This is a genomic window from Providencia sp. PROV130, from assembly GCF_028482225.1.
Lineage (GTDB): Bacteria > Pseudomonadota > Gammaproteobacteria > Enterobacterales > Enterobacteriaceae > Providencia > Providencia rettgeri.
Genome location: NZ_JAMPQC010000017.1, coordinates 57,672 through 114,505, shown reverse-complemented (window position 1 = coordinate 114,505; position 56,834 = coordinate 57,672). Strand labels below are relative to the sequence as shown.

General features: G+C 42.9%; 51 protein-coding genes and 1 pseudogene (1 of these 52 only partly in view). 28 read left to right on the top strand and 24 right to left on the bottom strand.

Going from position 1 to position 56,834, the window contains the following annotated elements:
- Nucleotides 1–173: 173 nt before the first annotated feature.
- The 14 genes from hemN to greB form a co-directional block, all read right to left on the bottom strand.
- Nucleotides 174–1,547 carry an oxygen-independent coproporphyrinogen III oxidase gene (hemN, locus tag PSF28_RS12585; protein ID WP_272685145.1) on the bottom strand — a complete coding sequence of 458 codons (1,374 nt, stop codon included), beginning with the start codon at nt 1,545–1,547 and terminating at the stop codon, nt 174–176.
- Between the two features lie 333 nt (nt 1,548–1,880).
- Nucleotides 1,881–2,396 (bottom strand): Der GTPase-activating protein YihI, encoded by a 516-nt coding sequence (gene yihI, locus PSF28_RS12580; protein WP_210837207.1) that lies wholly within the window; start codon nt 2,394–2,396, stop codon nt 1,881–1,883.
- A gap of 452 nt (nt 2,397–2,848) precedes the next feature.
- A complete protein-coding gene (locus tag PSF28_RS12575) occupies nt 2,849–4,183 on the bottom strand; it encodes an NCS2 family permease (RefSeq protein WP_004266114.1) in 1,335 nt (444 codons plus the stop codon).
- 185 nt (nt 4,184–4,368) lie between these two features.
- Nucleotides 4,369–5,121, bottom strand: a complete 753-nt coding sequence (locus PSF28_RS12570; RefSeq protein ID WP_004266115.1) for an amino acid ABC transporter permease — start codon at nt 5,119–5,121, stop codon at nt 4,369–4,371.
- A gap of 1 nt (nt 5,122) precedes the next feature.
- Nucleotides 5,123–5,875, bottom strand: coding sequence for an amino acid ABC transporter permease (locus tag PSF28_RS12565; RefSeq protein ID WP_210837206.1), 753 nt, complete (start codon nt 5,873–5,875; stop codon nt 5,123–5,125).
- 110 nt (nt 5,876–5,985) lie between these two features.
- Entirely contained in the window at nt 5,986–6,825 is an 840-nt protein-coding gene (locus tag PSF28_RS12560) for an ABC transporter substrate-binding protein (protein ID WP_272685144.1), read from the bottom strand.
- 399 nt (nt 6,826–7,224) lie between these two features.
- On the bottom strand, nt 7,225–7,938 hold the full coding sequence (phoU, locus tag PSF28_RS12555; RefSeq protein ID WP_036958602.1) for a phosphate signaling complex protein PhoU: 714 nt from the start codon (nt 7,936–7,938) through the stop codon (nt 7,225–7,227).
- Nucleotides 7,939–7,951: 13 nt separating this feature from the next.
- Entirely contained in the window at nt 7,952–8,728 is a 777-nt protein-coding gene (gene pstB, locus PSF28_RS12550) for a phosphate ABC transporter ATP-binding protein PstB (RefSeq protein ID WP_004262838.1), read from the bottom strand.
- 38 nt (nt 8,729–8,766) lie between these two features.
- Nucleotides 8,767–9,648: a phosphate ABC transporter permease PstA gene (gene pstA, locus PSF28_RS12545; RefSeq protein ID WP_272685143.1), complete on the bottom strand. Its 882-nt coding sequence runs from the start codon at nt 9,646–9,648 to the stop codon at nt 8,767–8,769.
- Nucleotide 9,649: 1 nt separating this feature from the next.
- Nucleotides 9,650–10,606, bottom strand: coding sequence for a phosphate ABC transporter permease PstC (gene pstC, locus PSF28_RS12540; RefSeq protein WP_004262847.1), 957 nt, complete (start codon nt 10,604–10,606; stop codon nt 9,650–9,652).
- 130 nt (nt 10,607–10,736) lie between these two features.
- Nucleotides 10,737–11,786, bottom strand: a complete 1,050-nt coding sequence (pstS, locus tag PSF28_RS12535; protein WP_210837204.1) for a phosphate ABC transporter substrate-binding protein PstS — start codon at nt 11,784–11,786, stop codon at nt 10,737–10,739.
- Nucleotides 11,787–12,328: 542 nt separating this feature from the next.
- Nucleotides 12,329–13,660: a two-component system sensor histidine kinase EnvZ gene (gene envZ, locus PSF28_RS12530; RefSeq protein WP_210837202.1), complete on the bottom strand. Its 1,332-nt coding sequence runs from the start codon at nt 13,658–13,660 to the stop codon at nt 12,329–12,331.
- Nucleotides 13,657–14,376: an osmolarity response regulator transcription factor OmpR gene (ompR, locus tag PSF28_RS12525; RefSeq protein WP_004266122.1), complete on the bottom strand. Its 720-nt coding sequence runs from the start codon at nt 14,374–14,376 to the stop codon at nt 13,657–13,659. The genes envZ and ompR overlap by 4 nt, the downstream gene beginning before the upstream one ends.
- A 116-nt stretch (nt 14,377–14,492) precedes the next feature.
- Nucleotides 14,493–14,978 (bottom strand): transcription elongation factor GreB, encoded by a 486-nt coding sequence (gene greB / locus PSF28_RS12520; RefSeq protein ID WP_109912392.1) that lies wholly within the window; start codon nt 14,976–14,978, stop codon nt 14,493–14,495.
- A 168-nt stretch (nt 14,979–15,146) separates the two neighbouring features.
- Between greB and PSF28_RS12515 the strand changes: the two genes are divergently transcribed.
- From PSF28_RS12515 to PSF28_RS12500, 4 genes are all read left to right on the top strand, one after another.
- A complete protein-coding gene (locus tag PSF28_RS12515; RefSeq protein ID WP_272685142.1) occupies nt 15,147–17,477 on the top strand; it encodes a Tex family protein in 2,331 nt (776 codons plus the stop codon).
- A 345-nt stretch (nt 17,478–17,822) separates the two neighbouring features.
- Nucleotides 17,823–18,053, top strand: a complete 231-nt coding sequence (feoA, locus tag PSF28_RS12510) for a ferrous iron transporter A (RefSeq protein ID WP_004266125.1) — start codon at nt 17,823–17,825, stop codon at nt 18,051–18,053.
- Between the two features lie 29 nt (nt 18,054–18,082).
- The gene (feoB, locus tag PSF28_RS12505) at nt 18,083–20,401 is read left to right on the top strand and encodes a Fe(2+) transporter permease subunit FeoB (protein WP_117162933.1); all 2,319 of its coding nucleotides are present in this window, start codon (nt 18,083–18,085) and stop codon (nt 20,399–20,401) included.
- Between the two features lie 11 nt (nt 20,402–20,412).
- On the top strand, nt 20,413–20,646 hold the full coding sequence (locus PSF28_RS12500) for a FeoC-like transcriptional regulator (RefSeq protein WP_196719982.1): 234 nt from the start codon (nt 20,413–20,415) through the stop codon (nt 20,644–20,646).
- Between the two features lie 48 nt (nt 20,647–20,694).
- Here PSF28_RS12500 and bioH read toward each other — a convergent pair whose 3' ends face one another.
- Nucleotides 20,695–21,474, bottom strand: a complete 780-nt coding sequence (gene bioH / locus PSF28_RS12495) for a pimeloyl-ACP methyl ester esterase BioH (protein WP_272685141.1) — start codon at nt 21,472–21,474, stop codon at nt 20,695–20,697.
- 54 nt (nt 21,475–21,528) lie between these two features.
- On the opposite strand from bioH, the gene PSF28_RS12490 reads away from it, so the two are divergent.
- From PSF28_RS12490 to PSF28_RS12460, 7 genes are all read left to right on the top strand, one after another.
- The gene (locus PSF28_RS12490; protein WP_210837198.1) at nt 21,529–22,212 is read left to right on the top strand and encodes a DNA utilization protein GntX; all 684 of its coding nucleotides are present in this window, start codon (nt 21,529–21,531) and stop codon (nt 22,210–22,212) included.
- A gap of 63 nt (nt 22,213–22,275) precedes the next feature.
- Nucleotides 22,276–22,854, top strand: coding sequence for a Fe-S biogenesis protein NfuA (gene nfuA / locus PSF28_RS12485; protein ID WP_004266130.1), 579 nt, complete (start codon nt 22,276–22,278; stop codon nt 22,852–22,854).
- An 89-nt stretch (nt 22,855–22,943) separates the two neighbouring features.
- A complete protein-coding gene (gene glpE, locus PSF28_RS12480; RefSeq protein WP_004266131.1) occupies nt 22,944–23,267 on the top strand; it encodes a thiosulfate sulfurtransferase GlpE in 324 nt (107 codons plus the stop codon).
- 16 nt (nt 23,268–23,283) lie between these two features.
- On the top strand, nt 23,284–24,129 hold the full coding sequence (gene glpG / locus PSF28_RS12475; RefSeq protein ID WP_004266132.1) for a rhomboid family intramembrane serine protease GlpG: 846 nt from the start codon (nt 23,284–23,286) through the stop codon (nt 24,127–24,129).
- A gap of 28 nt (nt 24,130–24,157) precedes the next feature.
- A complete protein-coding gene (locus PSF28_RS12470; protein ID WP_004262881.1) occupies nt 24,158–24,916 on the top strand; it encodes a DeoR/GlpR family transcriptional regulator in 759 nt (252 codons plus the stop codon).
- A gap of 295 nt (nt 24,917–25,211) precedes the next feature.
- Nucleotides 25,212–26,702, top strand: coding sequence for a glycerol-3-phosphate dehydrogenase (gene glpD, locus PSF28_RS12465; protein ID WP_272685140.1), 1,491 nt, complete (start codon nt 25,212–25,214; stop codon nt 26,700–26,702).
- Nucleotides 26,703–27,039: 337 nt separating this feature from the next.
- Entirely contained in the window at nt 27,040–28,611 is a 1,572-nt protein-coding gene (locus tag PSF28_RS12460) for an ATP-binding cassette domain-containing protein (RefSeq protein ID WP_004266134.1), read from the top strand.
- 41 nt (nt 28,612–28,652) lie between these two features.
- On the opposite strand, the gene PSF28_RS12455 is transcribed toward PSF28_RS12460, so the two are convergent.
- From PSF28_RS12455 to PSF28_RS12445, 3 genes are read right to left on the bottom strand one after another with little or no spacing between them, the layout of a single operon-like run.
- Nucleotides 28,653–29,177: a DUF2569 family protein gene (locus PSF28_RS12455; protein ID WP_210837196.1), complete on the bottom strand. Its 525-nt coding sequence runs from the start codon at nt 29,175–29,177 to the stop codon at nt 28,653–28,655.
- A gap of 11 nt (nt 29,178–29,188) precedes the next feature.
- On the bottom strand, nt 29,189–29,548 hold the full coding sequence (locus PSF28_RS12450) for a DUF488 domain-containing protein (RefSeq protein ID WP_042851696.1): 360 nt from the start codon (nt 29,546–29,548) through the stop codon (nt 29,189–29,191).
- A gap of 39 nt (nt 29,549–29,587) precedes the next feature.
- Nucleotides 29,588–30,100, bottom strand: a complete 513-nt coding sequence (locus tag PSF28_RS12445) for a DUF2569 domain-containing protein (protein WP_004266137.1) — start codon at nt 30,098–30,100, stop codon at nt 29,588–29,590.
- A 151-nt stretch (nt 30,101–30,251) separates the two neighbouring features.
- Here PSF28_RS12445 and PSF28_RS12440 point away from each other — a divergent pair, with 151 nt between their 5' ends.
- On the top strand, nt 30,252–31,151 hold the full coding sequence (locus PSF28_RS12440) for a DNA-3-methyladenine glycosylase family protein (protein ID WP_109912384.1): 900 nt from the start codon (nt 30,252–30,254) through the stop codon (nt 31,149–31,151).
- A gap of 57 nt (nt 31,152–31,208) precedes the next feature.
- Here the strand turns inward: PSF28_RS12440 and poxB are convergent, their stop codons facing one another.
- Nucleotides 31,209–32,933 (bottom strand): ubiquinone-dependent pyruvate dehydrogenase, encoded by a 1,725-nt coding sequence (gene poxB, locus PSF28_RS12435; RefSeq protein WP_109912383.1) that lies wholly within the window; start codon nt 32,931–32,933, stop codon nt 31,209–31,211.
- 821 nt (nt 32,934–33,754) lie between these two features.
- On the opposite strand from poxB, the gene proP reads away from it, so the two are divergent.
- From proP to PSF28_RS12420, 3 genes are all read left to right on the top strand, one after another.
- The gene (proP, locus tag PSF28_RS12430) at nt 33,755–35,257 is read left to right on the top strand and encodes a glycine betaine/L-proline transporter ProP (RefSeq protein WP_004262894.1); all 1,503 of its coding nucleotides are present in this window, start codon (nt 33,755–33,757) and stop codon (nt 35,255–35,257) included.
- Between the two features lie 169 nt (nt 35,258–35,426).
- Complete coding sequence (gene phrB / locus PSF28_RS12425; RefSeq protein ID WP_272685139.1) at nt 35,427–36,869, top strand: deoxyribodipyrimidine photo-lyase; 1,443 nt, start codon at nt 35,427–35,429, stop codon at nt 36,867–36,869.
- A gap of 79 nt (nt 36,870–36,948) precedes the next feature.
- On the top strand, nt 36,949–37,260 hold the full coding sequence (locus PSF28_RS12420) for a monooxygenase (protein ID WP_272685138.1): 312 nt from the start codon (nt 36,949–36,951) through the stop codon (nt 37,258–37,260).
- Between the two features lie 34 nt (nt 37,261–37,294).
- On the opposite strand, the pseudogene PSF28_RS12415 reads toward PSF28_RS12420, so the two are convergent.
- Together PSF28_RS12415 and paaZ are read right to left on the bottom strand one after the other, a co-directional pair.
- Nucleotides 37,295–38,065: pseudogene (locus tag PSF28_RS12415) on the bottom strand (class I SAM-dependent methyltransferase); the annotation flags it as partial.
- An 89-nt stretch (nt 38,066–38,154) separates the two neighbouring features.
- A complete protein-coding gene (gene paaZ / locus PSF28_RS12410) occupies nt 38,155–40,218 on the bottom strand; it encodes a phenylacetic acid degradation bifunctional protein PaaZ (protein WP_272685137.1) in 2,064 nt (687 codons plus the stop codon).
- 322 nt (nt 40,219–40,540) lie between these two features.
- On the opposite strand from paaZ, the gene paaA reads away from it, so the two are divergent.
- The 13 genes from paaA (at nt 40,541) to paaY (ending at nt 52,051) form a co-directional block, all read left to right on the top strand.
- Complete coding sequence (gene paaA, locus PSF28_RS12405; protein ID WP_247605394.1) at nt 40,541–41,479, top strand: 1,2-phenylacetyl-CoA epoxidase subunit PaaA; 939 nt, start codon at nt 40,541–40,543, stop codon at nt 41,477–41,479.
- Between the two features lie 31 nt (nt 41,480–41,510).
- Complete coding sequence (gene paaB, locus PSF28_RS12400) at nt 41,511–41,798, top strand: 1,2-phenylacetyl-CoA epoxidase subunit PaaB (protein ID WP_004262911.1); 288 nt, start codon at nt 41,511–41,513, stop codon at nt 41,796–41,798.
- A gap of 10 nt (nt 41,799–41,808) precedes the next feature.
- A complete protein-coding gene (gene paaC / locus PSF28_RS12395) occupies nt 41,809–42,567 on the top strand; it encodes a 1,2-phenylacetyl-CoA epoxidase subunit PaaC (RefSeq protein ID WP_210838542.1) in 759 nt (252 codons plus the stop codon).
- A gap of 4 nt (nt 42,568–42,571) precedes the next feature.
- Entirely contained in the window at nt 42,572–43,081 is a 510-nt protein-coding gene (gene paaD / locus PSF28_RS12390; protein WP_210838540.1) for a 1,2-phenylacetyl-CoA epoxidase subunit PaaD, read from the top strand.
- Between the two features lie 10 nt (nt 43,082–43,091).
- Nucleotides 43,092–44,150 carry a 1,2-phenylacetyl-CoA epoxidase subunit PaaE gene (gene paaE, locus PSF28_RS12385; RefSeq protein ID WP_210838538.1) on the top strand — a complete coding sequence of 353 codons (1,059 nt, stop codon included), beginning with the start codon at nt 43,092–43,094 and terminating at the stop codon, nt 44,148–44,150.
- Nucleotides 44,151–44,158: 8 nt separating this feature from the next.
- On the top strand, nt 44,159–44,932 hold the full coding sequence (gene paaF, locus PSF28_RS12380; RefSeq protein WP_272685136.1) for a 2,3-dehydroadipyl-CoA hydratase PaaF: 774 nt from the start codon (nt 44,159–44,161) through the stop codon (nt 44,930–44,932).
- Between the two features lie 2 nt (nt 44,933–44,934).
- The gene (gene paaG, locus PSF28_RS12375; RefSeq protein ID WP_272685135.1) at nt 44,935–45,729 is read left to right on the top strand and encodes a 2-(1,2-epoxy-1,2-dihydrophenyl)acetyl-CoA isomerase PaaG; all 795 of its coding nucleotides are present in this window, start codon (nt 44,935–44,937) and stop codon (nt 45,727–45,729) included.
- Nucleotides 45,730–45,731: 2 nt separating this feature from the next.
- Entirely contained in the window at nt 45,732–47,282 is a 1,551-nt protein-coding gene (locus PSF28_RS12370) for a 3-hydroxyacyl-CoA dehydrogenase (RefSeq protein ID WP_272685134.1), read from the top strand.
- Entirely contained in the window at nt 47,279–47,719 is a 441-nt protein-coding gene (gene paaI / locus PSF28_RS12365) for a hydroxyphenylacetyl-CoA thioesterase PaaI (RefSeq protein WP_004266152.1), read from the top strand. Before PSF28_RS12370 ends, paaI begins: the two co-directional genes overlap by 4 nt.
- Nucleotides 47,716–48,918, top strand: a complete 1,203-nt coding sequence (pcaF, locus tag PSF28_RS12360; protein ID WP_272685133.1) for a 3-oxoadipyl-CoA thiolase — start codon at nt 47,716–47,718, stop codon at nt 48,916–48,918. The genes paaI and pcaF overlap by 4 nt, the downstream gene beginning before the upstream one ends.
- 118 nt (nt 48,919–49,036) lie before the next feature.
- Nucleotides 49,037–50,347: a phenylacetate--CoA ligase PaaK gene (paaK, locus tag PSF28_RS12355; protein WP_094960845.1), complete on the top strand. Its 1,311-nt coding sequence runs from the start codon at nt 49,037–49,039 to the stop codon at nt 50,345–50,347.
- Nucleotides 50,348–50,497: 150 nt separating this feature from the next.
- A complete protein-coding gene (gene paaX / locus PSF28_RS12350) occupies nt 50,498–51,436 on the top strand; it encodes a phenylacetic acid degradation operon negative regulatory protein PaaX (protein ID WP_210838528.1) in 939 nt (312 codons plus the stop codon).
- Nucleotides 51,437–51,457: 21 nt separating this feature from the next.
- Nucleotides 51,458–52,051 carry a phenylacetic acid degradation protein PaaY gene (gene paaY, locus PSF28_RS12345; protein ID WP_210838526.1) on the top strand — a complete coding sequence of 198 codons (594 nt, stop codon included), beginning with the start codon at nt 51,458–51,460 and terminating at the stop codon, nt 52,049–52,051.
- A 37-nt stretch (nt 52,052–52,088) separates the two neighbouring features.
- On the opposite strand, the gene PSF28_RS12340 is transcribed toward paaY, so the two are convergent.
- The 3 genes from PSF28_RS12340 to PSF28_RS12330 form a co-directional block, all read right to left on the bottom strand.
- A complete protein-coding gene (locus PSF28_RS12340; protein WP_210838524.1) occupies nt 52,089–53,612 on the bottom strand; it encodes a DHA2 family efflux MFS transporter permease subunit in 1,524 nt (507 codons plus the stop codon).
- 16 nt (nt 53,613–53,628) lie between these two features.
- On the bottom strand, nt 53,629–54,801 hold the full coding sequence (gene emrA, locus PSF28_RS12335; protein WP_210838522.1) for a multidrug efflux MFS transporter periplasmic adaptor subunit EmrA: 1,173 nt from the start codon (nt 54,799–54,801) through the stop codon (nt 53,629–53,631).
- Nucleotides 54,802–55,288: 487 nt separating this feature from the next.
- Nucleotides 55,289–56,834, bottom strand: the 3' portion of a protein-coding gene (locus tag PSF28_RS12330) for an efflux RND transporter permease subunit (RefSeq protein WP_272685132.1). The gene runs 1,541 nt beyond the window's last position; the window shows 1,546 of its 3,087 coding nt (coding positions 1,542–3,087); the start codon falls outside the window, past its right edge; it ends in the stop codon at nt 55,289–55,291.

Here is a 56,834-nt window from a genome sequence, read left to right as displayed (position 1 = left end):
TGATTGAAGACAACAACGTGGCAGCACGAGATATGACAAAGATTAGATGCTCTAAATAGTTCGTTCTGTCGCTAGGCGTCGAAATGAAGACAGCGCGGGGAGCATACACTAAGTATGTGACCCGTGTGGCTGAATGAAGACAACAACGCGACAGGACGAAATATGAAGAGCATTTAGATGACGCGGGAAAACTGCTGCTGCCTCATCTGACTACGTAAATACACATCAAAACACATACAAATATTACGAATAAGTAAACGTCCTTGCGGTGTCACTTTAATACCTGTTTCTGTTATTTCGACCAGCCCATCTTCTGCCATTGGTTTCAACAGTTCTAAATCTTCTTTAAAATAAGATTTAAAATCAATCGGGTAGATTGCTTCAATTTGGGCAAAATCCAATTGGAAGTTACAGATTAAAGTTTTGATGACATCACGGCGTAGGCAATCATCATCGGTTAAGGTGAGTCCACGCCACAGCGCATGACCTTGCTCTTCAACTTGCGCATAATAGGTTTTCAAATCTTTCTGATTTTGTGCGTAGTTATCACCTAACATGCTGATCGCAGAAACCCCTAACCCCAGTAAATCACAATCACCTTGGGTGGTATAACCTTGAAAATTACGGTGCAGAATGCCTTCCCGTTGTGCCACGGCAAGTTCATCCTCAGGGCGAGCAAAGTGATCCATACCAATAAATTGATAACCATCTCTGGTGAGAGTCGCAATTGTGTCTTGCAGAATATCGAGTTTTTGCTCCGCACTTGGTAAATCAGCGTCTTTAATTTTACGCTGCGCCGCAAACAAACTAGGTAAGTGTGCATAATTGAACACGCTTAAGCGATCTGGTGATAATTCAGCCACTTTCTTTAGGGTAAATGCAAAGCTTTCAGGTGTTTGTTTAGGTAAACCATAAATCAAGTCAATACTTGTCGAGGTAAAACCCATCTCTTTGGCCCGTTTAATTAGGGCAAAAATAAAATCTTCGTCCTGTTCTCGGTTAACCAGTACCTGAACTTCTTTATTAAAATCCTGCACTCCCATACTTAGGCGATTAAACCCTTCATGGCGTAAGTGGTCTATCATATCCAGTTCAATTTCACGCGGGTCGACTTCAATCGACATTTCCACATCATCCGCAAAATTAAAGTGTTTTTTCAATAAACCAACCAAATGGCTGACTTGAACTTTATCCAGATAAGTTGGAGTTCCACCGCCCCAATGCATTTGCGTCACGATGCGGTTTTTTAATAACGCTGCTCGCTGAATAATTTCTTTTTCAATTACTTGAAGATATTCATCCGCTTTATGTTTTTGGCGTGTCACTAATTTATTACAGCCACAGAAATAACAAAGTTTATGGCAAAAAGGAATATGAACATAGAGCGATAAAGGGCGATCAGGATAACGCTGTGTTGCTTGAACAAACGCATTCTCATCATACTCTTGATTAAATTCCAAGGCGGTGGGGTACGAAGTATAACGTGGCCCTGAATAATTGTATTTTTGAATGAGAGAAAGATCCCAAACAATATTTTGCTCTGACATAACATTCCTCAATTGACCAAAAGCTCAAACTATAACGATGACTTCACTCTATTTAATTTGTTATTCGGTGAAAGTGAAAATTTTATAACCTACATAAGCATTATAGACTCTAAATATTTCGAGTTGCAGCTAGGCGACAAGTGAATGAGTCGCTAGGAGTATACATAAGTATATGACTAGTGCGAATGAACATAGTCAACAACGCTGCAGCTTTAAAATATGACGATTATAAATATGTTAGAGAAAAGAGACTTGATGCAACATCAAAGAAAAGTGAGTTAGCAGAAAAAATAACCAGATCCCCCGCTAGCGCGAGGGATCTTTTAAACGAAATTATTTACTTTTTAAGATGCGCATAATGTCATCAAGTTTTTCTTCGTCTTCTTCCTCTTCTTCTTCGCTATATTCAATACCGAGAATATTCATCAGCTCATCGATACGGTCTAAACAAGTATCAACGTACTCTTGTTCTTGCGCCGTGATGGTTTCGCCATCTTCTAGGCGTGCCAAAATGCTATCTAAACGGTCATCGCTTTCCAGCATTTCCAGCTCTTTTTCTGGCGCCAGTTTTTCTTTAACCGCCGGCTGTTTTTTCTCAACCACAGGTTTCGTGACCTGTTTTTCATCCACAATTAAAGGCACTGGCTTTTTGCTGCCTAAACGTGGGTCAGTTGAAGCGTTTTGCCCACCATTTTGCTTATTAGAAGCCTGTTCTACATAACGGCTGCCAGACTTATGACCGCGATGTTTTTTCTCACGCTTACGCTCACGGCCTTCCGCATTTATCTCTTCTTTTGTTTTACGGTATTTTTTCTTTGGCTTCGCAGCCGTTTTTTTTGGTGCATTCATGGTCTGATACCTTGATAAAGTCAGTTTCTGCTGCGAAATCTAGCAGGATCCCATAAAGGGGGAAAGCACTAGTTTGCAATTTCAGCGGATTTTTTACTCCACCCTGCCTTCGCAATAGTACTTTAATGATTATACCTTAAATAATTTGTGTTGCATGCAAGCAACAAAAAGGAAGAGCCATATGAGGGGGTATTAATCTTCTAAATAGCTTTGCCTACAGAAAATGATCACTTAGCCAATACTCTAATTAATTCAAGTTTCCTAAACGTTCCAATGCTCTAAATAGCTATATCGTCAGAGGGCAGAAAATAGAGAGTCATCTTGAGCAATATTCTAAATAATTCAAGTTGTGGCTAGGCGCCAAACGAGGTTATCTCGGGGAGCATACACAAGTATGTGACCCGAGTAACCAAGTGTAGGCAACAACGCCACAGCTTGAAATATGACGAATATTAGGCGTCGACTAGAATCATTTTGAGTAGGAACATCGCCGCGACTAAAATCACACACAGACCCAGATCACGCCAGCGTCCGGTACCAATTTTCATTGCACAGTAAGCAATAAAGCCCAACGCAATACCTTCAGTAATCGAGAAACTAAATGGCATCATCACTGCGGTAATAAATGCGGGTACAGACTCAGTTAAGTCATCCCATTTCACGCGCGTTAGACTTGAAGTCATCAGCACGCCCACGTAAATCAAGGCCCCTGCAGTTGCATAAGCTGGCACCATGCCTGCAAGAGGTGAGATAAACATAGTCAATAGGAATAAAACACCAACGACAATCGCGGTTAAACCTGTACGCCCACCAACAGAAACACCTGAAGAACTTTCAATATATGCAGTAACTGAAGACGTTCCCATCGCTGAACCTGCGACAGAACTCAAGCTGTCTACATATAAAGCTTGTTTCATTCGAGGGAAAGTCCCGCGTTCATTGGTGATACCCGCTTTGTCAGTCACCCCAATCATGGTACCTGATGAGTCAAACAAATTGACTAACATGAAGGCAAAAATCACACCGGACAACGCTAAATCTAAAGAGCCAGAGAAATCAACCTGCCCCACGACACTCGTGATACTTGGCGGCATTGAGAATATCCCAGAATATTTTACATCCCCCAGAGCTAGGCCAATCAAGGTGGTCACCGCAATAGAAACTAATACCGCGGCATGAATATTACGTGCCGCTAAGATTGCAATAATAAAGAACCCGAGAGCTCCCAGCCAAACATTATGGTGAGTCAAGTTACCGATAGAGACTAGCGTGTCTGGGTTAGCCACAATAATGCCAGAGTTTTTCAGCCCCATCATCGCAATAAATAGGCCGATACCACTGGTGATCCCGACGCGAAGACTCAAAGGAATATTGGCAATAATCCAATAACGTATGCGGAATAGTGTCAGAATAAATAAGCCGACAGCCCCCCAAAATACGGCGCCCATAGCGACTTCCCATGAATACCCCATCGCCCCTACAACAACAAAAGCAAAAAAGGCGTTCAAGCCCATCGCAGGTGCAACAGCAATCGGTAAATTTGCCAGTAGCCCCATTAAAATGCTACCAATTGCCGCAATCAAACAGGTGGTAACAAACACGGCTTTGATGTCCATGCCTGCAACTGAGAGTATTTGAGGGTTAACAAAGACGATATATACCATCGTCAGGAAGGTCGTGAAGCCTGCAACAACTTCTGTCCGTGCTGTCGTGCCGTGCTCTTGCAATTTAAAAACACGCTGAAACAAGCCCTGCGGTTGTGCCGAGCTAGAAGATTGATTACTCATTAGATATTGCGCCCAAAAAAAGTTTTTTTCGCCCTATACTACAATTAAAAATCACAAAAGAAAACGATTGCGTAAACTATAAGGGGCAAAAATGTCCTAACTAACTGATACGCCAAGATGAAATAATAATAAAAACCAAAATAGTGGAGTGAAAAAATGGTGGGTATTTCACCACCACTTTTGATTTAGGAAAGTGCTAACAATTTTTGTCGACGCCAAAACAACAAACGATGTTTCGCAGCCAGTTTCTGGGGTTGATGCTGTGCACTGAGCTTTTTCGCCACTCTATTCGCAATAATTTCTACTGCAAAACACATCACAAAATAAATAAATGCAACGAATAAGAAAACTTCGAGAGGATAGACCATTTCACGGTTGTTCACTTGGGTTGCTAAGAAAGAAAGCTCCGCAACACCAACAACATAGGCTAATGAGGTATCTTTAATTAATGCTACCCACTGGTTAATAAATGACGGCACCATCATACGTAAGGCTTGTGGTAGCACGATATTCCATAATACCTGCCAGCGGCTAAACCCCAAGGATAAACCTGCCTGCCACTGCCCTGCTCCTATTGCTAAAATGCCCGCTTTCACAGCATGAGCCAAATATGCGGAGGTAATCAATGCCAATGCACATACTACCGTTGCAATACCCGGAATTTCCATACCCAATAAGATTGGCAACAGAAAATAGGTCCAAAAAATCAACATAATGACAGGAATTGCACGAAAAAAACCTAAAACTGCGGCGAATAGGTTAACCCAGAAGCCTCGCAGCATGGCTAAGGCTATTCCGCCCAATGTCCCTAGTACAATGGAAGCCGCACCAGCAAGTAAGCTAATGACTAGCGTCAGCGCTGCGCCTTCAAGTGGTCCATCCGGGAAAGTACCGAATAATAAATATTGCCAGTTCTGCTCAATAACTGAAAAATCCATCTTATACCCCCTGAGCCAAATTACGCTGCTGGCGCCACTGGCCCCAGCCCTCCATTACCGCAATAATGGCAATATACAATACCGTCGCCACCCCAAAGGCAGTGAAGGTTTGCAGTGTCTGGCTATCAACCTGACGGGAGACATAAGACAGTTCTGCGACACCGATTGCCATCGTTAACGATGAGTTTTTCACCACATTCATATATTGGCCCAGTAACGGAGGCATGGCGATTTTAACGGCTTGCGGTAATACCACCAATTTCATGGCCTGCCATGACGTTAATCCTAAAGCAAACGCGGCATATTTTTGCCCTTGACGAACACCACGGATCCCAGCGCGAATTTCTTCGGCAATAAAAGGAACAGTATACAGGGTCAAACCAATAAAACCTGCTAAGAATTCAAATGACGGCCAACCCACGGTTATTCCAAATAAATGGATTTCATGGGGAGTATTTAGCCATTCCATTGCTGCAGAGGGTAAAATTTCACCGGAAGCAAAATACCAAAAGAATAACTGCACCAACAAAGGCGTATTTCTAAAAATAGAGATGTAGATACTCACGGCCCAACGCACAGGAGCAATTTGACTATCCTTTGCTGATGCAACTATAAAACCCAATGCAGTGGCTGCAATAATGGTACAAATCGAGATCCAAACGGTGATCAAAAAACCGTAGCCAAACCATTCTAGATACTCGGGTGCCAATAAATGGGCAGACCAAAAATCACCACTCAAAAATTTTTCAAACATTGTTCACGACCTATTGCCTTCACAGCCTGTGATTAAAAACACATCCCTTATAACCAAGAACCCCGCACAGAGTGCAGGGCTTCATATCACTGAGTATTTACCGCTACCCGTTAAGACTGAGGCTGTTGCTCACTCAGTGGCGCAAATTTAAAGTCCCCACGTGGCTGTGCAGCTTTAGTATCTGGCCCAAACCAACGGTTATAAATTACCTCAGCTTTACCGTCTTTCTCCAGTTTCAACAATGTTTCGTTGACATTTTCAACCAAACGGGTTTCACCTTTGCTTGCTGCCAATGCTTGGTATTCTTTCGTCAAGCTAAATGGGGAAATCTCAAAATCTGCTTTCACTTTTTCAGGTAAATTACCTAATAAACCAACCAGTTTTGCATCATCTTGAGTGATAGCTTGGACGTTGCCATTACGCAGTGCAGCGAATGCTTGCGGGGTATCGTCATAAGAAATCACTTTCGTGTCAGGGAAACGTTCACGTAAAGTCACTTCCTGCACAGTGCCTTTATCTGCACCAATACGTAATGGTTTGATATCGTCAGGCGTTTTTAATACGCCTTTACGGGCAATAAATTTTTGGCCTGTCGCAAAATCAGGGATAGAAAAATCAACTTGTTTTGCGCGTTCATCTGTAATGGTGAAATTAGCGCCAATCAGGTCAACTTTGCCCGAAGTCAGAAGTGGGATACGGTTTGCTGGGTTAGTGGAACGAAGCTCAAGTTTCACCCCTAAGCCATCTGCAATTTCTTGTGCGATATCCACATCATAACCCGCTAATTTTTTAGTTTGTGGGTCAATAAAACCAAATGGTGGATTACTATCAAACACAGAAATACGGATCACACCCGCTTGTTTGATATCATCTAATTTATCTGCGCTAGCGACATTCGCTGTCAGCGCTAAACCTGTAAGTAAAACAGTCGTTAGAATACGAGCTTTCATTGAACACCCCTGACGGTAAATTTTTGTAAATCGACCATCACACGCTATCAACTATTGCTTAGCACTTGAAATAATATTAAATAATATATTTATAACCAAATGGAATATTAATGAAAACAAAAAAGGGCCACCTTAATAACAAAGTGCCCCAAACATGGTTAAACCATCAATAGACTCTTATCGAGCAAGAAGAAAGTCGGTAGAAGAACGTGTTAGTGTATTCATCATAATAAACAGATCATCGAATGCATTAACCTCATACATTAATACTCTAAATAGTTCGTGTTGTGGCTAGGCGGCAAGCAAGGATATCTCGGGGAGCATACATCAGTATGTGACCCAAGTAGCCGAGCGAAGCCAACACCGCCACAGCACGAAATATGACGAGTATTCGAGTAATTATTTATTCGTCAACATCTTCTCAAGACTATCTCCCCCCACATGACGGAAATCCTGCCCCTTCACATAGTAGAAAATAAACTCACAGATATTTTGGCAACGGTCACCAATGCGCTCAATTGAACGAGCACAGAACAGTGCTGTTAATACACTTGGGATCGTCCGCGGGTCTTCCATCATATAAGTCATCAATTGGCGTACGATGCCCTCATACTCTTGGTCAACTTTCTCATCTTCACGGTAGATACGAATCGCTTCTTCAAGATCCATTCGAGCAAACGCATCTAATACATCATGTAGCATTTGTACTGTATGACGGCCTAATGATTCCAAACTCACTAGCAAGGGCTGGTGTTGATGAGAAAATTTTTCCAATGCAGTTTGACAGATTTTGTCCGCAACATCACCGATTCTTTCCAGCTCAGCAATCGTTTTTGAAATCGCCATAATGAGGCGCAAATCACTCGCTGTTGGTTGACGCTTCGCAATGATTTTAACGCATTCTTCATCAATGGCCACTTCCATCATATTGACTTTATGGTCATTTTCGATAACTTCACGTGCTAGGGCTTCATCCTGATTATGCATGGCCGTAATGGCTTTGGTAAGCTGCTCTTCGACCAGTCCTCCCATCGTCATCAATTCAGTATGGATATGTTCCAGTTCAGCATTGAACTGCCCCGATATATGTTTGTTGTGATTCAGCGTATCCATCGTCGGCTCCATATCAACCGTAGCGGCCAGTAATATAATCTTCAGTTTGCTTCATTTCTGGGGTAGTAAACATTTTGTCGGTATGGTTAAACTCGACTAACTCCCCTAAATACATGAAAGCCGTATAGTCAGAACAGCGTGCTGCTTGTTGCATATTGTGGGTAACAATGACCACGGTGTATTCTGATTTTAATTCACTAATCAGTTCTTCAATTCGACCAGTTGAAATAGGGTCTAGAGCGGAACAGGGTTCATCTAGCAATAAAACCTCAGGCCGAATAGCAATACCACGAGCAATACAGAGACGCTGTTGCTGGCCACCCGACAAGCTATAACCACTTTGGTGTAACTTATCTTTGGTTTCATTCCATAATGCCGCCTTTGTTAGCGCCCACTGCACGCGCTCATCCATTTCCACACGGGATAACTTCTCAAATAAACGCACACCAAATGCAATGTTGTCATAAATAGACATCGGGAATGGTGTTGGTTTTTGGAAAACCATTCCGACTTTCGCACGCAATAACGCAATATCTTGCTTATCAGTCAGGATGTTTTGGCCATCCAGTAAAATTTCACCTTCTGCGCGCTGCTCGCCATACAATTCATACATTTTATTGAAGGTGCGTAATAACGTCGATTTACCACAGCCTGATGGGCCGATAAATGCAGTCACTTTATTTTTTTCAATGTCTAAAGAGATATTTTTCAGTGCGTGAAACTTGCCATAATAGAAATTGAGGTCACGTACTTTAATTTTACTATTTGCAATATCGTTTGCATTAATCATGGTTTGCTTTTCTCTCTAAATCTTTATTTATCTGGCGCTTAGTGTTTTTTCTGTGCGAACACAACACGTGCAATGATGTTAATCAGCAGGACACATAGGGTAATTAACAGAACCCCAGCCCATGCAAGCTCTTGCCATTCAGAGAATGGGCTCATTGCAAATTTGAAGATTGTCACTGGTAAGTTGGCAATTGGCTCGCTCATATCTGTGCTCCAGAACTGATTTGACAGTGAAGTAAACAGAAGTGGTGCGGTTTCCCCAGCAATACGCGCAATTGCAAGCAAGATCCCAGTGATAATCCCTGACACAGACGCTTTTAGCGTAATAGATAAAATCATTTTCCATTTTGGTGTGCCAAGTGCATAAGCGGCCTCACGCAAGCTATCCGGAACTAATTTCAACATATTTTCAGTAGTTCGGATAACAATTGGAATTTGCAGCAATGCCAGTGCAATCACCCCAGCCCAACCCGAGAAGTGCTGCATTTGAGCAACCACAATGGTGTACACAAACAACCCTACAACGATAGACGGAGCTGATAATAAAATGTCATTAATAAAGCGGGTGACTGAAGCTAACCATGACTTACGGCCATATTCTGCTAAATAAATTCCCGCTAAAATCCCTAAAGGCGTACCGATAACTGTCGCCCATAAGATTAATAAACCGCTGCCTACGATGGCATTTGCCAACCCGCCACCTTCCGTATTAGGTGGTGGAGTCATTTCAGTAAACAGATTGAGGGACATGCCATCAATCCCTTTAGTGACTGTAGAAAACAAAATCCACACTAACCAGAACAAACCGAAAGCCATCGTTAACATTGAGATAAATAGAGCCATTCTGTTAACTTGGCGACGCCACGCTTGACGACGAGCTCGCTCTTTTTCATTCACTGCGATAGGTTGAGATATCGACATTTTAACGGCCCTCATTTTTCGCAAGACGCATGACCATTAACTTGGAAATTGCTAACACAATAAAAGTGATAACAAACAGGATTAGTCCAAGTTCCATCAAGGCCGAGGTATGTAAGCCGCTCTCCGCTTCCGCAAATTCATTTGCCAGTGCCGAGGTGATACTGTTTCCAGGCATAAACAGTGATGCGCTATCAAGTTGGTAAGTATTACCAATCACGAAAGTAACCGCCATGGTTTCACCCAATGCACGGCCAAGACCTAACATCACTCCACCGATTACCCCATTGCGGGTATACGGCAGCACGATATTCCAAATCACTTCCCATGTCGTACAGCCAATCCCATAGGCTGACTCTTTCATCATCACAGGAGTTTGTTCAAATACATCGCGCATCACTGATGCAATATAAGGAATAATCATAATCGCGAGGATAATCCCTGCGGCTAAAATACCGATTCCGAATGCGGGCCCTGAAAATAGTTCACCGACAATCGGTACACTCGACATCACATTACCAACTGGTTCTTGGAAATACTCTGCAAACAGAGGTGCAAAGACAAATAACCCCCACATCCCATAAACGATACTTGGGATAGCAGCAAGGAGTTCAATCGCGATACCAAGAGGACGTTTTAGCCAATTAGGAGCCAGCTCGGTTAGGAATAGTGCTATACCAAAACTAACGGGTACTGCGATAATCAGAGCAATTAACGATGTAACGATAGTGCCATAAATAGGCACAAGAGCACCGAATTCTTCCGCCGGAGCATCCCACTCTTTAGTCCACAAAAACGAAAACCCAAACTTCTGCATACTTGGCCAAGATGCAAAAATAAGGGAAATAATAATGCCTCCGAGCATTAACAAAGTGATGAGCGCGGCAATCTTTACCAGTGCACTAAAAATCACATCACCTGATTTGCTGGGAGCTCTAAATGCCGTTGTTTTCTCGGCCATGCGCTTTGTTCTCATTTCATTCCTGCTCTTTTCTACAGGATTGCGTTACAACGATGAGCGGGTAAGCTCTGTTCCTCAGCACTTACCCGCCATTTCCAACCCTAAGTGCACTTAGAAAACCTAAGTTCACCTAGAATAATGCTTTACCTTGGCTATCTTTAACTTCTGTTTTCCATGCCGCACGTACTGCCGTCACTACTTCTTGAGGTAAAATTGCGTAATCTAATGCTTCCGCTTGTTTACCACCTTTATCATAAGCCCAGTTGAAGAAGTCTAGAACCGCTTTGCCTTTTTCCGCATTCGCTTGCTGCTTGTGAACTAAGATGAATGTGGTTGAAGTAATCGGCCATGCATTCGCACCATCACGGTTTGTTAAATCTTGAGCAAAAGATTTAGACCAGTCCACTTTCTTCGCTGCTGCGCTGAAACTTTCACCCGTTGGTGAAACCGCTTCGCCGTCCGCGGAGATTAATTTAGTATACGCAAGGTTGTTCTGTTTTGCGTATGCATATTCAACATAACCGATAGAACCAGGCAAGCGTTGTACGAAAGCGGCTACGCCGTCATTACCTTTACCGCCAACACTGTTACTATCACCTGGCCAGTTAACTGTTGAACCGACCCCAACACCTGATTTCCAGCTTGCGCTCACTTTAGCGAGGTAGCTAGTAAATACGAATGTTGTACCGGAACCGTCAGAACGTCTTACAACTGCGATACCTTGGTCAGGTAAGTTAATGTTAGGGTTTAATTTAGCAATCGCTGGGTCATTCCATTTTTTAATTTTACCTAAGTAGATATCACCTAGTGTGTTACCGTCTAAGGTTAATTGCCCTGATTCGATGCCTTTTATATTCACTGCCAGTACCACACCACCGATAACAGTAGGGAACTGGAACAAGCCATCTTCCTTGAGTTTTTCATCAGTTAATGGAGCGTCAGATGCTCCGAAATCAACTGTTTTTGCATTAATTTGTTTGACACCACCAGAAGAACCGATCCCCTGATAGTTTACTTTATTACCTGTTTCTTTCTGATAAGAGTCTGCCCACTTCGCATAAACAGGAGCAGGAAAGGTCGCGCCAGCTCCGGTCAGGCTGGTAGCAGCAAAAGAAGACATTGCAGTCAGAGATAAAGTTGCTGCCATTACGCTTGCTAAGGTGGTACGCGTCATTTTCATAATCCCTCCGGGGATGTATAGAAACAATCAAGTATAAAATTGTTGGGTGTATGTCACGGTAGGAAAAATAGGACAATTTAGTTACGACAACATGTCGTTTTTATGACAGTTTTATGACAATTGATTATTTTTTCATTGAAGGGGAAACAAAAATGAAGAAAAATATAATTTTAAATCTTAAAATTCAAACAATTAAAAATTTATAGTTCCAAAGCTGACGTCAAAAAGAAAAATGACAGACTGTCATAAAAGCGAAAAATATTTTTATCCTGCAACTATAAAGTAATACTCAAAACAATTTGGTTGCAGCCAACAACGCTGCGGCGCAAAGTGTGAAGAGTAAAAGGATAGCTCTAAATAGTTCAAGTTGTAGGTAGGTGCAAAAAAGAGAGCATCTTTTCCTACTTGATATAAATAATACTCAAAACAATTTGTGTTGCAGCTAGGCGGCCAGAGAGGATATCTCGGGGAGCATACACAAGTATGTGACCCGAGTAGCCGAGCGCAGCCAACAACGCTGCGGCGCAAAGTGTGAAGAGTATTTAGTCTTCTTTCTCTTTAAGAGGGAGAAGAGCCCTAATCGCAAACCCACCGCGCTCACTTTTATGAATCTCAATGCTCCCTTCGTGAGCATCGACAATTCGGCGAATAATCGCTAGACCTAGGCCTGTTCCTGTATTACTACGCGCTTTCTCACCTTGTACAAATGGCTGGAACAAACGGTGAATGTCTTCTTCTTTGATACCTGCGCCATCGTCTTCAACTTGAAACCAAACAAAATCTTCCGTTTTACCACTACTGACCTTAATCCAGCCATTTCCATAGCGGTATGCATTAACTATCATGTTTGTAATAGCGCGTTTGATCGCTAATGGATTACCATTAACAATCATTGAACCGGGCTCGAGTGCAGTTTCAATTTCACCGATGACATTACTTTCTGAGTTCACTGCTTCCATTAAGATAGCGTTAAGGTCACAGAATTCCATATCCATTTCTTGGCCCGTTTTCAGGTAGGACATGAATTGACCGATAATCGCATCACACTCTTCAATATCTTTATTAATAGATTCTGCCAGATAGCTATCTTCTGGGCTCATCATTTCTGTCGCTAAACGAATACGGGTTAAGGGAGTTCTGAGGTCGTGACTTACCCCTGCCATTAAGACAGTTCGATCGTTTTCTAAAGTTTTAATTCCTGCAGCCATGTGATTAAAAGAACGGATGGCGGCTCTAACCTCTGTGGCGCCTTTTTCTTGCATTGGGGGTAAAATTACCCCTTTACCAACTTCACCTGCATGATACTCCAATTCAAGCAACGGCTTGTTTTGGTAGCGTATATACAGCCATACCCCGGCAAAAATGGTGAGAAAAATCGTTAAGGTATAGCGAAAAACCAGGGAGAACTGATTTTGACCAATTTCAGTCAGAGGAACTCGCACCCAGATATCAGGTGCGAGATAAGACGTTAGCCATAGAATAGGATACTCTCGGCCTAGTTCGAGATGAACACTCGCCTTGCCACCAATATATTCGGACATATGTTCGCTTAGAAAATCATACTCTTTTGCCCAGTTCAGCCCTTCTTCCATTGCCGCTGAATGGGCATAAAAGGTAATCCCTAATTCATTGTAGATTTTCTTACGCAACGCGGGAGATACCCGCACTGAGGTTCCATCTTGTAGAACCATTTTCTCTGTCATTAATGTTCTTACTTCGTATGCCAATACCTTATTGAATTGTTGTAAGCTAGGCATCACAACAAAATTCAACACGACCATATAACTGGTTACGAGGCTCGCAAACAGTAAGGCTACAAATAAAAATAACGAGCGAGAAAATGTACTACGCCTTGAGAACCTCAGTCGCTTCATGCTTTACTTCCATCCGGAACAAACACATAGCCCAAACCCCAAACCGTCTGAATATAACGAGGATGTGCTGGGTCTTCTTCAACCATGCGACGCAAACGTGAGATTTGAACATCAATAGAACGTTCCATCGCACTGTATTCACGGCCTCGCGCTAAGCTCATTAACTTATCACGAGACAACGGTTCCCTTGGATAAGAAACCAACACTTTTAACACCGCGAATTCGCCGCTGGTTAATGGCATATTTTCATCACCTTGGAACATTTCTCGTGTTCCAAGATTTAATTTAAATTTACCGAAAGTAATTATTGCATCATCTTGAGATGGCGCACCCGGTAATTCATTAGCTTGACGACGTAATACCGCACGAATACGAGCTAGCAATTCCCGTGGATTAAAAGGTTTTGGAATATAGTCATCTGCACCGATTTCTAAGCCAACGATACGATCAACTTCTTCACCTTTCGCTGTCACCATAATAATAGGAATTGGGTTATTTTGACTACGTAAGCGACGGCAAATCGATAGACCATCTTCACCCGGTAGCATTAAATCTAAGACGATCAAATGAATAGATTCCCTTGTCAGGATTCTGTCCATCTGTTCAGCATTTGCAGCACTCCTTACCTGAAAACCCTGCTCAGTGAGGTAACGTTCCAGCAGTGCACGTAAACGCATATCATCATCGACGACAAGAACCTTATAACTTTCCTGCATTTTGTAGCCCTCAAGATGTGCATCTTTCAAATTATTTTTTTAATGAATGTAAGTAAAACAATATTAATGCTCACTAATTTACCACTAACATAGAATTTAATGAATCATTTTACACTTCAGGTGGTTAGTGGGTGGTAGCTTATCTCTAACACAAAATAAGTCACCTGCCCTCCTGGCGTATTTACTGTTATTTCATCATCAACCTGTTTGCCTATCAAGGCTCGTGCTACCGGAGAGTCTATTGAAATCCATTGTTTTGTAGGGTTGAATTCATCCGCACCAACGATACGGAATATTCTGATATTTTCATTTTCATCTTCTAGTTTAACCCATGCGCCAAAAAAGACACGGCCTTCTTGGCGAGGATCAGGCTCGATAATCCTTAACTGATCCAATCTTTTGGATAAAAAACGGATGCGCCTATCAATTTCACGCAACCTTTTTTTACCATAAATATATTCTGCATTTTCTGAGCGATCCCCTTGAGCAGCGGCCTCTGAAACAGATTGAGTAACCCGAGGGCGTTCTTCCTTCCACAGGTACTTCAGCTCTTTATCTAATGCATCCCAACCTTCACGTGTAATTAAAAGACTTTTAGTCATAACCTTCAAATATTAGCTAGTGGAGCCATAATTATAATATTTTATAGAACATAATCTGAGACTTTCCTACCAATAGGCTCAAATTCAGTCTGGAAATTCTCGTTCTCACCAAGTATAACAGTGCAGTAAATTTTTTAACTGTTCTTTCAGTAGGTATTTAAATTCGACATGAATGAAACTCTAAGCCAAATTATTGCAGCGGAACTGCAAGCCCAGCCGAAACAGGTTTTTTCTGCCATCACATTGTTAGATGAAGGAAATACTGTCCCGTTTATTGCGCGTTACCGTAAAGAGGTTACCGGAGGGTTGGACGATACTCAGCTTCGCCAGCTAGAAAGCCGTTTAGGGTACTTGCGCGAATTAAATGACCGTAAACAGACCATTCTTAAGTCGATAGAAGAGCAAGGTAAATTGACACCAGAGCTTGCCTCCGCTATTGACACTACGCTTAATAAAACCGAGCTTGAAGACCTGTATCTTCCGTATAAACCGAAACGTCGCACTCGTGGGCAAATTGCCATCGAAGCAGGACTTGAGCCTTTAGCAGACACCCTGTGGAATGACCCTAACCAGTCACCTGATGAACTCGCAAAAACCTATATCGATGCAGACAAAGGTGTTGCTGATGTCAAAGCCGCTTTAGATGGCGCTCGCTATATCCTTATGGAACGCTTCGCCGAAGATGCGGCTCTTTTAGCGAAAGTTCGCGACTATATTTGGAAAAATGCCCACCTTGTTTCTGTTGTTGCAGAAGGTAAGCAAGAAGAAGGGGTGAAATTTAGCGACTACTTTGAACATCACGAACCTGTTGCTCAGGTTCCTTCTCACCGAGCTCTTGCGATGTTCCGTGGCCGTAACGAAGGAATTTTACAGCTTTCATTAAACTGTGATCCTCAGTTTGATGAACCACCCAAAGAAAGTTACTGCGAAGAAATTATCACCCGCCACTTAGATATTCGTTTAAACAATGCTCCGGCTGACCAATGGCGTAAGGCAGTGATCAGTTGGACATGGCGTGTCAAAGTATTACTGCACTTGGAAACAGAAGTGATGAGCTCACTGCGTGAAAAGGCCGAAGAAGAAGCCATTAACGTATTTGCTCGTAACCTCAGTGATTTACTGATGGCAGCACCTGCAGGAATGCGTGCCACCATGGGCTTAGACCCAGGCCTGCGGACTGGCGTGAAAGTCGCTGTCGTGGATGCGACAGGAAAATTAATTGCGACCGATACGATTTATCCGCATACCGGGCAAGCTGCCAAAGCGGCAACCATCGTCGCAGCACTTTGCCAAAAACACAATGTCGAGTTAGTGGCGATAGGTAACGGGACTGCTTCTCGCGAAACGGAACGTTTCTTTGCTGAAGTACAAAAACAGTATCCAGAAGTCACGGCACAGAAAGTGATTGTCAGCGAAGCTGGTGCTTCTGTGTATTCCGCCTCTGAACTTGCAGCGCTCGAGTTTCCAAGCTTAGATGTGTCTTTACGTGGTGCCGTATCAATTGCCCGCCGCCTACAAGACCCGCTAGCTGAATTGGTGAAAATTGACCCTAAATCCATAGGGGTTGGCCAATATCAGCATGATGTCAGCCAAACGCAATTAGCACGTAAATTAGATGCCGTAGTCGAAGACTGCGTAAACTCGGTTGGAGTTGACTTGAACACCGCTTCTGTTGCCTTACTGACTCGGGTTGCTGGTTTAAGCAAAATGATTGCGCAAAACGTGGTGGACTGGCGCGATCAAAATGGCCAATTTAGTGATAGAAAGCAATTGCTCAAAGTTGCACGTCTTGGGCCAAAAGCTTTTGAGCAATGTGCTGGCTTCTTACGTATCACCAATGGTAAAAACCCGTTAGATGCTTCTACTGTTCACCCTGAAGCTTATCCAATTGTCGAAAAAATTCTTGAGTCTGTCCGCCAGCCACTCAAAGAAATTATGGGTAATTCACAGGTACTTAATGCCTTGAGCCCACGCGACTTCACCACGGAACAATTTGGGGTTCCAACCGTCACTGACATCATTAAAGAGCTGGAAAAACCGGGCCGTGACCCACGTCCTGAGTTTAAAACAGCGACCTTCGCGGAAGGCGTAGAAACCATGAAGGACCTGACTCCTGGCATGATTTTAGAAGGTGCGGTTACCAATGTGACCAACTTCGGCGCTTTTGTGGATATTGGTGTTCACCAAGACGGTTTAGTTCACATTTCTTCACTTTCAAATAGTTATGTCGAAGACCCACACAAAGTGGTAAAAGCCGGTGACATTGTAAAAGTCAAAGTGTTAGATGTGGATATTGCGCGCAAACGTATTGCGTTAACGATGCGTTTAGATGAGCAAGCCGGTGATTCTAACAGTGCTCCTCGCCGTGCAGCCCCAGAACAGGACAAAAATACACGTAAGGCTCCTCAATCAAGAGGTAATTCACGTCAAAACAATGCATCTTCTGGTAATAGTGCCATGAGTGATGCCCTTGCTGCTGCATTTGGCAAGAAGCGCTAATTTTTTAATAGGATAGGTATCACAATGTACTTATTGTGATACCTATATCCATAATGAATCGCTGTAATTAGTTATCCCAACCAATATATTGAACATTATTCCACCCTCTCCCCCGCGTTTACTCCGCCATTACTTTTGCTAACGAAACACCGCAAACTCAATGCTTCGTTGATCCATATCAAGTCAAATTGACGAAAAAAGAGGCTAAATATAACAAAAGGTGGATGATTATGATTCTCATTGTTAATTAGATTTATTTTTGTTTGGCGGTCTTATTACCTGAGCAATTATAATCTTTAACATTGTCATCGATATCATTATGAATTAAATGATTAGGAAGACACTATGGCAATACTTCCTCAATGCAGTTACAAAATACTCGGTTTCTCTCCAGAAATCAGTCCTGCATACCGACAAAAACTACTCTCACTCGGTTTACTTCCGGGTTCTGTCTTTAAAGTGGTGCGCTTGGCGCCTTTTGGCGATCCTGTACAAATAGAAACTCACCGCGTCAGCTTAGTGCTGCGTAAAAAGGATCTTGCCCTACTCAATCTAGATGAAGCAACCACCGTTTAAGTATTTCTTTTTTATTATTGGCAAACACTATGAAACGATTAACTATCGGCTTAATTGGTAACCCCAATGCAGGCAAAACGACCCTATTTAACCAACTTACAGGGTCAAGGCAGCGGGTCGGTAACTGGGCAGGGGTCACTGTTGAACGAAAAGTGGGTCGCTTCCATACCGATGACCATAAAATCGAGCTTGTTGACCTACCCGGCACTTACTCTTTGACCACCATTTCTGAACAAACCTCTCTCGACGAACAAATCGCCTGCTACTTTATTTTAAGTGGTGAGGCCGACATGCTCATTAATGTTGTCGATGCATCCAATTTAGAGCGTAACCTCTATCTGACATTACAATTAGTTGAGTTAGGCGTTCCATGTATTGTTGCCTTGAATATGTTGGATATCGCTCAAAGCCAACATATTGATATTAATATTGCTGAATTAGAAAAACAGCTCGGTTGCCCTGTGATCCCAATGGTTTCAACTCGAGCAACCGGTATCGATAAACTAAAAAAAGCCATTGATACACATCCACAAAATAGCCAACAAGCCCTTGTGGAATATCCACCCCAGTTATTACAAGCAGTGGATTCTTTATCTGAACAAATTTCAACACAACAATTTAGCCACCAGCAACGCCGCTGGTTAGCATTACAAATTCTCGAAGGGGATATTTATAGCCGTCAACGCGCAGAAATATCTGAAGGGCAATTACTGGCGATACGCCAAACACTGAAAGAAGGCTTAAACGAAGAGCCTGAACTACTCATCGCTGACGCACGTTATCAATCTATTGCCACAATTTGTCATGCCGCGATTAACAATAGCGCCGCTGAACCAAATCGACTAACACAATCACTGGATAGATTTATTCTGAGCCGTTGGCTCGGTGTACCTATTTTCTTATTTGTGATGTACCTGATGTTTGTCTTAGCCATTAACATTGGTGGGGCATTGCAGCCTTTCTTTGAAGGTGCTTCTGAGGCGATATTTATTCATGGTATTCAGTGGGTTGGCGCCTATTTTAGCTTCCCTGATTGGCTCACTATTTTCCTTGCCCAAGGTGTCGGTGGTGGTATTAATACAGTATTACCGTTAGTACCACAAATCGGGATGATGTACCTGTTTCTTTCAATACTGGAAGACTCGGGTTATATGGCACGAGCCGCTTTCGTGATGGACCGCCTCATGCAGGCGCTAGGTTTACCAGGTAAATCCTTCGTACCGTTGATTGTCGGCTTTGGCTGTAACGTACCATCAATTATGGGTGCACGCACGCTAGATGCACCGCGTGAAAGGCTCATTACGGTACTAATGGCACCGTTTATGTCTTGTGGTGCAAGGCTGGCCATTTTCGCTGTTTTTGCTGCCGCTTTCTTTGGCAAAAATGGGGCTAGTGTGGTCTTTTCTCTCTATATTTTAGGGATTGTTGTCGCTATTTTGACAGGGTTATTACTAAAACATACCCTTATGCGTGGCGAGGCCTCTCCGTTTATTATGGAGCTTCCGGTTTACCATGTACCGCACATCAAAACATTGCTGATTCAAACATGGCAACGCCTAAAAGGCTTTGTGGTACGAGCGGGTAAAGTTATCGTCGTTGCCAGTATCTTTATTGGTGCATTAAATAGTTTCTCTTTCTCTGGTAAGCCTGTTGATAATATTAATGACTCTGCACTCGCTTCTGTCAGTAAAGTTATTACCCCTGCGTTACAGCCGATTGGTGTGCATGCAGATAATTGGCAAGCGACCGTGGGGTTAATTACCGGGGCGATGGCTAAAGAAGTCGTCGTGGGGACTTTAAATACTCTGTATACCGCTGAAGCCATTACTTCTGAGCCATTCGATGCAGAATCATTCAATTTATGGGAAGAACTGGGAGATGCGGTTTCTGAAACTTGGGACAGCTTAAAAGAAACCTTTACCTTAAGTGCGCTATCAAACCCTATCGAAGCCAGTAAAGGTGATGGAGAGATGGAGTCCGGTTCAATGGGCACTATGGCAGCGAAATTTGGTTCAGGCATTGCTGCCTATAGCTACCTAATCTTCGTCTTACTGTATGTGCCTTGCGTCTCGGTGATGGGTGCTATCGCACGTGAAACCAATAAAAGTTGGATGAGTTTCTCCATTCTGTGGGGCTTGAATGTGGCTTATAGCCTCGCGGCTCTGTTTTACCAAGTTGCCACATTCAGCGAGCACCCACAAAGCAGTTTGATTACCATTGCTGCGGTTGTCCTGTTCAACCTTGCCTTGTTCATATTCTTACGCCGCATGCGTAGCCGTGTAACCCTGAACATCAAGAGCAAAACTGCAGAGCAATGTTCTGGCTGTTCAAGTGATGCTTGCCACTAAGGAATAAAACGATGACTAGCTTGCTGCAAATAAGAGATTTAATCGCCTTATATGGGCAAGCTGACATCGCGCTACTCAGTGAGCAGCTAAATACACCGGTTCCATTAATTCAAGCGATGGTTGAGAAACTCGTCAGCTTAGAAAAAATTGAACAAGTCGATATCAATGCTTGTTTAACGGGCAGTAGTTGTAAAGGCTGCCCAGAAAGCACTGATTGCGCTCATTTTGTGTATAAAATCAAATAATAGGTACACCACAAAAAAATCAGCCATGAGTTAGGCTGATTTTTTTATTTATTCCTCGATACGACTTTGAAAATCCAACAGGTATTCGCAAAACTCATCAGGATGGGAAATAAAGGGTGCATGGGCACTATTGCGCATAATGACAGATGGGGAATTAGGGTAAAGCTCATCTAAAATGGGCACTATTTTGCGCGGTACCAAGCCATCGAGATAACCATAAATGCGCAAGAAAGGAATGGGTAACTGTTTTAATTCATCGCGCAAATCTTCGGTACGCAATGATTCAAGCCCGGCATTTAACGTTTCAACCGTTGGGATAGGTTGTTCAAGTACCACGGACTTCAAGGTTCTAGCATCATTTCTTGCGCTTTCTGTCCCTAATGTCTGCAATGCTAAAAAACGCTCAACGGTACGATGAAAATCAGCCGAAAGTTGCTGTTCGAAACCTAATAAAACTTCCGGTCGGATCCCCGCCCAACCGTTTTCTTCTGCTTTAAAGCATGGAGAAGAAGCAACGGTAATTAACCCTTTGACTTCATAAGGATGGTCAAGCGCAACACGACTTGCAACTAGCCCACCAAGTGACCAACCGAGCCAAATCGCGTTTTTAGGCGCTTGTTCCCACAAAATATTTGCCATTGATTGAATATTCATAGGAAGGAAACCTTGGCTACGCCCATAACCTGGCAGGTCAACTAAATGAACCCGAAAGTGCGAAGCGATTCGCGGAATAATTGTTTGCCAGACTTGTGCGTTCAGTCCCCATCCGTGCAGCAACACAAGATCTTGTTTACCTTCACTAACGGTCTGCCAATATAACTTTGCCATCGTTACACTCTCTTCATTCATTTATTTGTCAATTCGTTTTAACGGGACGCTACTATGCTAACAATGGAGGGGGGCTGCTGGCTATGTCACCAATCACTAAAATTAACTCATCAGGGTGTTTGTCATTTTTGCCTCAAAGGACTACCTAAAATGCCAACCTGCTGTTTACGCTGCGCTTTACCCTGTGAGCAGCCTACCATGGAGTGCGGACGTTGCCTAAAAAACCCTCCCGCATGGCAGAGAATTATCACAGTAACCCCGTACCAAGGCGCTTTACGCTTGTTAATCCATCGTTTTAAATTTCAAAATCAATCTCAACTTGCTTTTACTCTAGCACGAATTTTTGCGTTATTTTGGCTCACGGGTTACCGCCAACAAAAATGGCAAAAACCGGACTTAATCATCACCATTCCACTGCATCGCCGCCGTCTGTGGTGGAGAGGATTTGACCATATGGCATTAATAGGCGAAAATTTATCCAGATGGTTAAATATCCCCTATTCGCAAAATTCATTATCACGTAGTCGTGCTACACTGGCACAGATTACACTAAAACGTGAGTATCGCCGAAATAACCTAAAGGGAGCATTTACCTTAAACAACTCGGTTTCAAACCTACATGTTGCTGTTCTTGATGATGTTATTACAACAGGTTCCACCATGAATACCGCAGCACAATTGTTGATTTGTGCGGGTGTACATACTGTTGATGCATGGTCACTGTGTCGCACCTTGTAGGAAAGGGGTAAATGGGCGTATTATAACCAACTAAAGCAGTCAACTATTATTGAGCAAATGATTATGATTAATATTACTGAAGCAGCACAGGCTCATTTTGCCAAATTGTTGGAAAATCAAGAGCCAGGAACTCAAATCCGTGTTTTTGTTATCAACCCAGGCACACCAACCGCAGAGTGCGGTGTGTCATACTGCCCTCCGGGTGCCGTTGAAGCAACAGATAAAGAACTAAAGTTCGAGAAATTATCTGCTTATGTTGATGAAATTAGCGCGCCATTCTTAGATGATGCCGAGATTGACTTCGTTACCGACCAACTGGGCTCACAACTGACGTTAAAAGCACCAAACGCCAAAATGCGTAAGGTCTCTGATGACGCACCATTAATTGAACGTGTTGAGTATGTTTTACAGTCACAAATTAACCCACAACTTGCCAGCCACGGTGGCCGTGTTTCCCTGATGGAAATCACCGATGAAGGCTTTGCAATTCTGCAATTTGGTGGCGGCTGTAACGGTTGTTCAATGGTTGATGTCACTCTTAAAGAAGGTATCGAAAAAGAACTTCTCAAAATGTTTGAAGGTGAGCTAAAAGGCGTTAAAGACCTGACTGAACACCAACGTGGCGAGCACTCTTTCTACTAATCAATACCACGAGTATTTGGCACTTGGTTTTTTACGGGTGCCTCTCATTTAACCTTTTATCGGTTGTTACCTACTGTATTTGGTATTTTATGGACCATTTTGAAACACTAACACCAGAGCAAGCTTACCAACATTGGGTGGACGGTACTGCCATACTGGTAGATGTACGAGACCCACAAAGTTTCCGCGCAGGCCATGCTAGTGGGGCCTATCACCTCACCAATGAGTCACTAAGCCAATTTCTAGAACAAACGGATTACGAACAACCAGTTATGGTGATGTGTTACCATGGGCACAGTAGCCAAGGCGCTGCACAATATCTGATCAACATTGGCTTTGAATCTGTATACAGCATCAATGGTGGATTTGAAGCATGGTTAAGGGAATATCCACAAGCCGTTACGGCTCTCTAGATGAGAAAACGCATTCATGATCCACATCACCTCTTTTGCTAATCCTAGAATGGCACAAGCCTTTGTTGACTATATGGCTAGCAAAAATATCCACTTAATAATAAAGCCATCACAGGAACAAGCCGTCTTTGAGCTTTGGCTAGAAGATGAGCAATTTCAATCTCAAACCCAGAAAGAATTAGATATTTTTTTACAAGATCCAAATCACCCCCGCTACCTAGAAGCCAGTTGGCACACGGGAAGCGCAGATACCCAGTTTCAATATCGTAACTACCTGACCTGGGGCTACCTTAAAGAACAATCTGGCCCTTTAACTATCGCTGTTATTTTATTGTCGATTGTTGTATATCTTTGGGTAGAAATGACCGATGCCCGAGAAGTTCTACGCTATTTAGCATGGCCTATTGGCGACCAACAAACGGAACTTTGGCGTTGGTTTAGCCCTGCATTGGTGCACTTTTCGCTATCACATATTGGTTTCAACCTTGCGCTATGGTGGTTTCTGGCTGGGCAAGTTGAGCGAAAGCTCGGAACGGGTAAATTATTCACTATCTTACTAGTCTCTGCACTGTTTAGTAACTGGGGTCAGTCGCTGTTTAGTGAAAACAACTTTGGCGGCTTATCTGGTGTCGTCTATGCCCTTGTCAGCTATGTGTGGTTAACGGGTGAACGTCGGCCTGAAAGTGGCATCAGCGTCCCTCGAGGGTTAATGATATTCTCTATTATCTGGCTTTTTTTCGGTTACTTCGATGTTTTAGGTATGCATATTGCGAATGCCGCACATACTTCAGGGTTAATTATCGGCTTATTGATGGGAGTATGGGATAATAGGCACAGTTTTAAACACCAGAGCTCCAGATAAAACATTTTAATAATTAGAGGCTAACGCTGTGAAACAAACCCAGAGACATGATGCAATAGTTGAGCTTGTGCGTCTTCAGGGATATGTCAGTACTGAAGAACTCGTCGAACACTTTGAGGTAAGCCCTCAAACAATCCGTCGGGACCTCAATGACCTCGCTGAACAAAATAAAATTCAGCGGCACCACGGTGGCGCAGCACTGCCTTCAAGTTCCGTGAATGCAGCTTATAATGACCGTAAAATCATGTGGTCAGATGAAAAAGCGCGTATCGCACAACATGTTGCAAGCCAAATTCCTGACGGTGCAACATTATTTATAGATATTGGTACCACTCCCGAAGCCGTTGCTCATGCATTGGTTAATCACAAAAACCTACGCGTGGTGACCAATAACCTTAATGTCGCCACATTACTGATGCCAAAAGAAGACTTCCGCCTAATTTTAGCGGGGGGTGAAGTTCGCTCAAGAGATGGCGGTATTGTCGGTGAAGCGACCCTCGATTTTATTTCTCAATTTAGGCTAGATTACGGTATTTTGGGTATCAGTGGTATTGATATGGATGGCTCATTACTTGAGTTCGATTACCATGAAGTTCGTACCAAACGCGCGATTATTGAGAACTCACGCTGTGTCATGCTCGTCACCGACCATTCTAAATTTGGTCGTAACGCGATGGTTAATTTGGGCAATATGAACCTGATTGACTACTTATTTACGGATAAACAGCCACCTGACAGCATTCTCAAAGTCATTGAGCAACATAATGTTCAATTAGAGCTTTGTTAATCAAATAATTATCTTAATGATGGTAGCGCCCGCTGCCATCATACTTCTTAGTCTCCTTTCCTATTTTAGTCTCCCCCGCCTTGCCATTGTTTTTTTCTTTTTCGCGCGAAACTCTCTTTTTTTCATTGTAAATAACAATATTTTATGTGTGGGTATTGAAAAAAAATTGTTACCAATATCACGCAGTTGTTATTTTTTTCATTAATAATAGTTGGCATCACTATCTATTTTGACTACAATCAAATGAGCGAAAACGAACATTATTGAAAGTGTTTCGAACATCTCAGGGGGATGCATGGAAACTAAAGACTTGATTGTCATCGGCGGCGGGATCAACGGCGCTGGTATTGCAGCAGATGCTGCAGGTCGTGGATTATCGGTATTACTGCTCGAAGCTCAAGACTTGGCAAGTGCGACTTCATCTGCGAGTTCTAAACTCATTCACGGTGGCTTACGTTATTTAGAGCATTATGAATTTAGATTAGTGAGCGAAGCATTGGCTGAACGTGAAGTGCTATTACGATTAGCACCACATATAGCCTTCCCAATGCGCTTCCGCTTACCTCATCAGCCTCATTTACGTCCAGCTTGGATGATCCGCATTGGCCTATTCTTATATGACCATTTAGGCAAACGTGTCAGCTTACCAAGCAGTAAAGGTCTGAAATTCAACCAAAACTCTGTACTCAAACCTGAATTAACGAAAGGTTTTGAATATTCCGATTGTTGGGTTGATGATGCGCGTTTAGTTGTGTTAAACGCTCAAGAAGTGGTACGTAAGAATGGTGAGGTTCGTACTCGCACAAAAGTGACTCGCGCCTACCGTGAAAACGGCTTATGGGTTGTTGAAGCTCAAGACTTACGTACGGGGGAAACTCATACATGGAAAGCGAAAGGGCTGGTTAATGCTACAGGGCCTTGGGTAAAAGAGTTCTTTGATGATGGCCTGAAATTAAAATCACCTTATGGTATTCGCCTAATCAAAGGTAGCCACATTGTCGTTCCACGCGCACATGATGAACCACAAGCGTACATCTTACAAAATGAAGATAACCGTATTGTATTTGTTATCCCGTGGATGGATGAGTTTTCTATCATCGGTACGACTGACGTAGAATATAAAGGCGACCCGAAAGACGTCAAAATTGATGAAAACGAAGTTAACTATTTACTGAAAGTGTATAACGACCACTTCAAAAAGCAGTTAACCGTGAGTGATATTGTTTGGGATTATTCAGGTGTTCGCCCACTGTGCGACGATGAATCAGACTCACCACAAGCCATTACTCGTGATTACACATTGGATATTCACGATGAACAAGGCCAAGCGCCATTGTTGTCTGTATTTGGTGGTAAATTAACGACTTATCGTAAGTTAGCGGAAGCCGCTGTGAATAAATTAGCGACTTACTATCCAAATGCAGGTAGCCCATGGACCAAAAATGGCCAATTACCGGGTGGTGATATCGAAGGTTGTGACCGTGATGGTTATGCACGCGTGTTACGTCAACATTATCAATGGCTTCCTGAAGGCTTAGCGCTACGTTTTGCCAGAACCTACGGTAGCAACAGTAAATTAATCCTTGAAGGCGCGAATTCACTCAGCGACCTTGGTGAAGCATTCTCTGCGAATCTCTACGAAGCGGAATTACGTTACTTAGTCAAACATGAGTGGGTAACAGAGTTGGATGATGCTATTTGGCGTCGCACTAAATTGGGTATGTGGCTGAATGAAGAAGAAAAGCAACGCATTGCTCAATGGTTGTCAGAGAATACCTCTGCATAATCGTAAAAATCTCGTTGTTATAAAATCTCGTTGTTAATGGAAAAAGCCAGTCGCTATTATTGACTGGCTTTTTCTATTATTAAATCGTTAGCACGACTTTCAGAAAAAACCCAATCACGATAAGTTGCGTAAATCAATTTAACCTGTTTATAATGTGTGCGAATTTATCGCTCACCCAACTTCGCAGGTACGCCTCACGATGAACTAAGCACTGCCAGAAAATATTTTCCAATACCCTTTTGGTATTCATTTTTCTGTTCCTGGCAGGCAACCGCTTTCATCGACGCTTCTTGATAAGTCAACGACGTTGTCTGTCCTCATTATTTTGGAGGTGCATATGACGATTGCTTGTCACTTTTCACAGCTCAATATTGAATTTAACCAAACCGCCCTTTTTCCTCCGTTAAGCGGGACGCTGTCATGCCAAAAAAATGCCCTAATTGGTCATAATGGCAAAGGGAAATCTGTCTTGATGCGTATTCTTGCTGACCAATTATCCCCTACGCAAGGGAATGTACATTGGAACCTTCCCTTTATCTATGTCGAGCAATTAACGCGACTAACTGGCGAAACACTCGTCGATGCCTTAGGCATGAATGAACTTTATCACGCATTTTCACGCATTGAGGCAGGGAATGGTTCTTTGGCAGATTTTGAACTAACGGAAGATAAATGGCATTTACCTTCCCAATGGCAAAGTTTATTGGATTCAGCAGGACTCGCTATCTCAATGGAAGCCCCCATTGCCCATTTAAGTGGGGGGGAACGTACTCGCCTAGCCCTTTGTCGTGCATTTCTTCATCAAAACCACTTTTTGCTACTTGATGAACCAGATAACCATTTAGATACACAAAGTCGGCAATGGCTCAATCAAAAGCTTACTGAGCATCGAGCTGGTTGTCTCATTATTTCTCACAACAGAACCCTATTAGAAGAAATGGATACCATTTTTGAGTTAACGGAAAAAGGCTTACATGAATATGGGGGAAATTATACGTTATACGATACCCAAAAAAACTTGGAAATCGCTGCAATTGACGCACAAGGTGAACGCTTAGAAAAACGCATTCACCAAGAGAAAAAACAACAGCAAGCCACATTACAAAAAGCCGCTCAACGCAAAAAACAAGGTGAAAAAATTCGCTATGGTGGGTCGCAATCCTTACTGCTGCTTGATATGCAGAAAAATCGTGCGGAGAAAAAGCAATCAAATGTCGCAGAGCGGCACCAACGAGTGATGGATAATCTACAAAACCAGCAACAGGAAAACCAAGAAAGAGCTCGCCATATCAAGCCGCAAAAAATGACGATTAACTATCAAAATGAAGGAAATAAAGTCACAATTTTCGCTTCTGACTTGCGTTTGCCTTACGGTTATTCGTCACCACTCTCATTCACTGTATACAGTGGAGAGCACTGGCATATTCAAGGAGTTAATGGTTGCGGTAAATCAACGCTACTTAAAGTGCTTGCAGGCCTGTTGCCATCATCTTCAGGAGAGTACCGCCTAAGCGGTGAGTTTTGCTATTTAGATCAACACCTCAATTTACTCGATAAAACATTGCCTGTCGCTGAAGCGCTTTATCAATACCAACCTGTATTTACTGTAGAACAGTGGCGCACGCAATTAGGCATGTTGCGGATACGAGGAGATAAGTCATTGTTACCACTACAGCAGCTCAGTGGTGGTGAGCAGCTAAAAGCAACGCTATTGGCACTCACACATAGCCCGAGTCCACCCGCTATTTTATTACTCGACGAGCCCGATAATCATTTAGACTTAGATTCAAAACAACTACTTGAAGCGCTATTGCAGGACTACCAAGGAACACTATTACTGGTTTCCCACGATGACGCGTTTATTGCAAACTGCAATATAACCCACACTCTAAATCTTTCTGATAAATAACCGTATGTTAGGCCACTACTAATAAGGAGTGGCCAGATACTTTAATGGATAAACGTATTTTTGACGCGATGTGAAACTAAAAAGTAGGGGATCCATAACACACAATAGAAGCTGCCATTTATGGCTGTAATAATATTTGAGTGATTAATTTCCAATCCAAATATATATGGGAATACAAAACGGGCAACCAATACCATTAAAGTAAATAACACCATGGTGATGATAAATAGCCACTTCGCTTGTTTTTTCCATTTAACTGCGGCGATAAATGTCCAAAGAAACAGTGCAATCAAAACACCATAACCTAGTTGCAAGAGATAGAAACCTGTCGCAAAACCTGGAATATAAAAATCAGAATCCGCTTGAGTTGCCAATGGCCATGCGGTTTGAACTTGTGAAATTTCTTGCAATAACATCATGACTGTTTTGTACTGCATATAAAACAGTCCGATAATTGGTAAAATTAACCAGCCACTAATCCCCTGTAACGGCTTTTTAACCGCTGGTTGAGCCACCGATGATATTATTGCTGGCTCTGTTTGTGTGGTTGATTGCTGAATATCCATTCCGATAACCTTTATTTACTTTTACTTTGCATTTTATCTTCAAGAAATGCTTTGAGTACAATTGCTTGATTATGTTCTGTATTTTTAGCACTGTATAACAGTGTTAAATCACCTTGTTTTGCCTGAGAAACCAACGCCTGCCAAGCCGTTGTGTTATTAAGTTCCTGCTGATATCGTTCGATAAACTGTGCAAACTGATCTGTGTTCTGATGAAACCATTTACGCAGTTCATTAGAAGGTGCAACGTCTTTATTCCAAGAGTCGTGTTGTAAATCTGTTTTTTTTATTCCTCTTGGCCACAGTCTATCAATAAGCACACGGTAGCCATCGTTATCGTCAACAGGGTCATAAACTCGTTTGCATTTAATCATCATTTACCTACCCAATAAAAAATCACAAAATTTTATTTGTTAATTTACAAAGGTATTTTTAACTCGCCTTGAAACTAAAAAATACGGTATCCAAATTGCACAAGCAATTAGTGCCCGAAAAATATCTTTGATATCCGAGGATTCAACTTCTAAATCTAATAAAATACTTGCGAGTATGATATCCGTAACCGTCAAAACTAACGAAAAGATCTGGAAAAAAATATAAATTTTAATTGTGAGTTTTTTCTTTGTAAAAAAGACATAACTTAGAAAAAGCAAGGTCGCGTATAAAATAACGTTACCTAAAACCTCAAAGTAGATGAGCTCTTTAAATAATGGAATAAATGAGCTTGATTGTGGGTCTGTTAATTCAATCCAATATTCAATCACTTGAACATTTTGCTCATAAATAGAAAAAGGCAAAATAATCAAAGACAAAACTATCCCTAACATGGGTAAAATAAGCCATCCACCAATGCCTGTTAATTCTTGCCTTGGTTGTGATGATGGTACCGAAGTGCCATGAGATGAACTGTGACCCTCAGTTTTCATTTACACTTCCTTATTAAATGGATAAATAATATCAGTACAAAATAAATAGCTCTGTACAAGATAACATATCTGCTCTGTAAAAAATGAGTAACTAAATGCGCTAATTCACAATAATATTGTGAATAAAGAAAAATCTGACAAGGCCATCATTATGCAAATATTTACCGCACAGCTAACTCTCCCTACCAATTACCTTTATGGTGATTTTTTTGCCTTTCATCTGAGAGATCAACACAATGTCGCGGAAATAGTGGAAGAAAACACATTACACAAGGGCATAATATGGCAACAACATGCAACAAAAATGACATTGGAGCTTCAAAAGCAACACGCAACGATTTCATTAGCAATTGACTCCCCATCTATCATTATCAATGAACCAGACCTATTAACGCTGGCACAGCATGTACTCGGCTTAAAACAGAATATTGATGAGTTCGAAAAACACTACCTTGAAACTCCAGTACTTGGTCAGCTCATTGGAAAGCAAAGAGGATTAAGGATTTATCAATCTGCCAGCGCATTTGAAGCGTTAGTTTGGGCTATTATAGGCCAACAAATTAGTGTTCATGCGGCTATCGCCATTCGTCGGCGCTTTATCCAAGCGGTAGGAATTCAGCACACTTCAGGTATTTGGTGTTTCCCCGACACTCCACAAATCAAGTTAGTTGATGACGAAACCCTGCGACAAACGGGCTTTTCAAACGGTAAAATTATCGCCCTCAGAGCCCTTTGTGAAGCCATCGAAAATCAACAAATTGATTTATCACAGCAGGTTACTCACTCCAATGCGAATCAAATAACTGAGCAATTATTACAAATCAAAGGTATTGGCCCTTGGACTGTAAGCTATGCTTTACTACGAGGATTCAATTACTTAGATGGCTCATTACATGGGGATGTAGCGGTAAGACGTAATCTACAAACATTGCTCGCGAAATCAGAACAGCCTACCGCCAAAGAAACGGAAAAATGGTTGGAGCAATTCTCCCCATGGCGCGCACTGGTTGCCGCCCATTTGTGGCGTAGTCAGTCAGCCGCAGGATATTGATAAATAAAAAAGCCCAATCCATCTGAATTGGGCTTTCCCGCTATTCACAATAATGACTTAACGTAGCCAGTTTGTTTTCACTAATTGAACGACTTCATCACCGCGACCACTCATAATCGCTTTTAACATATATAGGCTAAAGCCTTTTGCTTCTTGTGCTGCGATTTCTGGCGGCATAGACAGCTCTTGTTTGGCAGTCAAGACATCAACCACCACTGGCCCATCATGGGCAAAAGCTTCTTTTAATGCACCGTCTAGATCTTCACTTTTTTCAACCCGGATGCCTTTGATACCCGCGGCATTCGCAATCGCTGCAAAGTTAGGGTTCTGTAAATCCGTTCCCGCTGTCAAGAAACCTGCCACTTTCATTTCCATGGCCACAAAACCAAGTACGCCATTGTTATGAATGATGATTTTTACTGGTAATTGCATTTGGGAAAGAGAGATAAAATCTCCCATTAACATACTGAAACCACCATCGCCACACATTGCAACCACTTGGCGTTTTTTATCAACGGCTTGTGCACCAATAGCCTGTGGCATCGCATTCGCCATTGACCCATGGTTAAAGGAGCCGATTAAACGGCGCTTACCGTTCATTTTCAAGTAACGGGCTGCCCATACTGTCGGAGTTCCTACGTCACAGGTGAAAATCGCGTCATCAGCGGCTAATTCACTAATTTTTGTTGCGAGGTACTGTGGATGTATTAATCCCTCATGACCCGGTTTAGCGAGGTCATCTAACCCTTTTCGAGCCTCTGCATAATGTTTTAAAGCGCCATCAAGGTGTTTTGTATCCTGTTTAGCTTCTAAGTGTGGCTGTAATGCATCCAATGTTGCTTTGATATCACCAATCAGGCCCATATCTATATGGCAATGAGAACCCAAACTACCTGCATTAATATCAACCTGAATAATTTTAGCTTCGCTTGGATAGAAAGGACGGTATGGAAATTGTGTCCCTAACAAAACAACCGTATCTGCGTTCATCATCGCGTGGTAACCCGATGAAAAACCTATCAAGCCTGTCATTCCAACACTGTATGGGTTATTCCATTCAATATGTTCTTTACCACGTAACGCATGTACTACCGGTGCTTTTAGTGTTTCTGCTAGCTTAACCACTTCATCGTGAGCGCCTGCGCAGCCATTTCCACAGAATAACGTGATATTCTTAGATTGATTCAGCAATTCGGCGAGTTTTTCGATTTCACTCCGCTGAGGCATAATAAGTGGCGCTTGTGGCTGATACCATGTTTCTTTCGCTGATTCTGGTGCATCTTTTAGCGCAATATCCCCCGGTATTACGACCACTGATACCCCTTTATTCAAAATTGCTTTACGCATAGCGATGCCAAGGACCTGTGGAATTTGCTCTGGGTTAGAGACCATTTCACAGTAATGGCTGCATTCACGGAATAATTCAGTTGGGTGAGTTTCTTGGAAATAATTACTACCAATTTCGCTGGATGGGATATGAGCAGCAATCGCCAATACGGGTACGCGATTACGGTGGCAATCATACAACCCATTAATAAGATGCATATTTCCTGGCCCGCAAGAGCCTGCACATACGGCTAAATTACCGGTTAGCTGAGCTTCTGAACCCGCAGCAAAGGCAGCCACTTCCTCATGACGAGTTCCTAGCCACTCAATAGCGCCTTGACGACGCAAGCTGTCGGTTAAGCCATTTAACGAGTCTCCTGTAACGCCCCAAATACGTTTAACACCTGCATTATCAAGTACTTTTGCAATATAGGATGCAACACTCTGTTTTTTCATAATGGCACTCTTTTAAGTCGGATGTGATACCCTTGATATCTTGCAGTACAAAATATGAAGGGTATTTTTAGATGCATAACAACATTCAAAATAGAATTTTGTCATACTCGCTTATATCAAACCCAATATCGACAATAGATTGATTGTAACTAAGTAAATTCCTCATTCCTACTCATCAAATTAAATATAAAATAGAACAGCATAATCCACCGTTATTATCAAAAGAAGAGGATAGCAACAAGATAAATAAATAGATGAGTTATTAATAGCTTAAGCAAAACAAGAGCATCGTAAAAGGATGGGGTTATCTTCATATATTCTTCATCGCAACAATACCATTATTTCGACCATATTAAATTGCTAACCTTATATATTTATGACAGGCTAAAACTCACCTATCAAAATGTATTAAATTGATTTTAAACAATTTATTTTACACTATCCTTTCCTGAGCCTCTATTTTTTCAATTATTCAGTTCAATCATTATATTACTAACACAAAATCCTACTAAGACATATGAATTAGTATAAAACACCTATATTTTACATTTGTTCGATATTAATGTAGTATTAGTACTGTATTTTTTAACTCAAGGTGGCTTTTTTGCTGTATTCAAAAGACAAACGCTCTCATTATTCTACCCATTACGTACCTATTTTAGCCTGTTATTTCAGCTCTACATAAAAACACTAAAAACTTATCTATTACGTAAACAACGTCTATTCTAAATAATAAGGTTTTATATTTTACCGATGTATGAAAACCCACATCTTAAATGCTGTTGTTTCGGTTATTGAAATTAAAATAAGAGGATGGTTTCATGAGATTCAAGAAGAAAAAAGAAAAACCGTTAAATATTAGTGATATTACTATTATTGATGACGGTAAACTCAAAAAAGCAATTACCGCGGCTTCGCTGGGTAATGCGATGGAATGGTTTGATTTTGGGGTATACGGTTTCTTAGCCTATGTTCTAGGTCAGGTTTTCTTTCCGGACGCATCACCGAGCGTACAGATGATTGCCGCATTAGCCACTTTCTCCGTGCCTTTCTTAGTTAGGCCATTAGGGGGGGTCGTTTTTGGTATCTTAGGTGACAAATACGGCCGTCAAAAAGTCCTTTCGATGACGATTATCATCATGGCAGTCAGTACCTTCTGTATTGGTTTGATTCCATCCTATGAGAGCATCGGTATCTGGGCCCCCATTCTGTTATTAATTGCTAAGTTAGCTCAAGGTTTCTCGGTAGGTGGTGAATATTCTGGTGCCGCAATCTTTGTTGCTGAATACTCACCAGACCGTAAACGTGGCTTTATGGGAAGTTGGTTAGACTTTGGCTCTATCGCCGGTTTTGTCTTAGGTGCGGGTGTCGTAGTACTAATTTCCAGTATCGTTGGGGAAGCTAACTTCCATGATTGGGGCTGGAGAATTCCGTTCTTCTTAGCGTTACCGTTAGGGATCATCGGGTTATATCTACGTCATTCACTGGAAGAAACTCCTGCGTTCCAACAACATGTTGAATCGTTAGAAAAACAAGATAAAGCCAATATTCAAAATCCACCAAAAATCTCAGTACGTGAAGTGGCGACTAAGTATTGGAAAAGCTTGATGATTTGTGTTGGCTTGGTTATCGCAACCAACGTGACTTACTATATGTTGCTGACCTACATGCCAAGTTACTTATCACACAACCTGAATTACTCTACTGACCATGGTGTGCTAATTATTATTGCAATTATGATTGGTATGTTATTTGTTCAACCGATTATCGGTTTAACCAGTGATAAAATTGGTCGTCGCCCATTTGTCATTACCGGTAGCGTAGGGCTGATTTTATTGGCATACCCTGCGTTTATGTTAATCAACAGTGGTTCTGTTGGCTTAATTTTCCTGGGTTTATTGATTTTAGCGGTGCTGTTGAACTGTTTTACAGGGGTTATGGCTTCCATTTTACCCGCGATTTTCCCAACTCATATTCGTTACAGTGCGTTAGCTATTGCCTTTAATATTTCAGTATTAATTGCCGGTGCGACACCGACTGTTGCGGCATGGTTGGTCGAATCAACTACTGACTTATACATGCCAGCGTATTACTTAATCGTGATTGCTTTAATTGGTTTATATACGGGTATCAGAATGCCAGAAACGGCGAATAAACCATTACGCGGAGCAACACCTGCTGCATCAGATAAAGCCGAGGCAAAAGAAATTCTTAGCGAGCACTTTGACAATATTGAGCAGAAAGTTGAAGATATTGACCAACAAATTGCTGAGCTTGAGAAAAAACGCCAATCCTTAATCAATCAGCATCCTAAATTAGATTAAATATGAAAGGGCCGTTTACCGGCCCTTTCAGGTTGTTGACAAAGCGGGATAAAAGCGTGGTTTTTCCCGCTTTGTGTTATCAGCCGAAATTCAATAAATTGATTTTCCTAGTTTATTTTCAAAACCTATTGTTTTGATTCCAACAAAACATCAACCAAGGAGGGAGGTAATGGCAGCCAAACACGTTTGTCATCTTATCTGGTTTCGCAATGATCTGCGGGTCACCGATAACAAAGCGCTTTCCTCCGCCTGTGCAGACCCAGATGCGAAAGTCATTGCCCTTTTTACTGCAACCCCTAAGCAGTGGCAACAACATGATATGGCTGAGCGACAAATCTCATTCATTCACCAAAACCTTGCTGAACTGCAAAATTCACTCGCTGAGCTTGGTATTCCACTGGTTTGTCAAACTGTGGCTGATTTTGCCGACGCAGCACAATGGGTACTCGATTACGCAAAGGCACAACAGGCTGATGCCTTGTTTTTTAATCGGCAATATGAGTGGAACGAAAAACAACGAGACGAGTGGTTAATCAATCAACCTCATGGGTTGCATATCCATGCTTTCGATGACTATTTATTACTGCCACCGGGCTCTGTGACTACCCAAAAAAGGGAGATGTATCAAGTCTATACTCCCTTTCGCCGAGCCTTCCTCACCCAGCTCACCGTGACAGATTGCCGTTCACTGCGTGCCCCAGAAAAACGAGCGGCCCCTATCAACATTGATAGGGCTTCACCGTTATTTCCGCATCAGCCAATTGAAGACTCCCAGCAATTTCCTGCTGGTGAAAAATCGGCTTTAACGCGACTCAGGCAGTTTTGCTCCCAAAAAGTCATCGATTATCAAAACGATAGAGATATTCCCTCTATTGATGGTACCAGCCAATTATCACCTTACCTCGCGGTGGGGGTGCTATCCCCTCGCCAATGCTTCAACCGATTACAAGCAGAGAATCCCCAAGTGTTAGATTACCCTGATAGTGGGGCGTTCTCTTGGTTAAATGAATTAGTCTGGCGTGAATTTTATTCACATCTTTTAGTCGCATTTCCACGTCTAAGCCGCCACCAACCATTTATTGAATGGACACAACATATTCACTGGAATGATTCTTCGACCGATTTTGCAGCATGGAAAACAGGACAAACGGGTTATCCTATTGTGGATGCGGCTATGCGCCAACTGAATACAACGGGTTGGATGCATAACCGTCTACGAATGATTGTGGCCAGTTTTTTAGTCAAAGACTTACTGATTGATTGGCGCAAAGGTGAAAAATACTTTATGAGCCAACTGCTTGATGGCAGCTTAGCCGCGAACAACGGCGGTTGGCAGTGGTCAGCCTCAACAGGCGTTGATGCCTCCCCTTGGTTTCGTATCTTTAATCCAACCACTCAAGGGAAGAAGTTTGACGCACAAGGGGCTTTTATTCGCCATTGGTTGCCCGAATTGCAGCAAGTGCCCGACAAATATATTCATACGCCACATGAATGGGCTGTAATCAGCAACACAGCGCTTAATTACCCAGAACCCATTGTTGACCATAAACAAGCTCGGTTAGCGACTCTAGCTGCATTTGAGGTAGGTAAACGTAATAGTTTGAAGCAATAAGTCGTTTGAAATACGATAAATAGCAAAGTTATTATTTGCTTTAAGGGTTACTATAGCGCTTCAATCATAAGGAGCAGATATGAGCGTTATTTTACAAGTTGATTTTCCGTATCAGGGGCCATGGGGCGATGAGATGATATCCGCAATGAATGATTTAGCGGAATCAATTAACCAAGAGCCGGGCTTTATTTGGAAGATTTGGACTGAAAACCCACAAACGCAAATGGCAGGTGGTGTGTATCTGTTTGCTTCAGAAACTGACGCACAAGCTTATCTCACCAAGCACAGCGCACGATTAAAATCCTTTGGTATTCCTGATGTTCGCGGTGCGATTTTTGCAGTAAATAACACGCTTAGCCAATTGAACCAAGCGCAGTTTTTAGCACAATAATTTTTATCACAACAATTTTTAGCGCAATAAATAGTTATTGGCACTGAAATTCAAACAACATCACATCTGAGGTAAATGAGCCATCTGCTTGTACTGCAAAGTGGCTTTTTACCTCATCACTTAATGTTCCTTGATAGTGACGGATAGCTTCGACGAATGGCTGTGGTGTCCGCATCCGTTCAACCCAACTGGTAAATTCCAATGCTAAACGGAAACTTTGCACCCGACGAACAAATAGCCCCGCACTATTAAACATGCCAGACCATTCTCCAGCAGAATAATCACGAATATGTGAGGTATCCCGAAGCACTTCGACCGTTTGTAAGTAAATATCCAATAATGGATGTCCCGGTGATACCACATCAATAAAGATGCCTTTTCCACCCGGTTTGAGCACTCGGCGCACCTCACGTAGTGCTTGTTCCACATCGTGCCAATGGTGTGCTGAGTAACGGCTAATCACTCGGTCAAAACAATGATCACCAAACGGTAGAGACTCCGCGGTCCCTTTGCAGGTGGTGATATTATTTAATTCACGTTCTTGTGCATTGTTAGCCACAACGTTGAGCATTGAGTCCGACAAATCATAAGCCGTCACTGACTTCACCAACGGTGCTGCATGAAAGCTGACATGCCCTGCACCACAGCCAAGGTCAAGCACATCTTCATCCTGACAACCTTGTAGCAATTGTTGCAAAACAAGTAGATCTTCACCTTGTGCATGAACTTGGCTGGTTAAATACGAATTGGCTTGCTGGTCAAATTGTTGATAAACCGCTTGGTGGTGCGTTTTCATCTTTGTTTCCCTACATTCTGTTGCTGGTCACTCATCACAACAGAAAATGATTGAAAAAGCACCTATTAGCTCAATAATTAATTCACGCTGTATAATGATTAATGAAAATCACCAACACGACGCTCCACTAGCGTTAAAATACTGTACAACGCCACAACGGTGTTGTCCTGATTAAACACTTGCACATCCCATTCAACAACGCCATTCGGCTTATCTTCAGCGAGTTTTTGCGTTTTTTTGATCTTTTTCTTACACGTTAGGCGAACTTGTATTGTGTCACCGATTTTCACGGGTTCAATAAAACGCAAACTTTCCATGCCATAATTGGCGATCACGGGCCCAACCCCTGCATCAACAAATAGCCCTGCTGCGGCTGAAACGACAAAATAGCCGTGCGCAATCCGTTCACCAAATAACGACTGTGCCGCACCAATTTTATCAACGTGAACATAAAAATTATCACCGCTGAGACAAGCAAAATTAGCAATATCTGCTTCTGTAACGGTACGCCTTGCGGTCAGTAACGTGTCGCCAATTGCTAAGTCTTCAAAATGTTTGCGGAAAGGATGAACCACATCAGCGATGGTATCTGCACCGCGGATCCATTGCTTAGTAATTGCCGTTAGCATAGAAGGGCTACCTTGAATAGCCGTACGCTGCATATAGTGTTTCACTGCTCTCAACCCGCCGAGCTCTTCGCCACCACCTGCTCGGCCTGGGCCACCGTGTACCAGTAATGGGAGCGGTGAACCATGTCCTGTGGACTCCGCAGCTGACGCTTCATTTAAAATTAACATTCGCCCATGTGCCCGCGCACTCGCACGAATGACCGCTTGTGCGACTTGTGCGTCAGCAGTGACTAACGTCCCCGCAAGGCTTCCTCCGCCTAAAATGGCTAACTGCACCGCCTGTTCGATATTGTCATAGCTCATTAATGTGGCGACAGGACCAAAAGCTTCAATTTCATGCACCGCTGTAGATATAAAAGGCTCTGCACAATACAACAACGTTGGCGGATAGAACGCCCCGTGCTGGCTATCTCCGCCAATAACATCCAGCTTTTCAAATTGCCCACCACATAGAACATCACAGCCATGATCACGTAAATAATTCACTTTATCTTGTACGTCTTGGCGCTGTTCTAAGTTAATCAATGCCCCCATTCTGACCCCTTCAACCGCAGGGTCACCCACCGTTGTAGCGGATAAGCGTTTCAATAATGCCTGCTTCACGTTTTCGAGCAGGTTTTTCGGCACAATAATACGACGGATCGCGGTACATTTTTGGCCTGCTTTTGCGGTCATTTCTCGAACGACTTCTTTAATAAATAAAGCAAATTCAGGCTGATCTGGCTGGACGCCATCACCTAAAATTGCACAGTTTAATGAGTCCGCTTCCATCGTGAAAGGGACTGATTTAGCCGTGATACGTGGATGCGATTTCAGCTTTTGCCCTGTACTCGCCGACCCCGTGAAAGTCACAACATCTTCAAAATCAAGGTGTTCAAACATATCGCCAACACCGCCGCAAACCAACTGTATAGCGCCATCAGGCACTAAACCGCTATCAACCATTAGCTTCACCATCGCCTGTGTTAACTGTGCTGAGGCGGTTGCGGGTTTGATGATGGCTGGCATGCCAGCAAGCCATGTGGGCGCCAATTTTTCTAACATTCCCCAACAAGGGAAGTTAAATGCATTAATGTGTAGGGCAACGCCACGGCGAGACGTTAAAATATGATGACCAATAAATTGCCCTTGTTTTGATAACGGGATCATTTCATCTTCTGGCCAAATAGTGTCATCTGGCAGCTCACGGTTAGCGAGCCCCGAATAAGAAAATAGTGTGGCAATTCCCCCTTCGATATCCACCCAGCTATCCGCTTTAGTTGCACCCGTTTGTGCCGAAATCGCATATAACTGGGCTTTATGCTCCAGTAGGTATTTTGCGAGTGCTTTGAGCATTTGCCCACGCTGCTGGAATGTCATCGCTGACAATACTTCGCCTCCCACTTGGCGACCATATTGCAAACTTTCAGCTAACGGCAGCCCTTCAGTCGTCACCGTATATAAGGTTTCATTCGTTAGCGCATGGTGAATTTTTCGCCCTTCGCCCTCACCTTGTACCCATTTACCCATAATGTAACTTGTTAAATGCTGCATATTCCTCTCCAGAAATAAAAACACCAATTCAAATTAGATAACAAATATGTATCATAAAAATAAGCATAGAAGCTAATTTAAATTTAACAAATCAAGAACAATTTTATATAAAATGCCAATTCCCATTAAAACCACACAAAAAACATTAATTTCAATTCATTGTTTTAATTGAAATTTAATTTATTGATTGTGAAGCCACTCGCAAAACAAGGTTAATGAACATTGATCTTTTTGTTAACAGTTTCTAGCATTGATGTTAAATATATATGATTCATTATTTTCACGCAAACAAACATTAACGAATCATTTAATGGAAAAATCAATGAGCGAGCAAAATCAGGCTAACTTCGAAGCCAAAATCGAAGCCGATATTTCCATCGAGCCCAAGGATTGGATGCCCGATGCGTATCGGCAAAACCTTATCCGCCAAATTGGCCAACATGCCCATTCAGAAGTCGTCGGCATGCTACCAGAAGCGAATTGGCTTACACGAGCACCGACATTGCGTCGTAAAGCAATTTTACTGGCCAAAATTCAAGATGAAGCAGGCCATGGTTTATACCTGTATAGCGCAGCCGAAACTCTCGGTTGCTCTCGTCAAGATATCTACCAAAAGTTACTTGATGAAAAAATGAAATATTCCTCCATTTTTAACTACCCGACATTAAGTTGGGCAGATGTAGGCGTGGTTGGATGGCTTGTCGATGGTGCGGCAATAGTGAACCAAGTAGCACTGTGCCGTGCCTCATATGGTCCCTACGCCAGAGCGATGGTGAAAATCTGTAAAGAAGAAAGTTTTCACCAACGCCAAGGTTATGAAGCTGTGATGGCGCTTGCGCAAGGCACCGATGAGCAAAAAGCCATGCTGCAAGATGCGATAAACCGCTTTTGGTGGCCCGTTCTCACGATGTTCGGTCCAAATGATTCGGACTCCCCACACAGCGCTCAAAGCATGGCTTGGAAAATCAAGCGCTTCAGTAATGATGAGCTGCGGCAAAAATTTGTTGATAACACCGTTCCGCAAGTAGAAGCGTTAGGTATGACGATCCCTGACCCTGATCTAGTTTGGGATGAAGACCTTGGCCATTACCGTTTTGGCGAAATCGACTGGGAAGAGTTTTATCAGGTGATTAAAGGCAATGGCATTTGTAATCACGAACGCCTTAGTGCAAAGCGCAAAGGGTGGGAAGACGGCGCATGGGTACGTGAAGGTGCAATGGCACATAGCCGCAAGCAAAAATCCGTTAAAACAGCGGCTTAATCACTGACCATTTTACAAAAAGGAAAACACCATGAGCAATCAAGATTGGCCTTTATATGAAGTTTTTGTCCGTAGTAAGCAAGGGCTTGCGCATCGCCATGTTGGCAGTTTACATGCGGCTGATGACCAAATGGCGCTGGAAAATGCCCGCGATGCGTACACAAGGCGCAGTGAAGGCTGCTCAATTTGGGTGGTGAAAGCCGCACATTTAATTGCCTCACAGCCTGAAGATAAAAGCACATTTTTCGACCCTGCGGATACCAAGGTCTATCGTCACCCAACCTTCTATACCATTCCTGATGGTATCAAAAACATGTAAGGGGCTTGCCATGAACCAACAAGAACAGCTCCACGATTACACACTACGCCTTGGCGATACCCCCTTAATTTTAGCGCAGCGCCTGTGCGAATGGTGCGGCCATGCTCCTGAACTCGAAATTGACCTTGCGCTATCCAATATCGGCTTAGATTTGCTAGGGCAAGCGCGTAACTTTTTAAACTATGCCGCGCAATTAAAAGGGCCTGAATGCGATGAAGACACCCTTGCCTTTTTGCGCGATGAACGAGAGTTCAGCAATTTATTATTAGTTGAACAACCCAACAATGGCTTTGATGACACTTTAGTACGCCAATTCTTTATGGATGCTTATCATGTTCCATTATATGAAGCGCTAATTCACAGCGGTGATAAACAACTGTCGGCAATCGCTGAGAAATCCCTCAAAGAAGCCGTTTATCACTTACGTTTTAGCCGTGGCTGGATAATTCGTTTAGGGGATGGCAATGAAGAAAGCCATCAACGAATTCAACGTTCAGTCAATGAGTTATGGCGTTTTACTGGCGAGCTTTTCCATGCTGATGACGTTGAAATTGCACTTAGTGAATCAGGTATCGCTGTTGACCCACGTTCTTTACAAGCCGCATGGTTAAACACCATTAACGAAACATTCACTGAAGCGACCCTCACTGTGCCAGAGAAAAAAGCGTATCGCTTAGGCGGCAAGCAAGGCAGCCATACCGAGCACTTGGGTTTGTTATTAACGCAATTGCAGTTTGTGCAACGTGCTTACCCAAACTGTCAGTGGTGATGTTATGGAACAGAGACTGCAACATCGCGAGCTCCAATCGCCCCAGGTTCACCAGATCTGGCAACAGCTCCACCAAATACCCGATCCTGAACTACCCGCACTCTCTATTACTGATCTTGGCATGATCCGCAATGTGCTACCGGCAGCTCAGGGCTGGAAAGTTATTTTTACACCTACTTATTCAGGTTGCCCAGCAACTGAATTTTTAATCAATGAAATCAAAACTGTTCTCGGTCATGCCGGTTTTCCAAACATCGACATCGAAATTCTGTTAACACCCGCTTGGACAACGGATTGGATGAACCAAGATGCGAAAAGACGCTTGCGTGAATTTGGTATCGCACCACCGCAAGGTACGTCTTGCGAGCACCCAGAACACAAAGGTGCGGTTCGTTGCCCACGTTGTGACAGCGAGCAGACTGAAAAAATTAGTGAATTTGGTTCCACTGCATGTAAGGCATTGTATCGATGCACTGAATGCTTAGAGCCGTTTGATTACTTTAAATGTATTTAGGGGCACCCATATGACTGTATTTCATCGTTTAAGTATTGCTGCCATTGAACGTGACACCCCTGATGCTGTCGCCATTACTTTTAATGTACCCGATGCATTACGAGAGCAATATCATTACCGTCCAGGGCAACACCTGACATTAAAAGCTGCTATCAATGGTGAAAACCTACGCCGCTGTTATTCCATTTGCAGCTCACCGGATGAAAACACGCTAAAAATTGGGGTGAAAGCGATTTACGAAGGGCGTTTCTCTAATTTCGTCAATCAAGAATTACAAGTTGGTGATAGCCTTGATGTGATGGTTCCACAGGGGCAATTTGGTTATCAACCCGCAGCAGATACCCACGCACATTACCTTGCCGTCGCGGCTGGCTCTGGGATCACGCCATTGCTCTCTATCATTAAAGCCACATTACAAACTGAGCCAAAAAGCAGTTTTGTTCTGATTTATGGTAATCGAAATAGCCGCTCAGTGATGTTTAAAGAGAGCATCTCAGACCTAAAAAATCGTTTTGCAACACGCTTCCAAGTTCTCTATCTATTCAGCCAAGAACAACAAGATAGCGAACTACTTAGCGGCAGAATTAGCCAACAACAACTCAGTGCCTTAAATAACACCTTATTGAATTTTAAACAATTTGACCGAGCATTTATTTGTGGGCCCGACAGCATGATGGATGAGGTTCACGACACTTTAGTCGGTTATGGCATGCCTAAAGAATATGTTCACACCGAGCGTTTCAATACTTCAGGCACTAAATTCAAACCTGCAATAGCCATGACTAGCGAAACACGCCAAGTCAGCATTCACCTTGATGGTAGAACCATGGACATCGCCATGGATAGCCAAGACGACAGTATTTTGGATGCCGCACTGCGCCAAGGCGCAGATTTACCCTACGCCTGTAAAGGCGGCGTTTGCGCAACCTGCAAATGTAAATTGCGCTCTGGTGAGGTGGAAATGGGGGTCAATTACAGCCTTGAGCCCGACCAAATCGCCGCAGGGTACATTCTCAGCTGCCAAGCGTGGCCAAAAGGCGATGGTGTTGTTTTAGACTTTGACGTGTAGGAACTTTAATGGAAAACCATTGGATTTTATCACAACAACATAACCGGGTTTTGACGCTGACGTTAAACCGCCCAGAAGTGCGTAATGCCCTGAGCACCGCCTGTTTAGAGTTGCTGGTTCAGCACCTCGAGCAAGCACAAATCAATGATGAAATCGGTGCGATTGTGGTCACCGGAAATCCGCGTTTTTTCGCTGCAGGAGCCGATCTTAAAGAACTACAGCAACAAACTGTTGCTAATGCGATCACCGATAAACGCCCCCAAGTTTGGCGCAGGTTATCCGCGATATCAAAACCCATTATTAGTGCTGCGAATGGTTATGCACTGGGTGCAGGTTTTGAATTATTACTCGCCAGCGACATCATTATTGCCGGTGAATCAGCTCGTTTCGGTTTACCCGAAATTACTCTGGGTTTAATGCCCGGAGCCGGAGGGACACAGCGTTTAATTCGTGCCGTGGGCAAATCCCTCGCCATGCAAATGGTACTAACGGGTGAACCAATCAATGCTAAACATGCGTTGCAAGCAGGGTTAATCAGTGAAATTTGTTTGGATGAATTGGTGCTAGAACGCGCCCAAAAACTGGCAGAGCGCATCGCAATGCATGCGCCTTTAGCCGTACAAGCCGCGAAAGCATCACTGGTGCATTCTCAAGAAAACCATCTTACCGAGGGGTTACAGCTTGAGCGTCAATATTTTGTGACTTTAGCGGGTACAAACGATCGACGTGAAGGGATCGAGGCATTCTTCGAAAAACGAAAACCTCAATTTACAGGACAATAATCATGAATAATGAAGCAATGATCCTCACTACGTTAGAAAATGGGGTTCTCACCGTCACTCTCAACCGCCCTGATAGGCTGAATAGCTTTAATGATGAAATGCATCACCAGCTCAGTGAGGCTATCAAAATAGCGGAACACGATAAAACTGTACGCTGTTTAGTGATCACCGGTGCAGGCCGTGGATTTTGTGCCGGGCAAGATCTGAATGATCGCAATGTGAGCGTGGGCAGTGACGCTCCTGATCTCGGATTCTCCGTTGAAACTTACTATAACCCCTTGATTCGCCGCCTAACCGCATTACCGAAACCGATTATTTGCGCGGTCAATGGTGTGGCTGCAGGTGCTGGCGCCGCCATTGCACTCGCAGGCGATATTGTCATTGCCGCAAAAAATGCCAGTTTTATTCAATCTTTTTGCCGGCTTGGCTTGGTCCCTGACTCCGGAGGAAGCTGGTTTTTACCTCAATTAACAGGCCATGCACGAGCAATGGGGATGGCATTATTAGGCGATAAAATAAGTGCGGAGCAAGCATTACAGTGGGGAATGATTTGGCAGGTCACTGAAAATGATGAACTCATTAATACCACTCAACAGCTCGCACAACACCTTGCAACCCAACCGACTTATGGCTTAGGGCTTATCAAAAAAGCCATTTATGCCGCGGCAACCAATACTCTCGATGAGCAACTCAACCTTGAGCGTGACTTACAGCGCCTTGGCGGTCGAAGTGAAGATTATCGCGAAGGGGTCAATGCTTTTTTAAATAAACGTGAACCCCAGTTCAAAGGATGCTAACCATGACATTACCTTTGAATCAGACTATCAACACCATCGCGGTGATTGGCGCTGGAACCATGGGAATTGGCATTGCGCAAGTGGCAGCAACAGCGGGGCTATCTGTCTTACTATTTGATGTGAACCAAGACGTATTAAGCCGTAGTTTATCAACAATGACCCAACGTTTACGCAAACGTGTTGAGCAAGGGAAAGCAAAACCAGAGGCCACTGAAGCAATTATCGCCAAAATCGCAGTGGTAAAAAGCCTCTCGGCACTGTCCGATGCGCAATTAGTCATTGAGGCCGTTGCTGAAAAGCTGGAAATAAAACAGGCAATTTTTAGTGAATTAGAAGCGATTTGTAGCAAAAATACGCTATTTGCCAGTAATACATCTTCATTATCAATTACCGCCATTGGACGACAGTTAACACACCCTGAACGCCTTGCGGGTCTGCACTTCTTTAACCCTGCCCCCGTGATGAAATTAGTTGAAATCGTTCGAGGGTTAGAAACATCTAACACCGTCATTGAACAGTTAAAAGCCCTGACTTTATCATTTGGAAAAGTCCCCGTGATTTGCCGTTCCACCCCCGGTTTTATTGTCAACCGAGTGGCTCGGCCTTTCTACGCCGAAGCAATGCGCGCCCTTGAAGAACAGATTGCGTCTCCTGCCACATTAGACAGCACAATACGTGACGCCGGTGGTTTTGCCATGGGACCATTACAACTAACTGATTTAATTGGCCATGATGTAAACTATGCGGTGACTGAATCAGTATTTCAGGCCTTCGGTTATGACCCGCGCTTTCAAACCTCATTAATGCAATTGGAACTAGTCCAAGCAGGCCATTTAGGCCGTAAATCGAAGCAAGGGTTTTATCATTATGATGATAATAAATCTCAGCCTTTACCTTCTGTTGCAGAAAAAATTCATCTTGACCAGCCCCAAAATATAAAAGCGTATGGCGATTGGCAGATATTTCCTGAGTTCGCGCAGCTTTTAACTGAAAATGGGATCTCTCTCGAAGGATTAACACAACATTCTGATCAATCCCCGACACTTATTGTTAATGACGTTATTATTATGTTAACGAATGGTGAATTGGTATCGTTACATGCGCAAACACAAAAACAAGCCGTCGTGCATTTTGACTTATCGGTAAATTACCTTGCCGCAACAACCATCACGTTAAGCTGTGCATCGCAAAATAATGCGCAACAAAACCAACAAGCTATCGCGTTTTTTCAATCATTAGGTAAACACGTAATTGTATTACCAGACTACCCAGCGCTGTTAACCATGAGGACAGTCGCGATGTTATGCAATGAAGCGTTAGATATCGTCAATAAGCGAATCGCAACGGCGTTAGATACCGATAATGCCATGTGTTTTGGCGTGAATTACCCTAAAGGTCCACTCGCTTGGGGCATGCAGCTAGGCTGGCAACGTGTGCTGTCAGTACTTGAAAATTTGGCTCAATTTTATGGCGACAGCCGTTATCGGCCAAACCCACTTTTAAGGCAATTAGCCGCAGGTTATCAATCTTTAACTTTCAAGGAGCTACCATGATTTCATTGCCAAACATTACGCTGGCTCAGCAATCAGCTCACATTATGTACCGTGATGATGCATGCGCAAAAGCGATGGGGATGTCCATTGAAAAAGTAGAGGAGGGCTTTGCGCAATTGAAAATGCCAATCACAGCACAGATGCTTAATGGCCATAAAACCTGCCACGGAGGGCAATTATTTAGCCTTGCCGACACCGCGTTTGCCTACGCCTGTAATAGCCAAGGGCATGCTGCCGTTGCTTCCATGTGCTCCATTGATTTTATTCGTCCCGGTTTTGAGGGTGACCTGCTTACCGCGACTGCCACGATGAAGCACCAAGGTAAACGTAACGGTTTATATGAAGTCGAGATAACTAACCAAGATGGCAAAACGCTTGCGCTGTTCCACGGTCGTTCTCATCGGTTAGGCCATCGTTTAACAGGAGAACAATCATGATAGATGCGTTTATTTGTGATGGTGTCCGTACTCCAATTGGCCGCTACGGTGGCGCTTTATCATCATTGCGTCCTGATGACCTTGCCACTGTTCCATTAAAAGCCTTAATGGAAAGGCACCCGCAACTCGATTGGTCATTAACTGACGACATCATTTTAGGTTGCGCAAATCAAGCAGGAGAAGACAACCGTAATGTTGCACGTATGGCGGGGCTGTTATCTGGGCTCCCTGTTTCCGTTTCTGGTACCACCATCAACCGCTTATGTGGTTCTGGGCTTGATGCCATTGCATTAGCAGCGAGAAGTATTAAAGCTGGGGAGTCTGGACTTATGATTGCCGGAGGCGTCGAGTCCATGAGCCGAGCGCCATTTGTGATGGGCAAACAAGAATCTGCATTCTCACGTCAAGCGCAAGTATTTGATACCACTATTGGCTGGCGGTTTATCAACCCACTGATGAAACAACAATTTTCCACAGATTCGATGCCAGAAACTGCAGAAAATGTGGCAGAAACTTACCAAATTAGCCGTGAAGACCAAGATGCTTTTGCATTACGTAGCCAACAACGCACTGAAACTGCCAAAGTTAACGGTATTTTTGCGCAAGAAATCATCCCTGTAACGGTTAAACAACGTAAAAAAGAATACATCGTCAGCGAAGATGAGCATCCAAGAGCAGAAACGACATTTGAACAACTACAAAAGCTAAAAACACCATTTCGCGATAACGGGACTGTTACAGCAGGTAATGCTTCCGGCGTTAATGACGGAGCTGCCGCACTGATTATCGCATCTGACACCATCGCCAAACAACAAGGGTTAACACCACGGGCTCGTATCATCGCTACAGCCACTTGTGGCGTTGAGCCAAGGTTGATGGGGATCGGTCCACTTCCTGCCTCGCAAAAAGTATTAAAAATGGCAGGGCTCACCATCGAACAAATGGATGTTATTGAACTAAACGAAGCCTTTGCCGCACAAGCACTTGCCGTTTTAAGGGGACTTGGTTTATCTGATGATGCCTCACACGTCAACCCTAACGGTGGGGCAATTTCGCTAGGCCATCCACTTGGAATGAGTGGAGCAAGGCTTGTTATTGCCGCTATCAATGAGCTACACCGCAGACAAGGTCGTTATGCATTATGCACCATGTGTATCGGGGTTGGCCAAGGGATAGCAATGATTATTGAACGAGTATGAACAACGTCTTAATACAAATAAAAACAGCCTGAAAACCCGACACCTGCTCAGGCAAATACCAGGAATGTCATGCATTAGCGTGAACTGGTAACCATAATAATTATGAGGACAGGCAATTATGAGCAATATACAAGATAGCATCGACCCAATTGAATTTGCATCGCGGGATGAAATCGAGTCTTTACAGTACTCTCGAATGAAGTGGACACTCACTCACGCCTATGAAAATGTCCCCATGTACCGCAAAAAATTCGATGATGCAGGGGTCCACCCTGACGATTTCAAACAACTGAGTGATATCGAAAAATTCCCTTACACGACCAAACAGGATTTACGTGAAAACTACCCATTTAGCACCTTTGCCGTGCCAATGGACCAAATCATCCGTATTCATGCCTCTTCAGGAACAACTGGGCGCCCAACTGTGGTCGGTTACACCCAACGAGACATCGATAACTGGGCTGACCTGATTGCGCGTAGTTTACGTTCTGCAGGCACTGTCCGAGGCGATAAAGTCCACGTTGCTTACGGTTATGGTTTATTCACCGGAGGGCTAGGCGCCCACTATGGCGCAGAACGCCTAGGAGCCGCAGTCATTCCTATGTCAGGTGGGCAAACTGAAAAACAAGCGCAACTGATCGCTGATTTCAAACCCGATGTGATCATGGTAACACCCTCTTACTGCTTGAGTATTATAGATGAGCTAGAAAAAATCATGGGTGGAGACGCTAGTAAGTGCTCACTTAGATTAGGTGTCTTTGGTGCTGAACCTTGGACTGAATCCCTCAGAACAGAAATTGAAACCCGCCTTGGTATCAAAGCATTAGATATTTACGGCTTATCTGAAGTGATGGGGCCCGGTGTCGCTATGGAGTGCGCGGACTCAGGAGAGAGTGGCCCAACTATCTGGGAAGACCATTTTTATCCAGAAATTATTTCCCCCAATACCTTAAAAACATTAGGAGCGGGTGAGCATGGTGAGTTAGTGTTTACTACCCTGACAAAAGAAGCCATGCCTGTTATTCGTTACCGAACTCGCGACCTTACCCACCTGATGCAGGGGGTCAATCGTAACATGCGTCGAATTGGTAAAATCACCGGACGTTCCGATGACATGATGATTATTCGTGGCGTGAATGTATTTCCTTCTCAAATTGAAGAACAAATCATGCAATTTAAGGAGCTTTCTCCCCATTACCAATTAGAAATCGGTCGTCAAGGCAATATGGACAACTTATCTGTCCGTGTTGAGCTAAAACACCCTGAACAACTCACTTATGATGAACGCTGTAATATCTGCCACCATTTAAAGCATCGAATCAAATCGATGGTGGGTATTAGCACCCGTATTAGTATTGTAAATTGTGGTGATATCCCACGTTCTCAAGGTAAAGCCGAACGGGTAATTGATACTAGAATTGCGATTTAATTCAAATTATTAAGGCATATTGGAATGAACGACTCTGATATGCCTTAATCTCTGAAATCGTGCGAAAACAGGTAATGGAAGACAACCTTTAAATTTATGTCTACTATTCAGTAAGCCTTCTGATACATAAATTTTATAGATGAAATATAAATGGAAAATAAACTTAACCAGTTCATACAACATGCAATAGCAAGCCAACCCATTAGTGGTACGTCTCTAATTAGCTCACTCTATGGTGATGCTTTGCATCATCGTGGTGGTGAAGTGTGGCTAGGAAGCTTAACTAAACTGTTAGAACCGATGGGTTTTACTGACCGTTTTGTCCGAACTTCTGTTTTCCGCTTACAGAAAGAAGGTTGGCTTGATGTCGAAAAAATTGGCCGTCGCAGCTATTACCGTATTTCTGAGCGCGGGCAAAGTCGCTTTCGCCGTGCAGAAAATAAAATTTACCTCGCAGGGCAGCCTGATTGGGATGGTAAATGGGATTTACTACTCCTTGAAACAGCGGATAAAGACGAAAAGATCAGGTTAAAAAAGGAACTGAGCTGGCTCGGTTTCGGGCAATTTAATACGTCACTCATGGCAGCACCCAGTTGCGCACAAAGTGATGTACCGACACTACTCAATGAACTTAATGCCACTGAAAATGCCATCTATTTTCACGCAGATTACCCCTATAGCCGATCAGAAAAAAACCTCAAAGAACTGGTTTCTCATGCTTGGTCTTTGCAAGATATTTCAGAACATTATCATCAATTTATATCATTATTTAGGCCTCTCGCGTTACTTCTTAAAGAAAGCACAGCAGCACAAATTTCCCCTGAACACTGCTTTCAGCTACGTTTACTACTGATTCACTTTTACCGCCGTGTCACGCTTAAAGACCCGTTATTACCTGATGAACTCCTTCCTACACAATGGGAAGGTCATATTGCACGCCATCTTTGTACCAACATTTATCAACGTATCGACCAAGCCGCAACTCAGTATGTTTCTGAACAATGCGAAACCACTGTCGGGGAGCTTCCTCAACCATCAAGCGCTTATTATCGCCGCTTTGGTGGAGTGCTCAGAGATATAGCCGCCTAAACACACATTACAGGAGCCGGTATGCCTTTTTATCAAATCGATGGTATTACGCCCGTCGTCAGCCCTGAAAGTTTTGTCCACCCTACTGCGGTGGTGATTGGTGATGTCATTATTGGCAAAAATGTTTATATTGGCCCAAACGCCAGCTTACGTGGGGACTTTGGTCGCTTAATCATTAAAGATGGCGCCAATGTGCAGGATAACTGTGTCATGCATGGCTTCCCGCAATTTGACACCATTATTGAAGAAAATGGTCATATCGGCCATGGTGCTATCTTACATGGCTGCCACATTAAGCGTAATGCCTTAGTCGGGATGAACAGTGTGATTATGGATGGCGCTATTATTGGCGAAAACTCTATCGTCGGTGCTTGTGCCTTCATCAAAGCCGAAGCGATATTCTCCGATAATAGCCTTATCGTGGGTACGCCTGCAAAAGTACTTCGCACCTTATCAGAAAAAGAAATTGCCTGGAAAACCAGCGGAACCAAAGATTATCAAAACTTAGTCACGCGCTGTTTAAACACCTTTAAAGAAGTCGAGCCACTCAAAGAAATCGAAACTAACCGACCAGTCTTGAGTTTTGAGAATGTAATTCCTAAATCCCAGCTATAAGCTTGGTGGGGCTAAAATACTTAGCCCCAGCCACCAATTATTTCGCTTTGCTGCCAAATGGCGGCTTAGCAAACCAAACAGTAATAATTAGCGCAATAAACACCCAACCACACAACCAGAAAATCTCATTTGCAGCAATAATTAACCCTTGGCTCGTAATTTGCTGAGCAATAAACCCGGAAGTCTGTTCGGTACTCAATCCATGAGTCGCCATTTCTTGATACATCCCTAGGGATTCAGGATTATAATCGGTAATAAATTCCGTTAACTGGCTATGGTGCACGGCTTCTCTATCGCTCCACAGCGTTGTGGTAATTGAGGTACCGATTGACCCCGCTAACGTACGGAAAAAGTTAGCTAAACTCGATGCCGACGCCAATTTTTCTGGTGGTAAACCTGAAAGGGTTAATGTGGTCAGTGGCATAAAGAAGCAAGCTACTGCCATTCCTTGTACCAATTGTGGCCAAACTACAGCAGAAAAGCCCATGCTCGGTTCAAAAGTATATGCACGCCAGAAGAAACAAATCGCATAAAATACAAAGCTAAAGGTCACTATCCAGCGGATATCGAGAAAATCTGATAATTTTGCCACTGGAGCCGAAAACAACACTGGCAATAAGCCTATGGGCGCCAATGCGAGCCCAGCCCATGTTGCTGTATAGCCATAAACTTCCTGCAAAAGTTGCGGCAACAAGACAATAGCGCCGAAATAGGCCATATACGCTAAACTGACAGAAATCGTTCCAATGGTAAAATTGCGCGATTTAAATAACGATAATTCGACAATTGGGTTTTTATCTGTGAGTTCCCAAATAACGAGGAATACCAACGCAATAGCTGAAACAACGGCTAAGATGACAATTTCATTAGATGCCAACCATCCCAGCTCCTTACCTTTGTCGAGCAAAACTTGTAAGCAACCCACTCCCACTGAAAGCAGCGCCAAGCCAATCACATTGAATGGCACTTTCACAACCTTGGACTCCATCCCTTTGAAGATAATAGAGCCGACGATAATGACAAAAATTCCCAAAGGCACATTCATAAAGAATATCCAACCCCAATGGAAATTATCACTAATATAGCCACCAAAAATAGGACCGAATACTGGGGCTAAAATAATGGTCATCGACCAAAATGCTAACGCCATGTTTTGCATTTTTGGTGGATAGCAACGCATGATAAGGCTTTGCGAAAGAGGGATCACCGGCCCTGCGACGGCACCTTGCAATACGCGGTATAAAATTAGCATACCCAGGCTATCTGAAAAGCCACAAAGTAATGAAAATAAGGTGAAAAGCGCCGTTGCCCATAAGAAAACACGGATTTCACCAAAGCGCTTCGCTAAGTAACCTGAAATCGCAATAGAAATCGCATTCGATACGCCAAACGAGGTAATTACCCATGTTCCTTGTGACATGGAAACCCCGAGATTTCCCGCAATAGTCGGGATAGCCACGTTAGCAATCGTGGAATCAAGCACCTGCATGAAGGTCGCAAGGGACAACGCAATGGTTGCCCATACCAGTTTTGCACCCTTAAGTGGTTGAATATCTGCCACAACGGCTCCTTTCAAGCTAGTCTGCGTTATCGCTGATAATGGTGTCGATGATGTGGTCGACATCACTTAATTTTAAAACCAACACATCACTTTCAAATGCAGGTGCTGTACGCTGAACTTCCGCTAAAACAGGGCCGTTTTGATCTTTAATGTCTATCGTGACATTCATGGATAACCCAATGCGTAATGGGTGTTTTGCCACTTGTTCAGGGTCTAATTCAACACGTACAGGCAAACGCTGTACGACTTTAATCCAGTTCCCTGTCGCATTTTGGGCAGGCAATAATGAGAAAGCACTACCGGTTCCCATATCGAGCCCAACTACGGTACCGTTATAAACAATATCTGCCCCGTAAAAATCACTGTTGATGGTCACAGGTTGTCCAATACGGACTTTTTCTAGTTGGGTTTCTTTGAAGTTCGCATCAACCCAAACAGGCTGAACAGGCACAATCGCCATTAAAGAACTTTGCGGACTGACTTGAGAGCCGACTTGAACATTACGCCGTGAAACATATCCCGTCATTGGGCTTTTAATTTCAGTACGTTGTAAGTTTATCCATGCACTGCGTACGCTATCAGCGGCTTGCTGAATTGCAGGTTGCTTTTTGAGCTCTGTATTACGCAACAATGCACGGTTGGCATTATATTGTTGAATAGAAATATCCAAAGCTGCTTGCGCAAGTTGCACAGCTTCTTGGGCATGCTGCAGGTCTTCCTTCGAAATGGTACCACTGCGGCCTAAAGCCACACGACGTTGATAATCTTTTTGCGCTTGCGCAAGTGTCACCCGGTTTTTTTGAATTTGCGCTTGATACTCATCACCATTGATATACAGTTCTTTGGTTTTGCGTACGGTGGTCGCTAAATCATGTTTGGCTTGTTCAAATGCCAACCGTGCATTCGTTTTATCCAATACAACCAGTACATCCCCCGCCTTTACCAAGTCAGTATTTTCAAAATTAACTTGAGTGACATTACCTGTTGTTTGCGCAATTATCGGGATCTGTAAGCCAGATACATAAGCATCATCGGTATATTCTTGAAAGCGTAAAACTAAAAACCAATAAACACCGTAGGCGACAAATAATAGAATAATAATTATTGTGGCTATCACTATCCATATTGTTCTACGTTTTTCATTAGTCGTTTTTTGATTATGTGTTTCTGAATGGGTTTCTTGACTCATAATAACTCTCAAGGTCTGAAATCAATATTAATTCTCCCTCTATATTTACGAAGTATATGTAATAAAGCAATAGTTAATAATTTACAATTAAATTAATTCCAACAAAAAAATTAATTCATTGATATAAAACAAGTCATTAAAGGAAATTAGAGTTCAGCATTAGATTAATGTTTATTATCAAAACAATGAAATTCATTCTTAATTAGATTAACGATAAAAATTAATGAAATAGTTAAAATGATATTTATTATGATAAAAATTCCGTCACTCAATTATTGATATTCTTTTTTTGATTAAATATTTCTATTTATTAGACCATATTTATGATTTATTAATTTGTAATTCTCAATTTTAATTTGAAGCCATGCGAGTAAAGTTAGCTCTCGATTAATCAATTAAATATGGGCTTAACACAAAGTGGCAAAATTACGCTTTTATCCCGCTTTATCAACAATCTCTGCTGGCCTTTCGGCCAGCTTTTATCTCTTTACCAATGCTTAGTATTGCGGTCTTCTTGTGTCACTGAAGTTAATTTGGCAAGCTGAGGTAATAATTTATGTTTTAAATCATCCATCAAGCTATAAATCACAGGGACGAATAACAAGCTAAGGATAGTGGAACTTAGTAAGCCGCCAATCACAGCAATAGCCATAGGGGCTCGAAACCCGGCGTCTGCACCGCTGGTTAACACTAATGGGATCATCCCTGCAATCATGGCAAAGGTTGTCATAATGATAGGGCGAACACGCTCTTGCCCTGCCTCAATAATGGCTTTTTCACGCGCCATACCTGAACGTTGTTTTTCAAGAATGAATTCCACCAGCAAAATCGAGTTTTTTGTCACAATTCCCATCAACATTAAAATACCAATAATGACAGGTAAATCGATCATCGCACCGTATAACACTAAAGCAATAATTGCGCCGCCAATCGAAAAGGGTAAAGCAACCAGTATGGTAATCGGCTGGATAAAATCTTTAAACAGCACAATTAAAATGGCGAAAACCAATAACACACTGAATACCATCGTGGTACCAAAACGTTCAAACATATCAATCATATATTCCATATCCCCATATTCTACTTGGGAAACACTGCGCGGAAGTTGTTGATACTCAGGAAGTTGTGCCACAATATCTAACGCTTCCCCTAGTGTGAGCCCTTCCAAATTGGCTTCTATCGACATTTGTCTTTGACGATTTATTCGCTCAATCAGAGAAGGCCCATCACTGGAGTCAATATTAGCGACAGATTTGATCGGGACATTTTGGCCATTTTGGCTTCTTACATACAAATTATTCAGCACATCAATATTATGTTGCTGAGGTTCAGGTAAAATCACTTGTACGGCCAATTGCCTATCCGGCAAATTAAACTTAGCGCTACGTGAATTAGCCTCCCCCATGGTCGCAATACGTAGTGTGTTCGCAATCTCTTCCACACTGACACCCGTTCGACCAATGTCTACCTCATTAGGCTTAACAATCAATTCTTTACGTAATAATGGTTTCATAACTTGGACGTTTTTAAATCCGTCAATTTTTGCCATTGCATCACGCAATTTCTGCATCGACTTTTCGAGTTGCTCAGGGTCACTCCCTGTAAACATTAACGAAAACTCTTTGCCACCATTACTGTTGCTGAAGGTATAGCGCGCATCCGTTTTTTGGCTTAACCACTCAGAGATAGCCAGTTCAAACTCCTTTTGGGAAAGTTTTCGCTCATTCGGCTCGGTGAGGGTTAAAATCATCATTCCTTTGTGCTGAGCAACGCCCTCTGAATCATCGGCAATCCCTGCAATCGTATAGGTCGATAAAATTTCCGGTCTATCTTTTAGCTGTTTAGCGATTTCATTAATTTTTTGCTGTGTTTGCTCAACCGGTGTTCCCGGTGGCAACTCAATATTTATCTGGCTGACACTGATGTCCCCATCAGGCATAAAACCGACCGGTAAAAAACGGGTGATCGCCACTGAGCCAATCAAAAAGCCCCCCGCTAACGTTGATGCTAACTTACGGTGTTTCAGTGTCATC

What these genes read in the sequence shown, in the direction of transcription:
- PSF28_RS12420 (WP_272685138.1), top strand. Translation starts at nt 36,949, where the DNA reads ATGAGCGTTATTTTACAAGTTGATTTTCCGTATCAGGGGCCATGGGGC.
- feoA (WP_004266125.1), top strand. Translation starts at nt 17,823, where the DNA reads ATGGCAATACTTCCTCAATGCAGTTACAAAATACTCGGTTTCTCTCCA.
- emrA (WP_210838522.1), bottom strand. Translation starts at nt 54,801, where the DNA reads ATGAGTCAAGAAACCCATTCAGAAACACATAATCAAAAAACGACTAAT.
- PSF28_RS12455 (WP_210837196.1), bottom strand. Translation starts at nt 29,177, where the DNA reads ATGGATATTCAGCAATCAACCACACAAACAGAGCCAGCAATAATATCA.
- PSF28_RS12560 (WP_272685144.1), bottom strand. Translation starts at nt 6,825, where the DNA reads ATGAAAGCTCGTATTCTAACGACTGTTTTACTTACAGGTTTAGCGCTG.
- PSF28_RS12575 (WP_004266114.1), bottom strand. Translation starts at nt 4,183, where the DNA reads ATGAGTAATCAATCTTCTAGCTCGGCACAACCGCAGGGCTTGTTTCAG.
- paaG (WP_272685135.1), top strand. Translation starts at nt 44,935, where the DNA reads ATGAATAATGAAGCAATGATCCTCACTACGTTAGAAAATGGGGTTCTC.
- paaA (WP_247605394.1), top strand. Translation starts at nt 40,541, where the DNA reads ATGAGCGAGCAAAATCAGGCTAACTTCGAAGCCAAAATCGAAGCCGAT.
- paaC (WP_210838542.1), top strand. Translation starts at nt 41,809, where the DNA reads ATGAACCAACAAGAACAGCTCCACGATTACACACTACGCCTTGGCGAT.
- paaD (WP_210838540.1), top strand. Translation starts at nt 42,572, where the DNA reads ATGGAACAGAGACTGCAACATCGCGAGCTCCAATCGCCCCAGGTTCAC.
- bioH (WP_272685141.1), bottom strand. Translation starts at nt 21,474, where the DNA reads ATGGCAAAGTTATATTGGCAGACCGTTAGTGAAGGTAAACAAGATCTT.
- paaZ (WP_272685137.1), bottom strand. Translation starts at nt 40,218, where the DNA reads ATGCAGCATTTAACAAGTTACATTATGGGTAAATGGGTACAAGGTGAG.
- hemN (WP_272685145.1), bottom strand. Translation starts at nt 1,547, where the DNA reads ATGTCAGAGCAAAATATTGTTTGGGATCTTTCTCTCATTCAAAAATAC.
- paaF (WP_272685136.1), top strand. Translation starts at nt 44,159, where the DNA reads ATGGAAAACCATTGGATTTTATCACAACAACATAACCGGGTTTTGACG.
- yihI (WP_210837207.1), bottom strand. Translation starts at nt 2,396, where the DNA reads ATGAATGCACCAAAAAAAACGGCTGCGAAGCCAAAGAAAAAATACCGT.
- PSF28_RS12445 (WP_004266137.1), bottom strand. Translation starts at nt 30,100, where the DNA reads ATGAAAACTGAGGGTCACAGTTCATCTCATGGCACTTCGGTACCATCA.
- PSF28_RS12565 (WP_210837206.1), bottom strand. Translation starts at nt 5,875, where the DNA reads ATGTTTGAAAAATTTTTGAGTGGTGATTTTTGGTCTGCCCATTTATTG.
- pstS (WP_210837204.1), bottom strand. Translation starts at nt 11,786, where the DNA reads ATGAAAATGACGCGTACCACCTTAGCAAGCGTAATGGCAGCAACTTTA.
- glpG (WP_004266132.1), top strand. Translation starts at nt 23,284, where the DNA reads ATGATCCACATCACCTCTTTTGCTAATCCTAGAATGGCACAAGCCTTT.
- phoU (WP_036958602.1), bottom strand. Translation starts at nt 7,938, where the DNA reads ATGGATACGCTGAATCACAACAAACATATATCGGGGCAGTTCAATGCT.
- PSF28_RS12460 (WP_004266134.1), top strand. Translation starts at nt 27,040, where the DNA reads ATGACGATTGCTTGTCACTTTTCACAGCTCAATATTGAATTTAACCAA.
- pcaF (WP_272685133.1), top strand. Translation starts at nt 47,716, where the DNA reads ATGATAGATGCGTTTATTTGTGATGGTGTCCGTACTCCAATTGGCCGC.
- PSF28_RS12500 (WP_196719982.1), top strand. Translation starts at nt 20,413, where the DNA reads ATGACTAGCTTGCTGCAAATAAGAGATTTAATCGCCTTATATGGGCAA.
- proP (WP_004262894.1), top strand. Translation starts at nt 33,755, where the DNA reads ATGAGATTCAAGAAGAAAAAAGAAAAACCGTTAAATATTAGTGATATT.
- paaI (WP_004266152.1), top strand. Translation starts at nt 47,279, where the DNA reads ATGATTTCATTGCCAAACATTACGCTGGCTCAGCAATCAGCTCACATT.
- glpE (WP_004266131.1), top strand. Translation starts at nt 22,944, where the DNA reads ATGGACCATTTTGAAACACTAACACCAGAGCAAGCTTACCAACATTGG.
- PSF28_RS12370 (WP_272685134.1), top strand. Translation starts at nt 45,732, where the DNA reads ATGACATTACCTTTGAATCAGACTATCAACACCATCGCGGTGATTGGC.
- glpD (WP_272685140.1), top strand. Translation starts at nt 25,212, where the DNA reads ATGGAAACTAAAGACTTGATTGTCATCGGCGGCGGGATCAACGGCGCT.
- paaE (WP_210838538.1), top strand. Translation starts at nt 43,092, where the DNA reads ATGACTGTATTTCATCGTTTAAGTATTGCTGCCATTGAACGTGACACC.
- paaK (WP_094960845.1), top strand. Translation starts at nt 49,037, where the DNA reads ATGAGCAATATACAAGATAGCATCGACCCAATTGAATTTGCATCGCGG.
- phrB (WP_272685139.1), top strand. Translation starts at nt 35,427, where the DNA reads ATGGCAGCCAAACACGTTTGTCATCTTATCTGGTTTCGCAATGATCTG.
- paaY (WP_210838526.1), top strand. Translation starts at nt 51,458, where the DNA reads ATGCCTTTTTATCAAATCGATGGTATTACGCCCGTCGTCAGCCCTGAA.
- envZ (WP_210837202.1), bottom strand. Translation starts at nt 13,660, where the DNA reads ATGAAGCGACTGAGGTTCTCAAGGCGTAGTACATTTTCTCGCTCGTTA.
- PSF28_RS12440 (WP_109912384.1), top strand. Translation starts at nt 30,252, where the DNA reads ATGCAAATATTTACCGCACAGCTAACTCTCCCTACCAATTACCTTTAT.
- PSF28_RS12570 (WP_004266115.1), bottom strand. Translation starts at nt 5,121, where the DNA reads ATGGATTTTTCAGTTATTGAGCAGAACTGGCAATATTTATTATTCGGT.
- paaX (WP_210838528.1), top strand. Translation starts at nt 50,498, where the DNA reads ATGGAAAATAAACTTAACCAGTTCATACAACATGCAATAGCAAGCCAA.
- paaB (WP_004262911.1), top strand. Translation starts at nt 41,511, where the DNA reads ATGAGCAATCAAGATTGGCCTTTATATGAAGTTTTTGTCCGTAGTAAG.
- greB (WP_109912392.1), bottom strand. Translation starts at nt 14,978, where the DNA reads ATGACTAAAAGTCTTTTAATTACACGTGAAGGTTGGGATGCATTAGAT.
- pstA (WP_272685143.1), bottom strand. Translation starts at nt 9,648, where the DNA reads ATGTCGATATCTCAACCTATCGCAGTGAATGAAAAAGAGCGAGCTCGT.
- PSF28_RS12490 (WP_210837198.1), top strand. Translation starts at nt 21,529, where the DNA reads ATGCTAACAATGGAGGGGGGCTGCTGGCTATGTCACCAATCACTAAAA.
- nfuA (WP_004266130.1), top strand. Translation starts at nt 22,276, where the DNA reads ATGATTAATATTACTGAAGCAGCACAGGCTCATTTTGCCAAATTGTTG.
- pstB (WP_004262838.1), bottom strand. Translation starts at nt 8,728, where the DNA reads ATGATTAATGCAAACGATATTGCAAATAGTAAAATTAAAGTACGTGAC.
- feoB (WP_117162933.1), top strand. Translation starts at nt 18,083, where the DNA reads ATGAAACGATTAACTATCGGCTTAATTGGTAACCCCAATGCAGGCAAA.
- poxB (WP_109912383.1), bottom strand. Translation starts at nt 32,933, where the DNA reads ATGAAAAAACAGAGTGTTGCATCCTATATTGCAAAAGTACTTGATAAT.
- PSF28_RS12515 (WP_272685142.1), top strand. Translation starts at nt 15,147, where the DNA reads ATGAATGAAACTCTAAGCCAAATTATTGCAGCGGAACTGCAAGCCCAG.
- PSF28_RS12450 (WP_042851696.1), bottom strand. Translation starts at nt 29,548, where the DNA reads ATGATTAAATGCAAACGAGTTTATGACCCTGTTGACGATAACGATGGC.
- pstC (WP_004262847.1), bottom strand. Translation starts at nt 10,606, where the DNA reads ATGGCCGAGAAAACAACGGCATTTAGAGCTCCCAGCAAATCAGGTGAT.
- ompR (WP_004266122.1), bottom strand. Translation starts at nt 14,376, where the DNA reads ATGCAGGAAAGTTATAAGGTTCTTGTCGTCGATGATGATATGCGTTTA.